The 56,127-nt window shown below is 62.5% G+C and carries 62 protein-coding genes and 4 tRNA genes (1 of these 66 only partly in view); 60 read left to right on the top strand and 6 right to left on the bottom strand.

Annotated features, from left to right (window positions below; genetic code table 11):
• A protein-coding gene (locus tag GFD18_RS02525) for a hypothetical protein (protein WP_163199995.1) crosses the window boundary here: on the bottom strand, positions 1–386 show its 5' portion. It extends 121 nt beyond the left edge of the window; 386 of the gene's 507 nt are visible here — the first part of the coding sequence; its start codon is at positions 384–386; the stop codon falls past the left edge of the window.
• Between the two features lie 310 nt (positions 387–696).
• On the opposite strand from GFD18_RS02525, the gene nrdI reads away from it, so the two are divergent.
• From nrdI to dapC, 12 genes are all read left to right on the top strand, one after another.
• Positions 697–1,242, top strand: coding sequence for a class Ib ribonucleoside-diphosphate reductase assembly flavoprotein NrdI (gene nrdI / locus GFD18_RS02520; protein WP_163199996.1), 546 nt, complete (start codon positions 697–699; stop codon positions 1,240–1,242).
• 3 nt (positions 1,243–1,245) lie between these two features.
• Entirely contained in the window at positions 1,246–3,471 is a 2,226-nt protein-coding gene (nrdE, locus tag GFD18_RS02515) for a class 1b ribonucleoside-diphosphate reductase subunit alpha (RefSeq protein ID WP_163199997.1), read from the top strand.
• Positions 3,472–3,853: 382 nt separating this feature from the next.
• Positions 3,854–4,846 carry a class 1b ribonucleoside-diphosphate reductase subunit beta gene (gene nrdF / locus GFD18_RS02510; protein ID WP_163199998.1) on the top strand — a complete coding sequence of 331 codons (993 nt, stop codon included), beginning with the start codon at positions 3,854–3,856 and terminating at the stop codon, positions 4,844–4,846.
• A 125-nt stretch (positions 4,847–4,971) separates the two neighbouring features.
• Positions 4,972–5,226, top strand: a complete 255-nt coding sequence (locus tag GFD18_RS02505; RefSeq protein ID WP_100510684.1) for a hypothetical protein — start codon at positions 4,972–4,974, stop codon at positions 5,224–5,226.
• A gap of 60 nt (positions 5,227–5,286) precedes the next feature.
• Positions 5,287–5,368: transfer RNA gene (locus GFD18_RS02500), tRNA-Tyr, on the top strand.
• A gap of 1 nt (position 5,369) precedes the next feature.
• Positions 5,370–5,441: transfer RNA gene (locus tag GFD18_RS02495), tRNA-Thr, on the top strand.
• Positions 5,442–5,446: 5 nt separating this feature from the next.
• Positions 5,447–5,520 (top strand) — tRNA-Met (locus tag GFD18_RS02490).
• 43 nt (positions 5,521–5,563) lie between these two features.
• On the top strand, positions 5,564–5,734 hold the full coding sequence (rpmG, locus tag GFD18_RS02485) for a 50S ribosomal protein L33 (protein WP_100510685.1): 171 nt from the start codon (positions 5,564–5,566) through the stop codon (positions 5,732–5,734).
• 227 nt (positions 5,735–5,961) lie between these two features.
• Positions 5,962–7,170 carry an FAD-binding protein gene (locus GFD18_RS02480; protein ID WP_100510686.1) on the top strand — a complete coding sequence of 403 codons (1,209 nt, stop codon included), beginning with the start codon at positions 5,962–5,964 and terminating at the stop codon, positions 7,168–7,170.
• 303 nt (positions 7,171–7,473) lie between these two features.
• Positions 7,474–8,979 carry an amino acid permease gene (locus GFD18_RS02475; RefSeq protein WP_163199999.1) on the top strand — a complete coding sequence of 502 codons (1,506 nt, stop codon included), beginning with the start codon at positions 7,474–7,476 and terminating at the stop codon, positions 8,977–8,979.
• A 200-nt stretch (positions 8,980–9,179) separates the two neighbouring features.
• Complete coding sequence (gene fdxA, locus GFD18_RS02470) at positions 9,180–9,503, top strand: ferredoxin (RefSeq protein ID WP_100510688.1); 324 nt, start codon at positions 9,180–9,182, stop codon at positions 9,501–9,503.
• A gap of 173 nt (positions 9,504–9,676) precedes the next feature.
• Complete coding sequence (gene dapC, locus GFD18_RS02465) at positions 9,677–10,813, top strand: succinyldiaminopimelate transaminase (protein ID WP_163200000.1); 1,137 nt, start codon at positions 9,677–9,679, stop codon at positions 10,811–10,813.
• A gap of 168 nt (positions 10,814–10,981) precedes the next feature.
• Here the strand turns inward: dapC and GFD18_RS02460 are convergent, their stop codons facing one another.
• Positions 10,982–11,404, bottom strand: coding sequence for an HIT family protein (locus tag GFD18_RS02460; RefSeq protein WP_163200001.1), 423 nt, complete (start codon positions 11,402–11,404; stop codon positions 10,982–10,984).
• 291 nt (positions 11,405–11,695) lie between these two features.
• Here GFD18_RS02460 and uxaC point away from each other — a divergent pair, with 291 nt between their 5' ends.
• Together uxaC and GFD18_RS02450 are read left to right on the top strand one after the other, a co-directional pair.
• A complete protein-coding gene (gene uxaC / locus GFD18_RS02455) occupies positions 11,696–13,102 on the top strand; it encodes a glucuronate isomerase (protein WP_163200002.1) in 1,407 nt (468 codons plus the stop codon).
• Positions 13,103–13,255: 153 nt separating this feature from the next.
• A complete protein-coding gene (locus GFD18_RS02450; protein ID WP_163200003.1) occupies positions 13,256–14,683 on the top strand; it encodes a glycoside-pentoside-hexuronide (GPH):cation symporter in 1,428 nt (475 codons plus the stop codon).
• A gap of 233 nt (positions 14,684–14,916) precedes the next feature.
• On the opposite strand, the gene dinB is transcribed toward GFD18_RS02450, so the two are convergent.
• A complete protein-coding gene (gene dinB, locus GFD18_RS02445) occupies positions 14,917–16,188 on the bottom strand; it encodes a DNA polymerase IV (RefSeq protein WP_163200004.1) in 1,272 nt (423 codons plus the stop codon).
• Positions 16,189–16,312: 124 nt separating this feature from the next.
• On the opposite strand from dinB, the gene GFD18_RS02440 reads away from it, so the two are divergent.
• From GFD18_RS02440 to rpsI, 9 genes are all read left to right on the top strand, one after another.
• Positions 16,313–16,402, top strand: a tRNA-Ser gene (locus tag GFD18_RS02440).
• Between the two features lie 349 nt (positions 16,403–16,751).
• The gene (locus GFD18_RS02435; RefSeq protein WP_163200005.1) at positions 16,752–18,119 is read left to right on the top strand and encodes a CapA family protein; all 1,368 of its coding nucleotides are present in this window, start codon (positions 16,752–16,754) and stop codon (positions 18,117–18,119) included.
• 149 nt (positions 18,120–18,268) lie between these two features.
• Positions 18,269–19,258: an NAD(P)-dependent oxidoreductase gene (locus GFD18_RS02430; protein WP_100510695.1), complete on the top strand. Its 990-nt coding sequence runs from the start codon at positions 18,269–18,271 to the stop codon at positions 19,256–19,258.
• Positions 19,259–19,286: 28 nt separating this feature from the next.
• Positions 19,287–19,931 carry an IMPACT family protein gene (locus GFD18_RS02425; RefSeq protein WP_163200006.1) on the top strand — a complete coding sequence of 215 codons (645 nt, stop codon included), beginning with the start codon at positions 19,287–19,289 and terminating at the stop codon, positions 19,929–19,931.
• A gap of 45 nt (positions 19,932–19,976) precedes the next feature.
• Positions 19,977–20,618, top strand: coding sequence for an AbrB family transcriptional regulator (locus tag GFD18_RS02420; protein ID WP_404801599.1), 642 nt, complete (start codon positions 19,977–19,979; stop codon positions 20,616–20,618).
• 98 nt (positions 20,619–20,716) lie between these two features.
• The gene (gene malQ, locus GFD18_RS02415; RefSeq protein ID WP_163200008.1) at positions 20,717–22,885 is read left to right on the top strand and encodes a 4-alpha-glucanotransferase; all 2,169 of its coding nucleotides are present in this window, start codon (positions 20,717–20,719) and stop codon (positions 22,883–22,885) included.
• A 132-nt stretch (positions 22,886–23,017) separates the two neighbouring features.
• Positions 23,018–23,482 (top strand): very short patch repair endonuclease, encoded by a 465-nt coding sequence (locus GFD18_RS02410; protein WP_163200009.1) that lies wholly within the window; start codon positions 23,018–23,020, stop codon positions 23,480–23,482.
• 184 nt (positions 23,483–23,666) lie between these two features.
• Positions 23,667–24,116 carry a 50S ribosomal protein L13 gene (rplM, locus tag GFD18_RS02405; RefSeq protein WP_100510700.1) on the top strand — a complete coding sequence of 150 codons (450 nt, stop codon included), beginning with the start codon at positions 23,667–23,669 and terminating at the stop codon, positions 24,114–24,116.
• 26 nt (positions 24,117–24,142) lie between these two features.
• Entirely contained in the window at positions 24,143–24,631 is a 489-nt protein-coding gene (gene rpsI, locus GFD18_RS02400; protein WP_100510701.1) for a 30S ribosomal protein S9, read from the top strand.
• Positions 24,632–24,805: 174 nt separating this feature from the next.
• Here rpsI and glgX read toward each other — a convergent pair whose 3' ends face one another.
• Entirely contained in the window at positions 24,806–27,547 is a 2,742-nt protein-coding gene (gene glgX, locus GFD18_RS02395) for a glycogen debranching protein GlgX (protein ID WP_163228252.1), read from the bottom strand.
• A 315-nt stretch (positions 27,548–27,862) separates the two neighbouring features.
• Between glgX and adhE the strand changes: the two genes are divergently transcribed.
• Positions 27,863–30,598: a bifunctional acetaldehyde-CoA/alcohol dehydrogenase gene (gene adhE / locus GFD18_RS02390; RefSeq protein WP_163200011.1), complete on the top strand. Its 2,736-nt coding sequence runs from the start codon at positions 27,863–27,865 to the stop codon at positions 30,596–30,598.
• Positions 30,599–30,799: 201 nt separating this feature from the next.
• On the opposite strand, the gene GFD18_RS02385 is transcribed toward adhE, so the two are convergent.
• A complete protein-coding gene (locus GFD18_RS02385) occupies positions 30,800–31,690 on the bottom strand; it encodes a glycyl-radical enzyme activating protein (RefSeq protein ID WP_225432868.1) in 891 nt (296 codons plus the stop codon).
• Between the two features lie 211 nt (positions 31,691–31,901).
• Between GFD18_RS02385 and GFD18_RS02380 the strand changes: the two genes are divergently transcribed.
• From GFD18_RS02380 to GFD18_RS02365, 4 genes are all read left to right on the top strand, one after another.
• Entirely contained in the window at positions 31,902–32,672 is a 771-nt protein-coding gene (locus GFD18_RS02380; RefSeq protein WP_204313993.1) for a DeoR/GlpR family DNA-binding transcription regulator, read from the top strand.
• A gap of 334 nt (positions 32,673–33,006) precedes the next feature.
• A complete protein-coding gene (locus GFD18_RS02375) occupies positions 33,007–35,421 on the top strand; it encodes a glycyl radical protein (RefSeq protein ID WP_163200012.1) in 2,415 nt (804 codons plus the stop codon).
• Between the two features lie 55 nt (positions 35,422–35,476).
• On the top strand, positions 35,477–36,154 hold the full coding sequence (locus GFD18_RS02370; protein WP_163200013.1) for a transaldolase family protein: 678 nt from the start codon (positions 35,477–35,479) through the stop codon (positions 36,152–36,154).
• Between the two features lie 150 nt (positions 36,155–36,304).
• Positions 36,305–37,276, top strand: coding sequence for an ROK family protein (locus tag GFD18_RS02365; protein ID WP_318644308.1), 972 nt, complete (start codon positions 36,305–36,307; stop codon positions 37,274–37,276).
• A gap of 19 nt (positions 37,277–37,295) precedes the next feature.
• On the opposite strand, the gene budA is transcribed toward GFD18_RS02365, so the two are convergent.
• On the bottom strand, positions 37,296–38,045 hold the full coding sequence (gene budA / locus GFD18_RS02360) for an acetolactate decarboxylase (protein ID WP_163200015.1): 750 nt from the start codon (positions 38,043–38,045) through the stop codon (positions 37,296–37,298).
• Between the two features lie 191 nt (positions 38,046–38,236).
• Here budA and GFD18_RS02355 point away from each other — a divergent pair, with 191 nt between their 5' ends.
• From GFD18_RS02355 to GFD18_RS02200, 32 genes are all read left to right on the top strand, one after another.
• Positions 38,237–39,130, top strand: a complete 894-nt coding sequence (locus GFD18_RS02355; RefSeq protein ID WP_163200016.1) for a GRP family sugar transporter — start codon at positions 38,237–38,239, stop codon at positions 39,128–39,130.
• Positions 39,131–39,526: 396 nt separating this feature from the next.
• Positions 39,527–39,835 (top strand): 30S ribosomal protein S10, encoded by a 309-nt coding sequence (rpsJ, locus tag GFD18_RS02350; protein WP_006288664.1) that lies wholly within the window; start codon positions 39,527–39,529, stop codon positions 39,833–39,835.
• Positions 39,836–39,852: 17 nt separating this feature from the next.
• The gene (gene rplC, locus GFD18_RS02345; RefSeq protein WP_100510711.1) at positions 39,853–40,500 is read left to right on the top strand and encodes a 50S ribosomal protein L3; all 648 of its coding nucleotides are present in this window, start codon (positions 39,853–39,855) and stop codon (positions 40,498–40,500) included.
• A gap of 6 nt (positions 40,501–40,506) precedes the next feature.
• Positions 40,507–41,166 (top strand): 50S ribosomal protein L4, encoded by a 660-nt coding sequence (gene rplD / locus GFD18_RS02340; RefSeq protein WP_100510712.1) that lies wholly within the window; start codon positions 40,507–40,509, stop codon positions 41,164–41,166.
• A gap of 2 nt (positions 41,167–41,168) precedes the next feature.
• Entirely contained in the window at positions 41,169–41,465 is a 297-nt protein-coding gene (gene rplW / locus GFD18_RS02335) for a 50S ribosomal protein L23 (protein ID WP_100510713.1), read from the top strand.
• Between the two features lie 30 nt (positions 41,466–41,495).
• On the top strand, positions 41,496–42,326 hold the full coding sequence (rplB, locus tag GFD18_RS02330) for a 50S ribosomal protein L2 (RefSeq protein WP_100510714.1): 831 nt from the start codon (positions 41,496–41,498) through the stop codon (positions 42,324–42,326).
• A 15-nt stretch (positions 42,327–42,341) separates the two neighbouring features.
• Positions 42,342–42,620: a 30S ribosomal protein S19 gene (gene rpsS / locus GFD18_RS02325; RefSeq protein ID WP_033490666.1), complete on the top strand. Its 279-nt coding sequence runs from the start codon at positions 42,342–42,344 to the stop codon at positions 42,618–42,620.
• 21 nt (positions 42,621–42,641) lie between these two features.
• Entirely contained in the window at positions 42,642–43,001 is a 360-nt protein-coding gene (rplV, locus tag GFD18_RS02320; RefSeq protein ID WP_100510715.1) for a 50S ribosomal protein L22, read from the top strand.
• A gap of 1 nt (position 43,002) precedes the next feature.
• Positions 43,003–43,806 (top strand): 30S ribosomal protein S3, encoded by an 804-nt coding sequence (gene rpsC, locus GFD18_RS02315; protein WP_100510716.1) that lies wholly within the window; start codon positions 43,003–43,005, stop codon positions 43,804–43,806.
• A gap of 5 nt (positions 43,807–43,811) precedes the next feature.
• Positions 43,812–44,231 carry a 50S ribosomal protein L16 gene (rplP, locus tag GFD18_RS02310; protein ID WP_100510717.1) on the top strand — a complete coding sequence of 140 codons (420 nt, stop codon included), beginning with the start codon at positions 43,812–43,814 and terminating at the stop codon, positions 44,229–44,231.
• Positions 44,231–44,482, top strand: coding sequence for a 50S ribosomal protein L29 (gene rpmC / locus GFD18_RS02305; protein ID WP_163200017.1), 252 nt, complete (start codon positions 44,231–44,233; stop codon positions 44,480–44,482). Before rplP ends, rpmC begins: the two co-directional genes overlap by 1 nt.
• A gap of 2 nt (positions 44,483–44,484) precedes the next feature.
• Positions 44,485–44,745 carry a 30S ribosomal protein S17 gene (gene rpsQ, locus GFD18_RS02300; RefSeq protein WP_100510719.1) on the top strand — a complete coding sequence of 87 codons (261 nt, stop codon included), beginning with the start codon at positions 44,485–44,487 and terminating at the stop codon, positions 44,743–44,745.
• A 93-nt stretch (positions 44,746–44,838) separates the two neighbouring features.
• Positions 44,839–45,207 (top strand): 50S ribosomal protein L14, encoded by a 369-nt coding sequence (rplN, locus tag GFD18_RS02295; RefSeq protein ID WP_100510720.1) that lies wholly within the window; start codon positions 44,839–44,841, stop codon positions 45,205–45,207.
• Positions 45,208–45,543 (top strand): 50S ribosomal protein L24, encoded by a 336-nt coding sequence (gene rplX, locus GFD18_RS02290; RefSeq protein ID WP_100510721.1) that lies wholly within the window; start codon positions 45,208–45,210, stop codon positions 45,541–45,543. It abuts the gene before it with no gap.
• Positions 45,540–46,112 (top strand): 50S ribosomal protein L5, encoded by a 573-nt coding sequence (gene rplE / locus GFD18_RS02285; protein ID WP_163200018.1) that lies wholly within the window; start codon positions 45,540–45,542, stop codon positions 46,110–46,112. The genes rplX and rplE overlap by 4 nt, the downstream gene beginning before the upstream one ends.
• 1 nt (position 46,113) lies before the next feature.
• Positions 46,114–46,299 (top strand): type Z 30S ribosomal protein S14, encoded by a 186-nt coding sequence (locus tag GFD18_RS02280; protein WP_033493929.1) that lies wholly within the window; start codon positions 46,114–46,116, stop codon positions 46,297–46,299.
• An 82-nt stretch (positions 46,300–46,381) separates the two neighbouring features.
• On the top strand, positions 46,382–46,780 hold the full coding sequence (gene rpsH, locus GFD18_RS02275) for a 30S ribosomal protein S8 (protein ID WP_100510723.1): 399 nt from the start codon (positions 46,382–46,384) through the stop codon (positions 46,778–46,780).
• A 20-nt stretch (positions 46,781–46,800) separates the two neighbouring features.
• Positions 46,801–47,340, top strand: coding sequence for a 50S ribosomal protein L6 (rplF, locus tag GFD18_RS02270; protein ID WP_100510724.1), 540 nt, complete (start codon positions 46,801–46,803; stop codon positions 47,338–47,340).
• Position 47,341: 1 nt separating this feature from the next.
• Positions 47,342–47,713 carry a 50S ribosomal protein L18 gene (rplR, locus tag GFD18_RS02265; protein ID WP_100510725.1) on the top strand — a complete coding sequence of 124 codons (372 nt, stop codon included), beginning with the start codon at positions 47,342–47,344 and terminating at the stop codon, positions 47,711–47,713.
• Entirely contained in the window at positions 47,710–48,441 is a 732-nt protein-coding gene (rpsE, locus tag GFD18_RS02260) for a 30S ribosomal protein S5 (RefSeq protein WP_100510726.1), read from the top strand. Before rplR ends, rpsE begins: the two co-directional genes overlap by 4 nt.
• A gap of 2 nt (positions 48,442–48,443) precedes the next feature.
• The gene (gene rpmD, locus GFD18_RS02255) at positions 48,444–48,626 is read left to right on the top strand and encodes a 50S ribosomal protein L30 (RefSeq protein WP_100510727.1); all 183 of its coding nucleotides are present in this window, start codon (positions 48,444–48,446) and stop codon (positions 48,624–48,626) included.
• A gap of 2 nt (positions 48,627–48,628) precedes the next feature.
• Positions 48,629–49,093 (top strand): 50S ribosomal protein L15, encoded by a 465-nt coding sequence (gene rplO / locus GFD18_RS02250; RefSeq protein WP_100510728.1) that lies wholly within the window; start codon positions 48,629–48,631, stop codon positions 49,091–49,093.
• 132 nt (positions 49,094–49,225) lie between these two features.
• Positions 49,226–50,560, top strand: a complete 1,335-nt coding sequence (gene secY, locus GFD18_RS02245; protein WP_100510729.1) for a preprotein translocase subunit SecY — start codon at positions 49,226–49,228, stop codon at positions 50,558–50,560.
• 1 nt (position 50,561) lies between these two features.
• The gene (locus GFD18_RS02240; protein ID WP_163200019.1) at positions 50,562–51,128 is read left to right on the top strand and encodes an adenylate kinase; all 567 of its coding nucleotides are present in this window, start codon (positions 50,562–50,564) and stop codon (positions 51,126–51,128) included.
• A 142-nt stretch (positions 51,129–51,270) separates the two neighbouring features.
• A complete protein-coding gene (gene infA / locus GFD18_RS02235) occupies positions 51,271–51,489 on the top strand; it encodes a translation initiation factor IF-1 (RefSeq protein ID WP_100510731.1) in 219 nt (72 codons plus the stop codon).
• Between the two features lie 10 nt (positions 51,490–51,499).
• Positions 51,500–51,613, top strand: coding sequence for a 50S ribosomal protein L36 (gene rpmJ / locus GFD18_RS02230; protein ID WP_093959598.1), 114 nt, complete (start codon positions 51,500–51,502; stop codon positions 51,611–51,613).
• Positions 51,614–51,758: 145 nt separating this feature from the next.
• Complete coding sequence (gene rpsM / locus GFD18_RS02225) at positions 51,759–52,130, top strand: 30S ribosomal protein S13 (protein WP_100510732.1); 372 nt, start codon at positions 51,759–51,761, stop codon at positions 52,128–52,130.
• Between the two features lie 89 nt (positions 52,131–52,219).
• Positions 52,220–52,618, top strand: coding sequence for a 30S ribosomal protein S11 (rpsK, locus tag GFD18_RS02220; protein WP_093959596.1), 399 nt, complete (start codon positions 52,220–52,222; stop codon positions 52,616–52,618).
• Between the two features lie 83 nt (positions 52,619–52,701).
• The gene (locus GFD18_RS02215) at positions 52,702–53,697 is read left to right on the top strand and encodes a DNA-directed RNA polymerase subunit alpha (protein WP_100510733.1); all 996 of its coding nucleotides are present in this window, start codon (positions 52,702–52,704) and stop codon (positions 53,695–53,697) included.
• Between the two features lie 105 nt (positions 53,698–53,802).
• On the top strand, positions 53,803–54,306 hold the full coding sequence (rplQ, locus tag GFD18_RS02210) for a 50S ribosomal protein L17 (protein ID WP_163200020.1): 504 nt from the start codon (positions 53,803–53,805) through the stop codon (positions 54,304–54,306).
• Positions 54,307–54,562: 256 nt separating this feature from the next.
• A complete protein-coding gene (gene truA, locus GFD18_RS02205; RefSeq protein ID WP_163200021.1) occupies positions 54,563–55,477 on the top strand; it encodes a tRNA pseudouridine(38-40) synthase TruA in 915 nt (304 codons plus the stop codon).
• A 320-nt stretch (positions 55,478–55,797) separates the two neighbouring features.
• A partial coding sequence (locus GFD18_RS02200; RefSeq protein ID WP_191997283.1) for a circularly permuted type 2 ATP-grasp protein occupies positions 55,798–56,127 on the top strand: 330 nt, incomplete at its 3' end.

Raw genomic sequence — 56,127 nt, 5'->3', positions numbered from 1 at the left:
GCCTGCTGGGCCGCCGCCACATTCTCGGGGTTCACCAGCTGCGCCTCCACGGCCACGGCCACCAGCGTCACGAACCATCCGATGCGGAACGCCCATACCACCGAGGCCGCAGGCACCAGCAGATACAGCAGCACGCCGACCACGGCCGTCAGCACCAGCATGCCGACCAGCGTGACGATGATCACCTTGCCCACGGTCAGACGAATATCCTCATCGGCGCCGATGATGAACAGCATCACCACCACGCCGACCAGCCACGGCAGCACATAGGCATACATCGACACCGCAGGGTCGGCGGAGAACATCGACACCAACCGTCCGGCCACCACGGCGACGGCGAGCATGATGGTCATGACGGTCATGGTCTTCTTGTAGGCAGGGAGCACGGATATCCTCCTCGATATGGTTTGCCGACGACGCGGCTCGACGATAAAGCTATTGAAGATTCTATCCATGGCCCGACGCGGCGGCGCGCGATTCCAGCGTTTGTCCCGTGCCGTCCCCCGTGGGCTCCATGCCCGTCTGGCGGCGTCGGCGTCTTTCCCATGACGATGTGTGACGCAGTTCTCATTGTGATATACCCCACGCGAAACACTACATATAGTGATTGATTGGCGCGTGTGTGCCATATATAGTGATGTCTCGGAAATTTTCGAAAGCCGAGGACAGCGGCGCGAAACATCACGCGAGGGAACCATGACATCACGACACGAAAACGGCGCGCCCAGGGCGGCCGCCGGGGGCGGCCCCGTCGGCGCGCTCGTCTACTTTTCCTCCGTCTCCGAGAACACGGCGCGGTTCGTCGCCGACTGCCGGCTTCCCGAACTCGGCATCAACGTCCATCGGCTGCCGCTGCGGCCGAACGACGAGCCGCTGGCCGTCCGCGAGCCATACGTGCTCATGACGCCCACCTATGGCGGCGGCAGCATCGCCAAGGCCGTGCCCGTGCAGGTCAAGCGATTCCTCAACGACCCGGCCAACCGCGCATACATCCGCGGCGTCATCGCCTCCGGCAACACCAACTTCGGCGAGGCGTACGGCGTGGCCGGCGACGTCATCGCCGCCAAATGCCACGTGCCGTTCCTCTACCGGTTCGAACTCATGGGCACGCCGGAGGACCGCGAGCGCGTGCGCGACGGTCTCGTCTCGTTCTTCCGCCGGCTTGGCGACGCAAGTACGGCCGCCGGAGACGCCGACCGGTCCGAATCCCCGAATCCGACATCCACCAACGAAAGCGAGTGACGCATGGTCGACCTCACCACAACCGCCCTGCAGCTGGACAACACGGCATCATCATTGCTGTCGTATGATCCGGCCCACGACTGGCACGCCCTCAACGCCATGCTCAACCTCCCCGACGCCGAAGGCCGCATCCCGTTCGACAAGGACCGCGACGCCGTGCGCGAATACCTCGAACGGCACGTGAAGCCCAACACCATGGCCTTCGACTCCACCGCCGAACGCCTGCGCTATCTCATCGACCACGAGTACTACAACGGCGACGTCTTCGCGCAGTACACGCCCGAATTCCTCGACCGCATCCACAGGCGCGCCGCGGAATCCGGCTTCGAATTCGCCACCTTCCTCGGCGCGTTCAAATTCACCACCTCATACGCGCTCAAGACCTTCGACGGCAAGCAGTACCTCGAGGACTTCCCGCAGCGCGCCGTCGCCGTCGCCCTCGAACTCGCCGACGGCAGCGAGGAACGCGCCGTCGAATACGCCGACGCAATCATCTCCGGCCGGTTCCAGCCCGCCACACCCACGTTCCTCAACCTCGGCAAGGCGCAGCGCGGCGAAGCCGTCAGCTGCTTCCTGCTGCGCGTCGAAGACAACATGGAATCCATCTCCCGCGCCATCAACGCCGCCCTGCAGCTGTCCAAACGCGGCGGCGGCGTGGCGCTGAACCTCACCAACCTGCGTGAGCTCGGCGCGCCCATCAAGCACATCGAGAACCAGTCCTCCGGCGTCGTGCCCGTCATGAAACTGCTCGAGGACAGCTTCTCCTACGCCAACCAGCTCGGCGCGCGCCAGGGCGCCGGCGCCGTCTACCTCTCCGCCCACCATCCCGACATCATGCGCTTCCTCGATACCAAGCGCGAGAACGCCGACGAGAAAATCCGCATCAAATCGCTCTCCCTGGGCGTCGTCGTGCCCGACGTCACCTTCCGTCTCGCCAAGGCCAGGAAGCCCATGGCCCTGTTCAGCCCCTACGACGTCGAACGCGTCTGCGGCAGGCCCTTCGCCGACATCGCCATCAGCGAGCACTACGACGAGATGGTCGCCGACGAACGCATCCGCAAGACCTACATCGACGCGCGCGAATTCTTCAAGACCATCGCCGAGATCCAATTCGAATCCGGCTACCCCTACCTCATGTTCGAAGACACCGTCAACCGCGCCAACCCCATCGACGGACGCATCGCCATGAGCAACCTGTGCTCCGAAATCCTCCAGGTGCAGGAAGCCAGCGAATACAACGAAGACCTCTCCTACCGCCACATCGGCCGCGACGTCTCCTGCAACCTCGGATCCCTCAACATCGCCAAGGCCATGGACGGGGGCAGCGGCGACGGCGACGTGCGCATCGGCCTCGGCGACACCGTCGAAACCGCAATCCGCGCGCTCACCGCCGTCTCCGACCACACCGTCATCAACTCCGTGCCCTCCATCCGCCGCGCCAACGACGAAGGCCACGCCATCGGCCTCGGCCAGATGAACCTCCACGGCTTCCTCGCCCGCGAACACATCCAGTACGGATCCGACGAGGCGCTCGACTTCACCGACATCTACTTCATGACCGTCGCCTACCACGCCTACCGCGCATCCCACGCGCTCGCCGTGGAACACGGCCGCGCCTTCACCGGCTTCGAACGCTCCGCCTACGCCAGGCCCCTCGGCGAAGGCAACTACTTCGACAAATACACCGACGGCGGCCGGACGCTCGAACCCCGAACGGAGCGCGTGCGCGAACTCTTCGCCTCCCGCGGCATCGCCATCCCCACTAGGGACGACTGGGCCGCGCTCGCCGAAGCCATCCGACGAGACGGCATCTACAACCAGAACCTCCAGGCCGTGCCTCCCACCGGCTCCATCTCCTACATCAACAACTCCACCTCATCCATCCACCCCATCGCCTCGCGCATCGAGATCCGCAAGGAAGGCAAGACCGGCCGCGTCTACTACCCGGCCGCCTACATGACCAACGAGAACCGCGAATACTACCGCGACGCCTATGAGATCGGCTGGAAGGCCATCGTCGACACCTACGCCGCCGCCACCCCGCACATCGACCAGGGCCTCTCGCTCACGCTGTTCTTCCCCGACACCGCCACCACCCGCGACATCAACAAGGCGCAGATCTACGCATGGAGCAAGGGCATCAAGACCCTCTACTACATCCGCATCCGACAGCAGGCGCTCGAAGGGACGGAGGTCAATGGCGCCTGCACCTACGCCTGCGTGGTGTGAAAGTCGAATGATGGAGCGTCATGCGCACGGCCGAGGATTCGACGTACTGTTGTACGCCTTCATCCTCTGCCGCACACATGCCGCACGCATCATTCGACTTTCACCTCAGGGCTCTGGCTCCCCTTGAAGATCAGGGGGAGCTGGCCGCCGGAGGCGGACTGAGGGGGTTTGACCCCGGACTTACCCGCACAATTTAGGTTATGAACGTCAAAAAACGCTGATTCCGAGAACGAAGCCCGCAAGTCGCGTGGTTTCGTTCCCGGATCGACCGCAAAAAAGGAGCACACAATGTCCCGATTCGTCTACCGCATGATCCTGCGGCTCACCGCGCCCGAGGAATTCGCCGTGGCTGCCGCCCCGGCAACGGAAGAGGAGGCCTGACATGGCGCCGATCTCCATCCCCCGCAAGCCGCTCAAGCTCATCGACCGCGTCAGCGCCATCAACTGGAACCGTCTCGAGGACGAGAAGGACCTCGAGGTGTGGAACCGTCTGACTGGCAACTTCTGGCTGCCGGAAAAGGTCCCCGTCTCCAACGACATCCCCGTGTGGCGGTCCATGAGCGATGAGGAGCACACGCTCACCATGCGCGTGTTCACCGGACTCACGCTGCTCGACACCATCCAGGGCACCGTCGGCGCCGTATCCCTCATCCCCGACTCGCTCACCCCGCACGAGGAGGCCGTGTACACCAACATCGCGTTCATGGAGTCCGTGCACGCCAAGAGCTACTCGAGCATCTTCTCCACGCTGTGCTCCACCAAGGAGATCGACGCCGCGTTCGCATGGAGCGAGGAGAACGAGTTCCTGCAGAAGAAGGCCGAGATCGTGCTCGACTACTACGAGGGCGACAACCCGCTCAAGCGCAAGGTGGCCTCCACGCTGCTCGAATCGTTCCTGTTCTACTCGGGCTTCTACCTGCCCATGTACTTCTCGGCCCACGCCAAGCTCACCAACACCGCCGACGTCATCCGCCTCATCATCCGCGACGAGGCCGTGCACGGCTACTACATCGGCTACAAGTACCAGAAGGGCCTCGCCATGGTCTCGGACGAGGAGCGCGAGCACATGCACCACTACACGCACACCCTGCTCGAGGAGCTGTACGAGAACGAGGCCGCCTACACCGACAGCCTCTACGCCGGCGTCGGGCTCGCCGACGACGTGCGCCGGTTCCTGCGGTACAACGCCAACAAGGCGCTGATGAATCTCGGCTACCCGGCCATGTTCCCCGCCGACGAGGTGAACGTGAACCCGGCCATCCTCGCCGCGCTTTCGCCGAACGCCGACGAGAACCACGACTTCTTCTCCGGCTCCGGCTCGTCGTACGTGATGGGCAAGGCCGAGGAGACCGATGACGACGACTGGGATTTCTAAGGCCCTGACAGCTGGCGCCGGAGCCGTTGGGCATGCCGGGGAAACCGGCCGGACGCCATCCGTCGCCGTAACGGCGAATGGGCTACCGTTGGGATGGACGTAATCGTCCGGGAAGGGGAACGATCATGGCAGCATTCGATCCGTCGACCAAGCGCGTGCTCGAGGCGCTGGACGCCGTGGACTACGTGGACGGGCATGGGCGCATCCACTATTCGCCGATGTTCATCAATCACGCCATCGAGGAGTATTACCGCGGCAAGGGGCCCAAGCGCATCTTCGTCGAAGCCGGCTTTCCCGTGGAAACCATAGGATACAAGCGGGTCGAGCGGGCCCTGCAGCGCTGGCGGCAGCTTCGCGACACGCCGAGTTGCGCGGTCTGAAATTCTGTGGTTATATAAGCGAGTTGCCGATTTCGGAGGAACTCCTCCGGGGTAAGCAATGGCGGATTTCCCAAGCGGTCAAAGGGAGCTGACTGTAAATCAGCCGCTTCGTGCTTCAGTGGTTCGAATCCACTATCCGCCACGCCTCGATAGCTCAGTGGTAGAGCACTTCCTTGGTAAGGAAGAGGTCGCGAGTCCGATTCTCGCTCGAGGCTCTCATGGCGGGGTAGCTCAGCTGGTTAGAGCGTACGACTCATAATCGTAAGGTCAAGAGTTCGAGTCTCTTCCTCGCTACAAAGCGTCGGAAAAACCGGCGATGACACTATTACAGAGGTGAATGATGGCAAAAAGCGCCGATATCCGTCCAGGCATCACGCTGGCCTGCACCGAGTGCAAGGAGCGTAACTACATCACGACGAAGAACCGTCGTAACACTCCTGACCGTCTTGAGCTGAAGAAGTTCTGCCCGCGCTGCGGCAAGCAGACCGTCCACCGCGAGACCCGCTGAGACGCTGTAAAGACTTTCAACCCGACCGAATTTCGGTCGGGTTTTTTTTGTTTCTCGTCCGTCCGTGTGCGGGCCGGCCCATTCTACGATATCCGGGTTCGTGGGTCGCGGCTTCGGACGTAGGTCCATAATCTGGATTTGTGGGTCTAATCGTTCCCGGAATCCGAATGCGGGTCTATGCCTCGTCGACGAACGGATGGACCGAGCATGCAGTATGGTTGGGCACTATGAGTGCAACTCCGAGTTTTGCCGACCTGACCACGATTGGCGTCGGCGGTCCCATCGCCCGTTTCTTCGAACCCGACTCCCGCGTGGGGGTCATCGAGGCCGTGGAGGAGGCCGACGAACGCGGCCTGCCGCTGTGCGTGATCGGCGGAGGCTCCAACATGCTGGTCTCCGACGAGCCGTTCATGGGATACGTGGTGCGTGACGCCCGCCGTGCGATCAGCGTTCCCGACGAAGTGGCGCCGGTCGAGGGCGGCAGCCGTGCCGTGCACATCCACGCCGAGGCCGGCACGAACTGGGATGATCTGGTCGAATACTGCGTGCGCATGGGACTCGAGGGCATCGAGGGCCTTTCCGGCATCCCCGGCACCGTCGGCGCCTCCGTGGTGCAGAACATCGGTGCATACGGTCAGGAGGTCGGCACGGTCGTCGAATCCGTGGAGGTCTGGGATCGCAAGACCAAGAAGACACTCGATCTTGCTCCCGAGGACCTGCGTTTCGGCTACCGCACCTCGGCGCTGAAGACCAGCATGTACCAGGCGCCGGCCACACCCGCCGACGAGTTCTTCCCGACGCCGCGCTACGTGGTGCTGTCGGTCACCTTCGTGCTCAGGCACAGCGCCACCGGCGTGGTCGGCTTCGGCCAGCTCGCCAAGGCGCTCGGCGTGGAGGTGGGGGAGCGCATGTCGACCGCGGCCATCCGCGACGCCGTGCTCGCCGTGCGCGCCGGCAAGGGCATGCTCGAGGACCCGAACCGCTACTACACCGAGTGGATGAAGGGCACGAAGCGCGAGGAGAACGTCGAGGCCGCCATGAAGGGCCTGTGGGATGCGCAAGGGTCTCTTGACGAGGACTACAACCGTCACAGCTGCGGCAGCTTCTTCATGAACCCCGTGCTCACGCACGAGGCTGCGGAACGCCTTCCCGAGGATGCACCGCGCTTCGATGCCGAGCTGCCCGACGGAACGCCGGGCGTGAAGACCTCGGCCGCATGGCTCATCGACCATGCCGGATTCCACAAGGGATTCGCCGTGGCCGACGGCGCAGCCGCATCGCTGTCGACATTGCACACGCTGGCGCTGACCAACCGCGGCGAGGCGAATTCCGCCGACGTGGTCCGTCTGGCGAAGACGGTGCAGGACGGCGTCGAGGCCGCATACGGCATCCGCCTCGTCCCCGAACCCGTCGCCATCGGCATCGACCTGCGATAGTCCTTCGGCCGGCACCGGTCCTGACGGGGCCCGTGCCGGCCGTTGTCGATTAGGTGTGGCCCGGCGTGTTTCGGCGCGGGTCTGCCGCACCTGCTGCGGCCGTCGTCGGCCCGACCCGCAGGCAAGAACCCGTTCACCATCCGTTTTTCGGCCGTTCATGTCCATTATTCGGGCATTATTGTTCGGATGTGTGGAAAACCCTGCATGTTTCTTGGTGAATTCATAATTCCCGCCTAATCTCTTCAGGGTACATTTTCAGGGGTTCCTCGGAACCTGTGCCTCAACCGACACCGGGAGAAGGACATGAATCTTTTACGAACCAAGACGGTCGAGCAGACCATCGCCGAAACCGACGAGGCCGACCGTAAACTCAAGCGCAACCTCAAGTGGTGGGATCTTGCCATCATGGGCGTCGCCGTCGCCGTCGGCGCGGGCATCTTCTCCGTGGGCGCGCAGGCCGCGGCCTACCACGCCGGCCCCGCCGTGATCATCAGCTTCATCATCGCCGGCATCGTCTGCGGCGCCGCCGTGATGTGCTATGCCGAATTCGCCTCGATGATTCCGGTCGCCGGCTCCGCCTACACGTTCACCTACACCACCGTCGGCGAGATCGTGGCGTGGATCATCGGCTGGGATCTCATCCTCGAGATGCTCATGGCGGGCTCCGTCATCTCCAAATACTGGGGCGTGTATCTCAACGACTTCTTCCGGCTGATGGGCTGGAACCTCAACACGAACATCCAGATCGGCTCGTTCGCGCTTGACGTGGCGCCGATCATCATCGTGGCGTTCTTCACCACGCTGCTTGTCTTCGGCACCAGGCTCGGCGCCCGAGTCGACGGCGCGATGACCGTGCTGAAGATCGGCATCGTGTTCTTCGTCGTCATCGTCGGCTTCTTCTACGTCAAGGCCTCCAACTTCACGCCGTTCATCCCGCCGAGCCAGCCGGCCGACACCATCCAGACGGCCTCCTCCGAGGTCACCGGCATCTGGGCGCAGCCGCTGTGGCAGTGGGCCACCGGCATGGTCCCGTCCATCTACGGCATCCCCGGCATCCTCTCCGGCGCCGCACTCGTGTTCTTCGCGTTCATCGGCTTCGACGTGGTGGCCACCGCCGCCGAGGAGACCGACAACCCGAAGAAGTCCGTGCCGCTGGGCATCGGCACCGGCATGCTGCTCATCATCATCATGTACGTGGCCGTCGCCGTCGTCACCACCGGCATGGTCTCCTACAAGGACCTCGCCAAGGCCGACAGTCCGTCGCTCGCCACCGCGTTCGAGCTCGTCGGCGCGAACTGGGCCGCGAAGATCATCAGCTTCGGCATCGTGCTGGGCCTGGCCACCGTGGTCATGGTGCTGCTGCTCGGCCTCACCCGCATCGTGTTCGCCATGAGCCGCGACGGCCTGCTGCCGCGAGGCCTCTCCAAGACCGGCGTGCACGGCACCCCGGCCGTCCTGCAGATCGTCTGCGGCGTGATCGTGGCCCTCGTCGCCGCCCTCTTCGACATCGGCGTGCTGAGCGACATGGTGAACATCGGCACCCTGTCCGCGTTCACGCTGGTCGCCATCTCCATCCCGATCATGCGCAAGAAGCGCCCCGATCTCAAGCGCTCCTTCACCATGCCCGGCAACCCGTGGATTCCGGTCCTCATCGGTCTGGCGAACCTGTGGCTCATGCTCAACCTCACCGTGCTCACCTGGGTGCGTTTCCTCGTATGGCTGGTCGTCGGCTTCATCATCTACCTCTCCTACGGCTACCATCACTCCCGTCTGGGGCTGAACCAGCTCAAGGGAGACATCGAAGAGTAGACACAATAGGCATCGTAGGCATCGAGGAACAGTCGAATGGCCTCCCGGCAGGGCCTCCCGTCGTCAGTGACGTGGAGGCCCCGCTGTTGTGGGGGCGGCGTAGACTTGATGCACAGTGCGCGTAACGCCGCGGGGATATGCGGCGGGCCGGCGGCCGGACCGGCCGGACCGGTCGAACCGAACGAATCAGGAGGACGGCTATGCCATATGTTGTTGCCCAGCCTTGCGTGGACGTGAAGGACAAGGCCTGCGTGGACGAGTGCCCGGTGGATTGCATCTACGAAGGCCCCCGTACGCTGTACATCAATCCGAACGAGTGCGTCGACTGCGGCGCATGCGAACCCGTGTGCCCCACCGAGGCCATCTTCTACGAGGACGACCTGCCGGACGAGTGGGCCTGGTACAAGGACGCGGCCGTCCGCTTCTTCGCCGAGGTCGGCGATCAGGGCGGAGCCTCGGGCTTCGGCGCGATCGACCATGACGAGGCCGAAGTGGCGGCCCTGCCCCCGCAGAACCAGGACTGACGGGATCGGGGAACGGTCCCGTACCGTCGTAGGACAATCGTCAGAGGCGTTCATCGCCAGACACCGCAGACTCCCCATATACCTGCCGTATATCGGGGGGCTTTTTCTTCCCGAACCTCTCTTCCCGAATCATCCCGTTGTTCGGATCACCCCCGATCGGAAAGGCTTATATCGTGGGATTCTCACCATTCAGCACGCCATATGACTGGTCGCGTCTCGCCGCCGCGAAGAAGACCGCCGCGGCCCATCCCGACGGGATGATCGACCTGTCCATCGGCTCGCCGGTCGACGCCGTGCCCGCAAGCGTCCGCAAGGCGCTCGCCGACGCCGCGAACGCGTCGAACGCCTACGGATATCCGGTCACCCGCGGCACTGCGGCGCTGCGCGAGTCCATCGCGCGATGGTTCCGCGACCTGCGTGGCGTCGACCTGGAGCGCATCGGCGCCGGCATCTGCCCGACGGTCGGCTCCAAGGAGGGCGTCTCGCTCATGGCCTCGCTGCTCGGTCTCGGCGCCGGCGACGTGGTCGTCCAGCCGCGCATCTCCTATCCGACGTATGAGATCGGCACGCAGCTCGCCGGTGCGACGACGCTGAAGACCGACGTCGCCGACGTGGAATCGTGGGCGAACGTCAAGGGCGTGAAGATGGTATGGGTGAACTCGCCGTCGAACCCCAGCGGCGAGGTGCTGTCCGCGGCGCAATTGCACGACATCGTCGTCGCCGCCCGTCGCATCGGCGCGGTCGTTGTGTCCGACGAATGCTATGCGCTGATGGATTGGGGCTCGTCGCCCGCCGAACTGTCGGCGACGAGCTGCATCCTGAACGACGACGTGTGCGACGGCGGCGCCGAAGGCCTGCTGTGCCTGTATTCGCTGAGCAAGCAGTCGAACATGGCCGGCTATCGCACGGCATTGATCGTCGGCGACGACGCCATCGTCGCGCCGATGCTGGAGACGCGCAAGCAGATCGGCCAGATCATCCCCGGACCGAGCCAGGCCGCCATGGCCGCCGGCCTCGACGACGTCGCATCCGTCATCGAACAGCGCGAACGCTACCGCAACCGTCTTGAAAAGCTGGTGCGTGGCCTGAACGCCGCCGGATACGACGCCGCCATGCCGCAGGGCGCGCTGTACGTGTGGGTGAAGGCCATCAGCGGCGACTGCTGGAAGGACATCGACGACCTCGCCGGGATCGGCATCATCGTCAGCCCCGGCGAATTCTATGGCGACGCGTCATATCTGCGCGTCTCGTCGACGGCGACCGATGCGGCCGTCGATGCGGCCGTCGAACGCCTGACGAACCGTCGATAGACGATAAACCGACGATAGGACGGCAAAAAAATACGGACGCACATGAGGAAGGGCCAGCATGTGCGTCCGCAAGCATCGTTGACGTAAGGCAAAGACGTAAACGATCGTTGGCCGCCGAAGACGGCCGACGGATGATATTTGATTATTGGTTATCCAATCGTTCGCCGATTACAGGTTGGCGACGATGGCCTTGGCCATCTCGTCGTATTCGGCGTCGGTCAGGTGCACGCGATCGGGGTTCATGGCGAAGGTGCCGCCCCATTCGAACTCGTCGTCCTTGTACTTCGGCACGAGATGGAAGTGCAGGTGATGGCCGGTGTCGCCGTAGGCGCCGTAGTTCACCTTGTCGGGGTGGAATGTGGCGTGCACGGCCTTGGCCACGCGGTCCACGTCGTCGAAGAACGCGTCGCGGTCCTCCTTGCTCAGCTCCACGATCTCGGAGACGTGGTGCTTCGAGGCCACGATCACGCGGCCCTTGTGGCTCTGTTCCTTGAACAGGACGACCTTGCTGGCCGGAAGTTCGTAGATCTTGATGCCGAACGCGTCGAGCGCGGCGCCTTCGTCGCAGTATGCACAAGCTTCGTTGCTCATCAGAAATTCCTTTCGATAGATGCACTTCCACGATAGAAAACGATGCCGTCGCATGGGCAAATGTTGCCAGCGGTTGCCATTTTCCGGCGATCCCTCGCGTGTCTGTGCAAATCTTGGCAACAAAAAAACGTGATTCAGCTCACGCTTCTTACAGTCAAGGTAACGCCGGGTTGCATGGACGCAATCCGACAAGGCAATAACGGCTACGAAATCGAGAACACACGCATCTGGGCCCTGCGACAGCCATCCCATCGTGTGTCACGACAACGGAGTTCGAGGAAGGAAACGACCATGGCATTCATGGATGATGACTACCTGCTGACGACGGATCTGGCGAAGGACCTGTTCCACAACTACGCGGAAAGCATGCCGATCGTCGATTACCACTGCCATCTGCACCCCGAGGAGATCTACAAGGATCCGAACTTCAAGGACATCGTCGAGGCCTGGCTCACCGACGGCAACAACTACGGCGACCACTACAAGTGGCGTTTGGAGCGCGCCAACGGCGTCCCGGAGGAGCTCATCACCGGCAACGGCGATCCGTGGGACAAGTTCTATGCCTACGCGCAGACCATGGAGAAGGCCATCGGCTCCCCGGTCTACATGTGGACGCACCAGGAGCTGCGCCGCTACTTCGGCATCACCGACGAGCTGAACTCCAAGACCGCCAAGGCCATCTACGAGAAGACCAACGAGATGCTGGCCACCCCGGAGTTCTCCCGCCGCTCGCTGCTGCGCCGCATGAACCTCGACACCATCTGCACCACCGACGACCCGGTCGACTCCCTCGAGTACCACATCGCCTTCGAGAAGGAAGGCGGCGACACCTTCAAGATGATTCCGGCCATGCGCCCGGACAAGGCCCTCAACCCCGACAAGGCCGGCTTCTCCGAGTGGGTCGACCAGCTCGAGCAGGTCACCGGCGACAAGGTCAACTCCTTCGACGACATGATGGCCGCCATCAACAAGCGCGTCGACTTCTTCCACGAGCACGGCTCCCGCCTGTCCGACCACGCCGCCGACCTCATGGTGTACGCGACGTCCACCGCCGCCGAGCGCGACGCGATCCTCGCCAAGGCCCGTGCCGGCGAGCCGCTGACCTTCGAGGAGGTCACCAAGTACCGCACCCAGCTGTTCCTCGACCTCATGAAGATCTACAAGGCCCACGGCTGGACCATGCAGCTGCACATCCACGCGATGCGCAACATCAACGAGCGCGAGTTCGCCATCCACGGCCCCGACACCGGCTACGACTCGATCAACGACCGTTCCATCGCCGAGCCGCTGGCCGCCCTGCTCAACGAGGCCGCCAAGACCGACTCCATCCCGAAGATGATCATCTACTCGCTCAACCCGAACGACTACCTGGCCATCACCACCATCATGGGATGCTTCCAGGGCGGCATGAAGCAGCACATGGCCCTCGGCAACGCCTGGTGGTTCAACGACACCCGCGAGGGCATCCGCAAGCAGATCCAGACCATGGCCGAAGGCTCCCTGCTGGGCAACTTCGTGGGCATGACCACCGACTCCCGTTCGTTCCTGAGCTTCCCGCGCCACGAGTTCTTCCGCCGCATCCTGTGCGAGCAGCTGGGCGAGTGGGCATCCCGCGGCGAGATCCCGTCGGATCTCGACACCCTGGCCCCGCTGGTGCAGGACGTCTCCTACAACAACGCCAAGGAGCTGTTCGCGTAACTGCCGGTACGCGACCGCCGGCCGGGGGAGGCAGCTCCCGGCCGGCGGCATTCATAACCGAATACGCATAACTGAAAATCGAAAAGGAAGGGTCGCGTGGCGTCGACGCAGCAGCCGACGCCACGCGTAACACACTGAAAAGGTAGTAATATCATGACAACTTCAGTAGAAGAGAAAGCGGCTGCAGTCAACGGCCAGGTGAAGCTGAGCTGGCGAGAGAAGATCGGCTACGGCTTCGGCGATCTCGGCAACGGCTTCATGTTCGATCTGGGCCAGGCCTACCTGACCAAGTTCTACACCGATGTGGCGCTCATCAACCCGGGCATGGTGGCCACGATCATGGCCGTCACCAAGATCTACGACGCCTTCATGGACCCGATCGCCGGCGCCTTCGTCGACAGCCGCAGGGTCGGCAAGCACGGCAAGTTCCGTCCGGTCATGATGGTCGGCGCCATCGTGCTGTCCATCCTGACGGTCATCACGTTCACCATGCCGGACTTCCCGATGTGGGGCCGCATCGTCTACGCGTTCGTCACCTACATGGCATGGGGCACCTGCTACTCCTTCACCAACCTGCCGTACGTGGGCCTCGCCAACGTCATGACCCGAGACGTCGATGAGCGTGCCCAGCTGGCCACCACCCGTCAGGCCGGCTCCCTCGGCGCCCAGTGGATCACCGGCGTGGCCTTCATCCCGATCATCCTGCTGTTCTCCGACTCCAACGGCAAGGTCACCACGTTCCACGGCTACGCCGTCGCCTCCGCCATCATGGCCATCATCGGCGTGTGCTGCTTCGCCGTCACGTTCTTCAACTGCAAGGAACACATCAAGATCAACCGTGAGAAGACCGGCGACAAGGCCAAGGAAGGCGTCGGCGCCTACATCAAGGTGGTCTTCACCAACAAGCCGCTGCTCGCCATCATTCTCATGACCCTGTTCACCATCTCCGCCATGAACACCAACAACGCCATGATGCTGTACTTCGCCGAGTACAACCTGGGCAACATGGGTCTGCAGCCGGTGATCAACGCCATCCAGATGGGCTGCTCCATCGTGGCCATCCTCTCCATCCCGTTCCTGGTGAAGAAGTTCGGCAAGAAGCAGGTCGCCGTGTTCTGCTTCATCGTCGGTGCGGTCGCCAACCTCATCAACTTCTTCCTGCCGACCAACCTCACCACGTTCATCATCTTCGTGACCCTCGGCTACATCTGCCTCGCCATCCCGAACGGCATCACCTGGGCCTTCGTCAACGACGTCATCGACTACGGCGAGTGGCACACCGGCATCCGCAAGGAAGGCATCACCGTGGCCGCGTTCAACTTCTCCCGTAAGCTCGCGCAGTCCCTGGCCGCCATCATCTCCGCCGGCATCCTGGGCCTGACCGGCTACGTCGCCAATCAGGCGCAGTCCCAGGCCACCCTGAACGGCATCAAGGGCGCCATGACCCTGTACCCGGCCGTGGCCCTGTTCGCCGCCATGCTGATTATCTTCTTCCTCTACGGTCTGACGGACGACAAGTACCGCAAGATCGCCGATGATCTGAACAACGGCAAGTGGGAGAAGGGCGAGCTCACCCACTGATTCGGTGAACGCCGGTCGGTGAATCCCGCTCGATAAATGAATATCGATAGGTAAATGATGTGTCGGCCGGTTCGCCGGCCGACATCACGCGTCCTCCTTTGGGCGTGTCGTCTTCCAGAAATCCCCGGTCGTGGAAGCGGCCGGGGATTTTTATATCGAAGTTCTTCCGTCATCGGTGCACGAATCGTGCGATACCGGCCGGAAACCGGCGTGTCGGCCGTGTATCGAACGATTCATGTACGCAATCCCAGCCTTACGGCGTCGGCGCCGAACCGCTCGCGGATGGAATCCAACGCCCGCTCGGCCCGGTCCATGTGCTGCGGCGCGCTGCCGCCGCCGTCCTCGGCCAGCAGGTCGTCGAAGCTCGCCTGCACGGGCGTCGTGGCGGCGTCGCCCAGACCGGAGGCGCTGACCCCGGCGAGTCGGATGGGACGCGGCAGCACGGCCCCGTGGGCCGCCGAGCCTTCGGGCATGCCGAGCATGCGTTCCAATATGCGCACGCTGTGCGGGTACATCACGCCGGCGGTGCTGGTCGGCCGCTCAAGCGTCATCGTCTTCGTGGCGTATGCGAGGTCGGTGAACCGCAGCTTCACGGTGATGGTGCGCGCCGTCAGCCCGCGTCTGCGCAGGGTCGAGGCCACCGTGTCGCAGCAGTGGAGCAGCAGGCCCGTCACCTTGTCGGCGTCGGCGGTGTCGGCGTCGAACGTATGCTCCGAACCGATGGACTTCTCCGGCGTATACGGCACCACCTTGCGTTCGTCGACGCCGCGCGCGGCGAGATACAGCCGCCGGGCCTGCGCGGTCGAGCCGGTCGCCTCGGCGATGTCGTGCTCCGCGAGCTCCGCCAGCTGCCGCACATCGGTCACGCCCCACTGTTCGAGTCGTCCTGCCGATGCCGGGCCGATGCCGGGGATCGAACGCACCGGCAGCAGCTGCACGAACTCGGCCTGACGGGCCCTCGGCACGAGCAGCATGCCGTTCGGCTTGGCGTTCGTGGAGGCGAGCTTGGCGATGAGCTTGTTCGACGCCACGCCCACCGAGCAGGTCAGGCCGAAACGGCGCTCCACCTCGGCTCGTATCCATGCGCCGATGGCGGTGGGGGAGTCCCACCGTCGCAGCGCCGCCGAAACATCCATGTACCCTTCATCGACGGAAACGCGTTCGATGCGGTCGGTCACCTGCCCGAACACCTCGAACACCTGACGCGAGACCCCGCGATAGTAGGCCATGTCGACGGGCAGGAACACGCCGTCGGGGCACAGCCTTCTCGCCGTGGCCACCGGCATCGCCGAATTCACGCCGAACGGACGGGCCTCGTAACTCGCCGCCGACACCACCGACCTCGTGCCCGTGCCGATGATGACCGGCCGTCCCCGGAGTTCGGGATGCCGCGCGATCTCGCATGAGGCGAAGAACGCGTCCATGTCGATATGCAGTATCGTGCAGCCGGTCTCGTCATGTCCCCAGTCGCGTCTGACGGCTGCAAGACGTGGCGAAGTACTCATGCTCCCATGGTACGCATGCCGGCATCGCAACATCGCAACATGCCGGCGCTCGCTTTAATCCGCATATGGTGGTACAGTATTTCTCTGTTGCGCGCATTGTGCATCTGACATATGCGTTCAACACGGAGTGATGCCTGAGTGGCCGAAAGGGGCACCCTGCTAAGGTGTTAACTGCGCAAGCGGTTCGGGGGTTCGAATCCCCCTCACTCCGCCATCGAATCCCGAACAATCGTTCGGGATTTTTTTGTTTTTCACACTCATGCGTCGGCGGCGCCGGCGAAGAGGCCGCGCCGCGTGGAGGTCGTGTGGGGTCCGTTATGAAGCGGGGACGGAGGTACGCCGTTGTCCGCCCGTCTCCATTGTTTAGCGTAGCGTATTCGTTTTCGCGACACGGCCATGACCATGCCGGATATCGGCGAATTTATCCGCCGTCGGCATGCCTTCATACGACTGCCCCGACTTATCGGACGTTCCGATGCCCGTCATGTCCGCCGTACGCCCCCGCAGGTGGCTACACTATGCCTAGAGAGGCTCCGACGACGGAGCGGAGAGCGAGGAAACGAATGAGAATCGGCAATCCCCGGCATGCCGCCGATACCCCGCATGACGGTCATGGCGCCGCCGGTGCACGGTCCGTCGGCCTGCCTGTGGCCGTCATCCTGTGCGTGCTGCTTATCGTCGGCGCGGCCGCCGGCGCACTGTATCTGCGCGGGGCCTCGCAGCAGGGTACGTCCACGCAGACATCGCAATCGCAGTCGGTCGTCGACGCCGATCTCGACCGTCCCAGCGCCGTCCCCACCGTGGCCGAACACCACGGCAATTCCCCCGACTGCCCGGACCGCGACTGCATCGCATTGATGGTCAACGGCGACCTGCTGTTCCATCCGCATCTATGGGAGCATTTCCAGGGCGCGGACCCCGCCGCCACCGATGGCTCTGCCTTCGATTTCGTGCCGCTGCTCCAGCCGATGCAGCGCTATATGAAGGCGTCCGACATCTCGGTATGCGAGTTCGAAACCCCGATCGCCCAACGCGGCGGCCCCTACACCGGATACCCCGTGTTCGCCATTCCCCCCGAAGTGGCGGACGCGGCCGCCAAGGTCGGTTTCCAGGCCTGCACCCATGCCACCAACCATTCGTGGGATCAGGGTGCCGAAGGCGTCAACCGTCTATGGGACACACTCGCCGGACTCGGCATCCAGCAGACCGGCTCCTACAAGACCGAGGCGGATTCCATGAAGCCGCTCGTCATCGACTCGCCCACCGGCGGCGGCAAGCTCGGTCTGGTCACCGGCACCGTGTCGCTCAACGGCTTCGAGGCCGACGCCGACTGGCGCGTCGACAGGCTTCGCGAGGCCAGCGACCCGCATCACCAGTCCGACATCGACCGTGCGGTCGCCAAGGCGAAGGCCGCCCGCCAGCAGGGCGCCGACGTCGTGGCCATGGCCATGCACTCCGTGCAGGAATACATCGACGACGCCGACGACTGGCAGGTGAGCGAAGCCCACGAACTCGCCGACACCGGCGCGTTCGACGTGATCTACGGTGCCGGATGCCATTGCGTGCAGCCCATCGAGAAATACAAGAACACGTGGATCATCTACGGCACCGGCAACGCCGTCACCACCGACGCGCCGGCCTCGCGCATCGTGAACAACCAGGGCATGACCGCGCGCATCCAGTTCGCCGGCAAGAAGGGCGAGGACGGTTCGTGGCGCGTCAGCCGCATCGACTGGCTGCCCACCGCGAACCGCCGCGGCGCCGACTACCGATGGTGCCCGATATCGGACGACCATCCCGACGGCACATGCTGGTCCACCGAGCAGGACGCCCAGGTGCGCCAGCGCATCCACGACGTCATCTACAAGCGTGGCGCCGACCCGAACGTCGTGCGCGAATGGCTCGTCACCAAGGAGGGATCCGGCAAATAGACGAAATGGACGAAGGGTCGCCGGATGGCCGGTCCATGCCGGGAGCGCGGAAGACGGCCGGCGGCGGGCCGGCAGTAAACTGGCGGGGTAATCCATGGGCCGGATATGCCGGACAGGCAAGACCGGCCCGCTGAGCTAAGGAGCACGTGATGGTCGTCGAACTCAATACGGAACGTACCGATCTGCCGCTGGTGGCGATCCCCAGTTGCTTCCCCTCTATGGTCGACCTGTTCCGCAGCCAGCTGCCGCGATTCGCCGACATCGCGCGGGTCCGTCTTCATACCGACATGATCTCCGACGCCGACGAGATCATGCGCCGGCTCGACGGCGCCGAAATCGCCATGACCACCGGCGTGCACTTCACCGACGACATGCTCGCCCGCCTTGCACCCACCGTACGATGCATGACGTTCGGCGGCACCGGCGTCGCCAACTTCGTCAACCTCGCCGAGGCGCAGCGGCTGGGCATCCGCATCTGCAACGCCGTGCACTACGGCGACAACGCCGTCGCCGAACACGCCATCGCCCTGCTGTTCGAAATCACCCACCGGGCCGGCGCCTTCAACGCCCGCATGCGCGACGAGGCATGGCCGGGCGCCGACATCACCGAAATCGGGGGACTGACCATGGGACTCGTCGGCTTCGGCGGCATCGGCCGCCGGGTCGCCGAACTCGCCCACGGCCTCGGCATGAACCTGCTGATCTGGGCCCGTCATCCGGACGAACGCGCCTACGCCAGGCTCGGCGCAAAGGCCGCCGCCAGCATCGACGACGTCTTCGCGAACGCCGACGTCGTCAGCCTCCATCTCGCATTGAACGACGCGACGCAGGGCGTCATCGGCGACGACCAGCTCGACCTGCTGCGCCCCGGCGCGGCGTTCATCAACACCGCCCGCGCCGAACTCGTGCGCCCCGGCGCCCTAGAGCGGCGTCTCGGCCGCGGCGACATCACCGCCGGACTCGACGTGTTCGCCCCCGAGCCGCTGCCCGCCGACGACCCGCTGCGCGGACTCGACAACGTCGTGCTCACCCCGCACGTGGCGTGGCGCTCCGACCGGGCGCTCGCCGGCATCGTGGACCAGAACGTCACCGCCGCCGTATCATATCTCGAAGGCGAATCCTACAACGTGGTCGTCTGACACCGACCGATGAAAGCGAACCGACAGCATGCGTACCATTCTCAACACGTTGGATGATCCGGCGCACGACGCGCTGACGGAGAAGAAATCCGAATTCATCGGCGACGCCTGCCACATCGACTCCCAGGACGACGCGCTCGCCTTCGTGGAAATCATCCGCGAACAGCATCCCAAGGCCCGGCATGTGGCATACGCCGCCGTATGGGGAGGCTCCGACGGCCAGCTCGGCGAACGCATGAGCGACGACGGCGAACCCTCCGGCACGGCCGGCAAGCCCATTCTCGACGTCCTGCGCCAATCCGGACTCACCGACTGCGTGGTATGCGTCACCCGATACTTCGGCGGCATACTCCTCGGCTCCGGCGGCCTGATCCGCGCGTACTCGTCGGCCGCCTCGCTGGCCGTCAAGGCCGCCAAGGGCGCCGACATCGTCGCATGCCGCCGATACGGCGTCGTCATCGACTACCCGCAGCTGACCATGATGCGGCAGCTCGTCACGCTTGCCGGCGGCGTGGTGGAACATGAGGAGTTCACCGACCGCGTGGCCATGACGCTCACCGTGCCCGAAACCGAGGCGGCAGGATTCGAAAACCGCGTTCGTGAGACCTTCAACGCCGCCGTCGAACCGGAGTTCCAGGGAACCCTGAACAGTCCCGTACCCGACGCCGACTAGGCATCGGCTCCTGGCCGTCGACGCCGCACCGCGAACAATCCGACCATCCACCCGCCAACACGATTCAGTAAGCTGGAACCCATGACCGAAGAGCACGAACCGCTGACCGCCACCTACGAACGCCTGCGCCACTCCGAGGACCCGCAGGAGCTCGGCGAATTCGCCCGCCGGCCGCTGCCCGACCGCAGCGACGCCGCCGCGTTCTCCCGAGCCACGGCATTGCTGGAGGCCGTGGCCGGCAACCACCACACGGCGGTGGAGGACCGTCTCTACCTCGCGCAGACCATGCCGTTCCCGAACATCCTCGTCAAGCTCAGCGAGGACCCCGAGCCTTCGGTGCGCAAGGCCGTCGCCGAGAACACCAACGACAAGAACTGGCTGGTCGGCCGGCTCACCAAGGACGACGTGGACGAGGTGCGCGCCGCCGCGCTCGCCAATCCGATGACCTCGTGGAAGATGCGCATGGAAGGCGCCGAGGACGAACGCAACGACGCCCATGTGCTCGACCTGCTCTCGCGCTTCGGCGTGGACGAGGGCAAGGACGGGCCGGCCGTGCTGACCGCGATGATTCGAAGGGCGGTGGCGCTCAATCCCAACACCGGCGAGGAGACGCTGGAACGGCTGGCCGACGACCCCGACATCCAGGTGCGCCACGCCGTGGAGCGTCGTCGCTCCGGCCGGGGCTGAAACGGATGCCCCCGCGGATATGCGAAAAAGTGTATACGGCAGGTTAACAGGGGCATGTCAAACGTTGCAACGGCGGGTTTCGGCGTTAAGCTGGGACTATGGAACAGCGAGAAGAATCCAATGAACGCCTGGCCCGCCCGCTGATTCAGCTGGCAAAGGCCAAGGGTGTGGCCACGTTCTACGTGGGCCAGCAGGGCGAATATGTTGAGATAGACGATGATGTCTTGGTGAACGTCCTGGCCAGTCTGGGAGTCGACGCGTCGGATGACGATGCCATCGCCGCTGCATTGACGCAGGCGAACGAAAGCATCTACAGCCGCCTTGTCGCACCGACGCTGCTGCACATCGCCGGACACGAAAGCCGTATCAAGGTGAACCACGGCGTCACCGACGTGCCGTCGGCGACGCTGACGCTGGAGGACGGCACCGAATACGGGCCGTTGGAGGGCGACGCCGGCGATGGAGCCATGGCGAAGGCGCTTTCCGACCGGTTCGTGGTGAACTCGGTCATCATCATCCCCGCCGACGTGCCGCTCGGCTATCACACGCTTCAGGTGAAGGTGGGGAATCGTGTCGAGACCGCCACGCTGATCTGCGCGCCGGAGAAGATCGAACTGCTCGACCCCATGAAGCACGGGCACCTGTGGGGCTGGATGGCACAGTTCTATTCAACGCGCTCCTCGCAGTCGTGGGGCGTCGGCGACTTCGGCGACCTGAAGACCATGCTGCGCGAATCCAAGGAGAAGACGGGCTCCGACTTCGTGCTCATCAACCCCGTGCACGCCGGAGAGCCGTGCACCCCGCTCACTCCGTCCCCCTATCTGCCGATCTCCCGCCGCTTCGTCAACTTCACGTACATCCATCCGGAAAGCATCCCCGAGTTCTCCGAGCTTCCCGACGAGACCAAGGCGCAGGTCTCCCGTCTGCACGATTCGGTGAAGCTGCTCAACACCGACGCCGACAAGATCGACCGCGACGAGATGTGGAGCGCGAAGATGCCGGCCCTGTGGTCCATCTTCAAGGCGTCTCGCACCGAGGAGCGCCAGCGCGCCTTCGACGAGTACAAGAAGAAGGCCGGCGAGGATCTGGAGGGCTACGCCACATGGTGCCTGGCCTACGACAAGTGGGGGGCGCCGACCGACGAGGCCGGATCGTGGGTCAAGGCATACGGCCGCAAGTCCCCCGAGATCGAGCAGCTGCGCAAGCAGTACCCCGATACCCTCGAGTTCTACCGCTGGCTCGAGTGGATCGCCGAGGAGCAGCTCGCCGACGCCCAGCAGACGGCGCATGACGCCGGCATGCGCATCGGCATCATGGCCGACATGGCCGTGGGCGTGCATCCCTACGGTTCGGACGTGTGGTGGAACCCGGAACGCTTCGCCTACGGCGCCACCGTCGGCGCCCCGCCGGACTTCTACAACCAGCAGGGACAGAACTGGAGCCAGCCGCCGCTGAACCCGGAATACCTCGCCAACACCGGATACAAGGCGTACCGCGACATCGTCGCCGGCATGTTCGCCCACGCCGGCGCCGTGCGCATCGACCATGCCATCGGCCTGTTCCGCCTGTGGTGGATTCCCGAAGGCCGCAGCGCCAAGGAAGGCGCCTACGTGTACTACGACTCCGACGTGATGCTGGGCATCCTGGCCCTCGAGGCGGAGCGCGCCCACGGTGTGGTGGTCGGCGAGGACCTCGGCGTGGTCCCGGACTACATGGCCAAGGAGCTTGCCGCCCACGGCCTGCTGGGCTGCGCCATCGAATGGTTCGAACAGCGCGACGGCAAGTTCCGCAAGCCGCAGGACTGGCGTCCGCTCACCCTGGCCTCGGTCACCACGCACGACATCCCGCCGACGGCCGGCTACCTCAGGTACGTGCATGTGAAGCTGCGCAGCCAGCTGCATCTGCTCACCGGCAGCGAGGAGGAGTTCATGGCCGACGCCAAGCGCGAGCATGACGCCCTGCTCTCCATGCTGGCCGACGGAGGCTGGATCCAGCGCGAATGGCTTGATGACGAGGACGCCCACGAGCAGGACCTCATCGAAGGCATGCACCGTGCGCTGTGCGCGTCGCCGTCGAAGCTGCTGTGCGCCACCATCACCGACGCCGTGGGGGAACGCCGCACGCAGAACCAGCCGGGCACGAACAACGAGTATCCGAACTGGCGCATTCCGCTCGCCGACGGCGAAGGCGCCCCAGTGCTGCTCGACGACCTGTTCGACAGGCCGCGAGTCCAGTCCCTCGCCGCCGTGATGCGCGGCGAGAAGTAGCCTCCGGCCCCTTTTCGGTGTATCGATACGGCTCCCCTGCGAAGCAGGAGGAGCCGTTCATCGTATGGAGGATCGAAAAATCTCGGAACCCGCATCCGCCAAGATCTCCTCGCCGGGATACCATCGATGGCGATGGCAGCCAGAAAACCAAGGAAATCCGGGAAAAGCGCGAAGCCGGAGAAATACGAGCGCGGCACGCGCAGCTACACCATGTCGCACATCCGCGGCAAGGACACCTCCATCGAGACGCTCACCCGAAGCTACCTGTTCCGTCGCGGACTGCGGTTCCGCAAGAACGACAGGCGCTATCCAGGCCATCCCGACATCGTGCTGCCGAAATGGCATGTCATCGTATTCGTCAACGGATGTTTCTGGCATATGCACGAAGGCTGTTCGAAGCACTCGATGCCGAAGTCGAACGTCGAGTTCTGGAAGGCCAAGCTCACCCGCAATCGCGACCGCGACCGACGGCAGCGCGCCGAACTCGAGGAGATGGGATGGCACGTCATCACCGTCTGGGAATGCGAGCTCGACAGGAAGCATCGCGATGAGCGTCTGTCGCGGCTTTACGACGAAATCATCGGCGTGTCGCATTGACCCCGGTGTTTTGACGAACGCGTAAAAAGCGGTACACTAGTGGATTGTTGTGTTTCCCAGGGGTCCTTCAAAGCGCTGTCCCACTCGCCAATAGGACTTTCAGGGAGCCCACGGATAATGAGGCAAAAGGGGACCTAACCAATCCGCAATTGCCCGGAACACAATAGTAAAGAAAAGGTATATCGTGAAAACTTTCACTCCGAAGCCTAACGATCTGACCCACGAGTGGTACGTCATCGACGCCACCGACGTGGTTCTCGGCCGTCTCGCAACCACTGCCGCCAACCTGCTGCGCGGCAAGAACAAGCCGACGTTCGCTCCTCACGCCGACGGTGGCAACCATGTCATCATCATCAACGCTGAGAAGATCGCCCTGTCCGGCAACAAGCTCGGCAAGAACCTGTACATGCACTCCGGCTTCCCGGGTGGCCTGCGCGCCGACAGCTACGGCGAGCTGCTCGAGAAGAACCCCGAGCGCATGATCAAGGCCGCCGTCAAGGGCATGCTGCCGAAGAACCGTCTGGCCAAGGTTCAGCTGAGCCGCCTGCGCATCTTCAAGGGTGCCGAGCACCCGCACACCCCTCAGAAGCCCGTTGAGTACGAGATCAAGCAGATCTCCCAGCAGGCTAAGTGATTCAGGACCGAAAGGAGACACCGATTATGGCTGAAAACATCAACTCCGCGGTCCAGGAGACCGAAGAGGAGCTCACCCAGTACACTTCCGAGACCAATGCTGGCGCTGGCACCGGCACCTCCACGATCGCTCCGGGCTACGGCACCGGCCGTCGTAAGGAAGCCGTCGCCCGCGTTCGTCTGATTCCGGGCACCGGCAAGTGGACGATCAACGGTCGCACCCTGGAGGAGTTCTTCCCGGGCAAGATCCAGCAGCGTGAGGTCAACTCCCCGATCGTTCTGCTGAAGCTCGAAGGCAAGTTCGACGTCGTCGTGCTCGTCGACGGCGGTGGCACCACCGGCCAGGCCGGCGCCATCCGTCTCGGCGTCGCCCGCGCCCTGAACGCCATCGACCGTGACGCCAACCGCGCCGCCCTGAAGAAGGCCGGATTCCTGACCCGTGACGCCCGTGCGGTGGAACGTAAGAAGGCCGGTCTGCACAAGGCTCGTCGCGCCCCGCAGTACTCGAAGCGTTAAGTTTCGCCTACTGCATGCATGGCGGCGAATCGCCGCCTGCACGGCATCGAAAAAGCCCTTCGTCCGATTGGACGAGGGGCTTTTTCGTATATCATCGGCCGTTCTCATCGCCGGCCGCCGGCCGGCCGTTGCATCGGCGGCCTTGCGAAGGCGCCGACGCGACATGGCCGACGCTCAGCGTATCTGTCGGAACAGGCTGATGGACAGCCCGTCGATACGCCACGGATCGTTCGCCGCGCCGTCGGACGATGCGTTCATCGTCGGTGCCTGACGATGACGTGCGTCATCGGTCCCGGTGACGGAACCGGTCGCCGGCGTGGACTTCACGCCGGTCGTGCGGGACTTCGCGGCCGGGGGGGCGGCCGCCGTCCCGTTCCTCATGCCGTTGACCGGTCCGTGCGCCATATCGGAGGCGGGCGGCGGCGTGGCGGCGACGTCCGAGCCGGCGTCGTTGGTGCGGATGTCGTCGATATGCACGCCGTTGGCGTCGCCGTCGCCGGCATGGTCGCCCTGCGCGCGGAGGACCTCGGCGAGACGATGATGGCGCGCGGCCTTCAGCGCCTGGTGGATGGGGGTGTCCCCGTCGGGGATGGTGAGCGTCCAGACCGAATCGTTGGGCTTGTCGGGGTAGAGCACGGAACCGGCCGTTTCGTCGGTGCCGTCGTCGGCATCCTCCTTCGGCAGTTCGGAGACGTGACGCGGCTGCCGGCCGTTGGTCTCCGCCGAACTCCACAGCATGCGCCATTCGCAGTCGTCCGGCAGCATGAAATCGACGTGCCGGTCAAGGCCGTTGATGACGATGACGACGTCGTATTCGTCGTTCGCCAGCAGACGCATGGCGAAGCAGCGCACGCTCGTGTCGAACCAGTCGCGTTCCATGGGCGTCGTGCCGTTGGGCAGCAGCCATTGCACGCGGCTCGACGGCTTGAGCAGGCCAAGCATCGACAGCACGGTGAAGAACTCCTCGTGATGGTAGAGGTCGAGGGACTTGCGCAGCGCGATGAGCTTCGTCGTGTGCTCGAGCCGCCGCATCTCGGGCGTCTTCTCGGGGGAGAACAGCCATTCCCAATGCAGCCAGTTGATGTCGTTGTCCTGGCAGTAGGCGTTGTTGTTGCCGTCCTGCGTGTTGCGGAACTCGTCGCCGGCCAGCAGCATCGGCGTGCCCAGGCTCATGAGCAGCGTGCCGATCATGTTCATGGCCGCCCTTTCGCGCCGGGCCTCGACGGCCGGGTCGTCGCTGGGGCCCTCCTCGCCGAAATTGAACGAGTGGTTGGTGTTGTTGCCGTCCTGGTTGTTCTCGCCGTTGGCCTCGTTGTGCTTGCGGTCGTAGCGGGTCAGGTCGGTGAGCGTGAATCCGTCGTGGCAGGAGACGAAGTTGATGGACGCCACGGCGCCGCGTCCGGGATCGGTGGCGAACAGGTCGGCCGAACCGCACAGCCTGGTGGCCATCTCCTGCATGCCGATCTCGTTGTTGAACCCGCGGTGCTGGCTGTCGACGTCGGTGAGCCAGAACCGGCGTGTGGAATCGCGGAAGTGGTCGTTCCATTCGGCGAACGGCACACCGAACTGGCCGGTGCGCCAGCCGCCCTCGCCAAGGTCCCACGGCTCCATGATCATCTTGAGATTGCCGAGCATGAGGTCGGAGCGCAGGGCGTAGAGGAACGGATGATGCTTGCTGAACGTGCCCTCGAGACGGGCCAGCGTGGGCGCGAGGTCGAATCGGAAGCCGTCCACGCCGATGCGCTTCGACCAGTATCGCAGGGAGTCCACCGCGTAGTTGATGACGCGGGTGTTGGTGAAGTCGAAGGTGTTGCCGCAGCCGGTGGTGTCGATGAGCATGCCGGGGTTGTCGGTGCGGCGACGGTAGTAGCTCACGGCGTCGAGCCCGCGCCAGCAGACGGTGGGGCCGTCGATGCCGCCCTCGCACGTGTGGTTGAACACCACGTCCAGCAGCACCTCGATGCCGCCGGCGTGCAGAGCCCGCACCATGTCGATGACCTCCTTGCGCACGGCCGCGGGGCCCTTGCGCCGGGCCTCCTCCGTGGCGTAGTCGGGGTCGGGGGCGAAGTAGCCGAGCGTGGAGTACCCCCAGTAGTTGGTCAGTCCGCGCTCCGCTATGCCGATCTCGGTCTGCTTGGCGAATATGGGCAGCAGCTCCACCGATGTGATGCCGAGGTTCTGCAGGTAGGCGATGGTTGTGGGATGGGCCAGTCCGGCATAGGTGCCGCGCAGCTCAGGCTCCATCCACGGCGCGTTCTTCGTGAAGCCCTTCACATGGAGCTCGTAGATGACGGTCTTGCTCCACGGGATGTGCGGATGCTGGGGGTCGCCCTCGTGCTTGTGCACGTCGCGGTCGTCGATGACCACGGAAAGCGGGGTGTGGCCCAGGTTGTCGAGCATGCTCATCGAGCCGTAGGCCGAGCCGTGCACGCGTCCGTTCTGCACGGTGCACTGGTAGGAGAACGCCTCGGGGGCGATGTCCATTTTCCCGTCGATGCCCTTGGCATAGGGGTCGAGCAGTATCTTGTATGGATTGAACTGCACGCCGCGTCGCGGGTCCCAGGTGCCGGAGGCGCGGTAGCCGTAGCGCATGCCGTCCCATGCGCGCGGGATATGCACGTACCACATGCCGTAGTTGGGCCCCTCCATCTTGAACAGGGTCTCGCGGCAGTAGCGTCCTTCGACGATGCGCGAGCACACCGGGAACATGGCGATCTGCTCGTGGAAGGGGATGACCGAATCGTTGGGAAGCTGGGTGGCGGTGTTGTAGAAGGCGCTGGGGCTGTCGAGCGGTTCGATGACGCTCAGCCAGAGCTGGTCGGCGGTCTCGGACCATACGACGGCATCGGCGCCGCCGTCCTCGGTGAGAAACAGGCCCGGGCGGGTGGCATAGCGGTGTAATGACGTTCTCTCCATACGTCCACAGTACCCCGATGTCTTACAAAACAAAGAATTCCAAGGGTTTTGCCCACTTTTAGAAAATACTTTTATAAAAGCTTGGACGATGTTTTGGCGCTTCCCGATGTTTGGTGTTATTGTGAGTTGCATCACAACGGGCACGCTGTGATGCAACCCCTGGCCGCAGCCAGCGGCAGGGGCGGAGGAGAACCCACAGACGTTCGCGACTCGGCATTCCAATCAACAACGACTGGACATGGCGAAGAACGCCTGCATGCATACAAACCACATCAAACCAAACCAAATACTTGGCTAACCGATCAAGGAGGACACGTGGTCGCAGCTAAGAAGAAGGCCGAAGCAGCCGCAGCAGAACCGCAGGTCAATGAAGTCCCGTCCGCTGAGCAGGAAGTCGACGCCCTGGTCAAGAAGGCGCAGGTCGCCCTCAGGAAGTTCGAGGAGCTCAACCAGGAGCAGGTCGACCACATCGTCGCCAAGGCTTCCGTCGCCGCGCTGAACAAGCACCTCGTGCTCGCCAAGCTCGCCGTCGAGGAGACCAAGCGTGGTCTGGTGGAGGACAAGGCCACCAAGAACATCTTCGCGTGTGAGCACATCACCAACTACCTGGCAGGTCAGAAGACCGTCGGCATCATCCGCGAGGATGACGTCGAAGGCATCACCGAGATCGCCGAGCCCGTCGGCGTGGTCGCCGGCGTCACCCCGGTCACCAACCCGACCTCCACCGCCATCTTCAAGTCCCTCATCGCCCTGAAGACCCGCTGCCCGATCGTCTTCGGCTTCCACCCCGGCGCCCAGAAGTGCTCCGTCGAGGCCGCCCGCATCGTGCGTGACGCCGCCATCAAGGCCGGCGCCCCCGAGGACTGCATCCAGTGGATCGAGCACCCGTCCATCGAGGCCACCGGCGCCCTGATGAAGCACCCCGGCGTCGCCACCATCCTCGCCACCGGCGGTCCCGGCATGGTCAAGGCCGCGTACACCTCCGGCAAGCCCGCCCTCGGCGTGGGCGCCGGCAACGCCCCGGCCTACATCGCCCCGGACGCCGACATCGTGCGCACCGCCAACGACCTCATCCTCTCCAAGCACTTCGACTACGGCATGATCTGCGCCACCGAGCAGGCCGTCATCGCCGACAAGTCCGTGTACGAGCCGCTGCTGGCCGAACTCAAGAAGCGCAAGGCCTACTTCGTCAACAAGGAGGAGAAGGCCAAGCTCGAGAAGTTCGTGTTCGGCGTCACCGCCTACGAGAGCCCGGACCAGAAGACCAAGCTCAACGCCTGGGTCCCCGGCAAGTCCCCGCAGGCCATCGCCCACGCCGCCGGCTTCGAGATTCCGTCCGACGCCACCATCCTCGCCGCCGAGTGCAAGGAGGTCGGCGAGATGGAGCCGCTCACCATGGAGAAGCTCTCCCCGATCCAGGCCTTCCTGAAGTCCGACAACAAGGAGCAGGCCTTCGAGATGTGCGAGCAGATGCTCGTGCACGGCGCCGGCCACACCGCCGCCATCCACACGAACGACCAGGCCCTGGTCGATGAGTACGGCAACCGCATGCACGCCTGCCGCATCATCTGGAACCAGCCCTCCTCCCTCGGCGGCATCGGCGACATCTACAACGCCATCGCCCCGTCGCTGACCCTCGGCTGCGGCTCCTACGGCGGCAACTCGGTCTCCGGCAACGTCCAGGCCGTCAACCTCATCAACATCAAGCGCGTCGCTCGGAGGAACAACAACATGCAGTGGTTCAAGATCCCGGCCAAGACTTACTTCGAGCCGAACGCCATCAAGTACCTGCGCGACATGGCTGACGTCAACCGCGTCGTCATCGTCTGCGACAAGGTCATGCTCGACCTGGGCGTCGTGGAGAAGGCCATCCAGCAGCTGCGCCTGCGTCCGAACAACGTGCAGTACCGCATCATCGACTACGTCGAGCCCGAGCCCTCGGTCGAGACCGTCGAGCGCGGCGCCGCCATGATGCGTGACGAGTTCCAGCCCGACACCATCATCGCCATCGGCGGCGGCTCCCCGATGGACGCCTCCAAGATCATGTGGCTGCTCTACGAGCACCCGGAAATCGAGTTCGCCGACATCCGCGAGAAGTTCTTCGATATCCGCAAGCGCGCGTTCAAGCTGCCCGCCCTCGGCAAGAAGGCCCGCCTGGTCTGCATCCCGACCTCGTCCGGCACCGGCTCCGAAGTCACGCCGTTCGCCGTGATCACCGATCACAAGACCGGCTACAAGTACCCGGTCACCGACTACGCGCTGACCCCGTCCGTGGCCATCGTCGACCCGGTGCTCGCCCGCACCCAGCCGCGCAAGCTGGCCTCCGACTCCGGCTTCGACGCGCTGACCCACTCCTTCGAGGCCTTCGTCTCGGTGTACGCCAACGACTTCACCGACGGCATGGCGCTGCACGCCGCCAAGCTGATCTGGGAGAACCTCGAGACCTCCGTGAAGGAAGGCGCGGCCAACCCGATGGCCCAGGAGAAGATGCACAACGCCGCCACCATGGCCGGCATGGCATTCGGCTCCGCGTTCCTCGGCATGTGCCACGGCATGGCCCACACCATCGGCGCCCTGTGCCACATCGCCCACGGCCGCACCAACTCCATCCTGCTGCCGTACGTCATCCGCTACAACGGCCAGCTCCCCGACGAGCCGACCAGCTGGCCGAAGTACAACAAGTACGTGGCCCCGCAGCGCTACCAGGAGATCGCCAAGAACCTCGGCATCGACCCAGGCAAGACCGTCGAGGAAGGCGTCGAGAACTTGGCCCGCGCCGTCGAGGACTACCGCGACAACAAGCTGGGCATGGACCGTTCCTTCCAGGCCGCCGGCGTTGACGAGGACTACTTCTGGAGCGTGCTCGAGCAGATCGGCATGCGCGCCTACGAGGACCAGTGCACCCCGGCCAACCCGCGCATCCCGATGATCGAGGACATGAAGGACATCGCCATCGCCGCCTACTACGGCGTGCCGCAGGCCGAAGGCCACCGTCTGCGCATCGAGCGCGAAGGCGCCGCCGCGGTCGAGGAAGCCTCCCAGCGCGACTGACGTCCTCCTGAATCCATGATCGGCGGCCGTTGGTTTGTCGACCGCCGATCATGACCCCTTCGGCTCCTCGGAGCCGGCATCAACTCCCGCTGCGTTTCCCCTGCAGCGGGGGTTTCTTCGTATTTGAGCGGCCGTATGCGGATTTTTTTGAGATGCCGCATATTCAATTGATTGCGGTTCGCTTGCTGGTTCCGCCGGTTGTCAGAAATAGGCGTGGATGCCGTTGTCCAGGAATATCTGGCGATAATCGGCCAGGTCCTCCTCATGCAATGCCGGCACTCCGGCCATGGCATAGCTGCGTCCGAGCATCTCATACTTGCGCTCGCCGAATTGATGGAACGGCAGCAGCTGGACGGCGCCGATCTGCATCGAGCGAAGCAGGATCGAGAAGGCGCGGGCGTCCTCCAGGGTGTTGTTCACTCCGGGGATCACGGGGATGCGCACGCATATTTCCATACCGCGTTCGACGGCGCTGGCGAGGTTTTTCAATGGCAGGTCATTGTATCCTCCCACCCAGCGCTTATGGGCCTCCCTGTCGTGATGCTTGACGTCGATGAGCAGGTAGTCGAGTTCCTCCAATGCCTTATTGAAAATAGGAGGTGCCACATGGCCGGTCGTTTCCATGGCCGTTGCTATGCCGCGCCGCTTCAGCTCTCGCAGCAGGGGGATGGAGAACCGGTGCTGCATGAGCGCTTCGCCACCGGACAATGTCACTCCGCCGCCTGATTCCTCGTAGAAATCCCTGTCCTGCTCGCAGATGTCCGCGACCTCGTCGATGGTGTAGTGCCTCCCCTCGGTGGTGGTTTTGCCGGTACTTGGGTCGGTCAGTGTCTCGATGCGGGGGTTGATGGATTCCGGGTTGGCGCACCATGGGCAATGCAGCGGGCATCCTTTGAAGAATACGGTGGTACGTATGCCCGGACCGTCGTTGGTCGAGAATTTTTGGATGTTGAAAATCAGCCCGGTGGCGGGTTTCTCATCCGTGGACGGGCGGAAGGCCCTAGGGGAGGGGGATGCCGCCGGTGTGCGGCGGGCTGTCGGGACAATGGGTCTTGTGAAAGTCGTCTGCGGAGCAGTCATTGTGGTAGTCATCGTTGAAACCTTTCTTTATATTGATAATAACTAATGAACGAAAGTAAATCAACTTACGAATGAAAATATAGTTGATGTATGAGCAATCGAAGGGTGGATGGTGGATAAACCGTCTGGCGCAGTTGAGGGGATGGGATGTATGGGCGTTTGCGTTCGTAGATTGTTTGGGTTTCGTATATCGCACTTATGTTAGGGTTGCGAAAGATGGTTCATGACGCTGGGAGATGATATGGCGACGATGAAGCGGGAGAATCGTATTCTCGAACTGCTGACCGAGCATAAGCGCGTCGAGGTTACGCGTCTTGCCGAGGAGCTGGGGGTGTCGCAGGTCACCGTTCGCAAGGATCTCAACGATCTGGAGCGGCGTGGCATCATCAGCCGCGAGCATGGGTATGCGATGCTGAGAAGCGCCGATGATGTGGAGGGGCGTCTTGCCTACCACTATGAGGAAAAGCGCAAGATCGCCAAGCGTGCTGCGGAATGCGTGTCCGATGGCGATGTGGTGATGGTTGAAAGCGGCAGCTGCTGCGCATTGCTGGCCGCCGAGCTTGCGGAGACGAAGAAGGACCTCACCGTCATCACCAACAGTGCGTTCATTGCGGGGTACATCCGTGGCAAATCGAATGTGCAGATCATCCTTCTGGGTGGCCTGTACCAGCAGGACTCACAGGTGATGGTAGGGCCGATGCTGGAGCAGTGCATGAACGGGCTGTATGTGGATGTGCTGTTTGTCGGCGCGGATGGATACAGCCCTCAGGCCGGATTCTCCAGCCGAGATCATATGCGAGCGCAGGCCGTTCATGATATGGCTGCTCATGCCGGCAGGGTCGCTGTGCTGACGGAAAGCGAGAAATTTTCCAAGCGTTCCACGGTTCCCTTGGATTTCAATGGTCTTGACTGCATGGTTGTCACCGACGCAAGCGTCGGGGTGGAGATTGCCGGCTCGCTTGCCGATGCCGGGATTGCGTTGATCACCGTCTAACGGGGCTGCTGTCCTTGGGAATCCAGGGCTGATGGGCCGGGCGTATATGCCCGGCCTTTTTTATGCCGGGCGACTGCGACACGCCGACCGGTTGGTTGGGTGTTCTGCCGAGCGGTCGGGCGAAGCATTGTCTTTATTGACTTCTGGCATATTTGAATTAGTTTTTACTTTCGAATGAAAGTAAAAACTATTACGAAAATTGACATATAAAATTTGTTTCGATATATTGGGAACCGTCAAGCCGCATGGCACAGACGATAGGAAGTAATTGCAGACGTCGCCATTTGCATCCCGATGCAGTGAAGCAAACGGCAATCAGAAAGGATGGAGAGTCATGAACGAAGAACATTTCGGCAGGCTCACCCCGCGAATGAACTCGCTGCGCGACCAGCTCCTCGACGCCGAGCCCCAGGTCGACGTTGAGCGCGCGATGATCACCACCGAGGTCTATCGTGACAACGCCGACCAACCGCTCGCGCTGAAGCGTGCGATCATGCTCAAGCGCGTGCTCGAGGAGATGACCATCTTCATCGAGCCGGAGACTCTGATCGCCGGCAACCAGGCATCCACCAACCGAGGGGCCCCGATCTTCCCCGAATACGCCATGAGCTGGGTGATCGACGAACTCGACAAGTTCGACAAGCGTGACGGTGACCGGTTCACCATCACCGAGGAGAACAAGGAGAAGCTGCGTTCCATTGCGCCGTTCTGGGAGCACAACACGCTACTCGATCGTGGTCTTGCGGCGTTCCCTCCGCATTCCAAGCTGTTCTATGACCTCGGCATCATCAAGTCCGAAGGCAACATCACCTCGGGGGACGCCCATTGCGCAGTGAACTACGCCGGCGTATTGTCGCAAGGACTCAAAGGCTATGCGATGCGAGCGCAGCGCAAACTCGACGAGCTTGATCTCACCGACTATCGCAACATCCACAAGAGCTACTTCTACCGTGCGATTCTCATGGTGGTGAACGCCATGCGCGATTTCGCGGGACGCTATGCGACGCTTGCGCGTCAGCAGGCGAAGACGGCCTCGCCGGACCGCGCCCGCGAACTCGAACAGATGGCCGCGGCGCTCGACCGCGTGCCCTACGAGCCTGCACGCACCCTGCGCGAGGCGGTGCAATCCGTATGGCTGGTGCATCTTGTGCTGCAGATCGAGTCCAATGGTCACAGTCTGTCGTATGGTCGCATGGACCAGTACCTCGATCCGTTCTACGAGACCGACCTCAAGGCCGGTCGCATCACTGAGGACGAGGCCGCCGAGCTCATGAGCAACCTGTGGCTCAAGACCTACACCATCAACAAGATTCGTTCCTGGAGCCACACGCAGTTCTCCGCAGGTTCGCCGCTGTACCAGAACGTCACCGTCGGCGGTCAAAAGCTTGTTGACGGCAGTCCCGTGGACGCCACGAACCCCATGAGCTGGCTCATACTCAAGACCGTGGCGCAATGCCACCTGACCCAGCCGAACCTCACCGTTCGCTACCATGCGAATCTGCCCGACGACTTCATGAACGAATGCATCGAGGTCGTGCGTTGCGGATTCGGCATGCCGGCGTTCAACGACGACGAGGTCATCATTCCCAGCTTCATCAACAAGGGCGTGAAGCGCGAGGACGCCTACAACTACAGCGCCATCGGATGTGTAGAGACCGCGGTCCCCGGCAAGTGGGGATACCGCTGCACCGGCATGAGCTTCCTGAACTTCCCGAAGGCCCTGCTCATCGCCATGAACGACGGCGTTGACCCGGCAAGCGGCACCAAGCTGGTGGAGGGTATCGGCCACTTTCGTGACTTCACCAGCTTCGAACAGGTGATGGCATGCTGGGACAAGGTCGTTCGCGAGATGGCACGGCAATGCGTGATCATCGACGCCACCTGCGACATGGTGCTCGAACAGGACACCGCCGACATCCTGTGCTCCGCGTTGACCGACGACTGTATTGAGCGCGGCCTCAATATGAAGGAGGGCGGGGCCGTCTATGATTTCATTTCCGACCTGCAGGTGGGCATTGCGAATCTCGCCGACAGCCTCGCCGCCATGAAGAAAGTGGTGTTCGAAGACAAGGCCGTAACCCCGGCCGAACTCTGGGATGCCCTCGAGGCGAACTTCGAAGGCGCCACGAATGAACGGATTCGTCAACTGCTGCAGCAGGCGCCGAAATACGGCAATGACAACGACTACGTCGACTCGCTGATTCGCCAGGCGTACGACATCTACATCGACGAGATGAAGAAGTACCACAACACCCGATACGGCCGAGGCCCCATCGGCGGCGTCTACTATGCAGGAACCAGCTCCATCTCCGCCAATGTGCCGCAGGGCGCAGGCACCCTCGCCACCCCGGATGGACGCAAGGCCGGAGAGGCTTTGGCCGAGGGATGCAGCCCCTCGCATGGAGCCGACCTCTACGGTCCCACCGCAGTGTTCAAGAGCGTTTCCAAACTGCCGACGGAGGACATCACCGGCGGAGTGCTGCTCAACCAGAAGATGACGCCGCAGGTGTTGGCCAAGCCGGAGAACAGGAAGAAGCTCGCCTTCGCCACCCGCACGTTCTTCGATCGCCTTCATGGCTATCACGTGCAGTACAACGTGGTTTCACGCGAAACGCTCATCGATGCGCAAAAGCACCCCGAACGTCATCGCGACCTCATCGTTCGCGTCGCCGGATACAGCGCGTTCTTCACCGTGCTCTCCCGCGCCACACAGAACGACATTATCGAACGCACCGAGCAGACACTCTGATTATCAATATGACAATCCCTGACCCATCAAAACATCTGTAGTGAAAGGAAATACCATGAAACTACTCATCGACGACGCCGATGTCGACGCCATCACCCGTCTGATCGACTACTATCCCATCGACGGTGTGACTACCAATCCCTCCATTCTGGCGAAGTCGGGCCGTCAGCCATTCGACGTGCTCAAGGAAATCCGATCCATCATCGGTCCCGATGCCGAGCTCCATGCCCAGGTCGTCGCCCGCGACGCCGCCGGCATGATCGAGGATGCCAAACGCATCGTCGGCGAGCTCGGTCCGAACACCTTCGCCAAGGTCCCCAGCGTTCCCGAAGGCTTCAAGGCCATGAAGACGCTGTCCGCCGCCGGCGTGCCCATCACCGCCACGGCAATCTATACACCATTGCAGGCGTTCATCGCCGCCAAGTCAGGAGCCTCGTATGCTGCCCCCTACATCAATCGCATCGACAACATGGGATATGACGGCGTGGCCGTCGTCTGTGCCATTCACGACATCTTCCGGGCCAATGATCTCGACTGCAACGTGCTTGCGGCCAGCTTCAAGAACTCGCAGCAGGTGCTTGAACTCGCCAAACATGGCGTAGGCGCCTCCACTGTGGCCTCCTCGGTGATTGACGGACTGGTGAAGAACGCCGCCATCGATGCGGCGGTCGACGCCTTCACCGCCGATTTCGAAGGTCTTGCCGGTGCGGGCAGGACCATGGCCACCTGCTGACGGCATTCGAATCGCGAATGCCGTGAATGATTCACCCGGCCGCAATGTGGCGGCCGGACACGCCATCGATGCCGCGGCCAAGATGTCACGACTTCCTTTCTTCCATCGTGACGATTGGCCGACATCGATGGTTTCCCTATATGAGCCATAATGCAAAGGAGCATTATCATGAACGTACTCACCATCGACATCGGCGGCACCTTTATCAAATACGCCGTCATGAGCGATGACGGCATCATTCTTTCCCGTGGAAAAATCGAGACACCGCAAAACGGCCGGAATGAACTTGTCGAAACACTTGCGGGCCTCTATCGTCAGGAGGGAGAGAAATTCAACATCGACGGCATGGCCATTTCCCTGCCCGGCATCGTCGATTCCAAGAACGGATACGTCGTTATGGGCGGAGCGTTGCGATACAACGACGACTTCTACCTGCGCCATGCGCTGTACCAGCATTGTCCGGTGCATATAGTGCTGGAGAATGATGCCAAATGCGCGGTCATGGCCGAAGCGACCGTTGGCAGCCTCAAGGACGTTCGCAATGGATTCGCGTTGATTTTCGGCACCATGGTCGGAGGCGGGTTCGTCAAGGACCGTGAACTCTACCGTGGCAAGCACTTCTCCGCCGGCGAGGTGAGTTACATTATCACGTCGCGGAGCGTCGACCCCAGCATCGAAGGCGTATGGGGCAACCAGTGCAGCACGCTCAGCCTGTGCAATCGCTACGCGAGAATCAAAGGACGACCGGTCGAGGAGGTCGACGGCATCCGATTCTTCCAGGCGGTGGAGGACGGCGACCCCGATGCGCGTTCGTGCCTCGACAAATTCGCCCATGAAGTGGCCATCCAGATCTTCAACATCCAAAATGTGCTTGACCCCGATCGATTCGCCATAGGAGGCGGAATCTCCGCGCAACCGACGTTGATCGATGCCATCCGCACCAATCTCAACCGGCTGTACGCATACTGTCCTTACCATGTTGCGCAGGCCGAGGTCGTCACCTGCAAATTCCAGAACGACGCCAACCTCGTCGGCGCGCTGCAATGCTATCTTGCCGACGTGAAGGATGGCGAGGGCGCGGAGAGTTTCGACACCGTACGCGAAGCGGCGCTACCGGCATAGATTATCGGCGTTGCCGGCTTCACTCCGCCTTGGCGATGGCCTCGGCGATCGGGTCGTTCGAGAAATCGTGGCTGCGGTATTCGGGGTTGTCGACCGGCAGATGCTGCACCAGCGTGTCGAACACCTGGCTCAGTATGTCGCCGCGCTCCAGCACCGCGTCGAGCACATGGCCGCCGATCGAACGGTCGTCGGCGAGGAAGTGCTCGTGGAACCCGGCCACCGCGGCGCCGTTGAACATGAGCGGGGAGAAGTAGCCGAGCATCGTGCCCTTCACATCATGGCCGAGGAACATGGCCTGCTGGTCGGCCACCTCCTCCAACGTGGGGTACGGCGCCTGCTGCTTGATGACGGCGCGCGTCTTGATGAAGCTGAACGTGCCGTGCACGATGACCGCGAAGAACGTGTTCGCGCGGCCGTTGGCCTCCACGATCTTCCTGTTGAGGTCCTCGAGACCGATGTCGGCGCGTTCGCACTGGTATTGGAACGCCGCGTGATGCACGCTGGCGAACGGCACGGTGAAATCGTCGGGCAGGACCTCCGCCAGGCCGGACTGGCCGATCTTGTAGGCCACGCCGTCGAGGATGATGAGCTCGCCATCGAGCCCCTCGCCGGTGCCGATACCCGTGTCGCCGTGTTCGAGCAGCTCGCCGATGGTGGTGGTGCCTTCGAGCAGTCCCGGCACGAGCTGGGCGAGCGTGCCATGCTGATAGAGCACGTTGGCGCCATGCTCATGAATCGGTCTGATGTTCGCGGCAGCGGATTTCGTCATAACCTCACGATAATTCGCGACCGCATTCATTTTCAACCAATCGTGCAAAGTCCGACAACGGTGGCCGACGTTTGTTCCTTCGGATGGCCGTCGTCTCCGATGTCGAACATGTCGAAGGAATTTTCATGAGTTTGGATACACTGTCGGATGGCAATTTATCTAGAACGTTCAAAACAGGGGAGAAACCGATAATGGATTTGATTCTGGCCGCCACGCCTTCGCTGCTGTGGGGCATATACGCCCTGATTTTGCCGGTGATCGGCGGCTCGTCGCGTCGTCAGATACTCGGCGTCACCACGGGATGCCTGTTGTTCGCGCTGGCTGCCTTCCCGTTCGTGCCGCACTCCTATACATGGCTTACGGTGCTTGTCAGCTTCGTGTCCGGAGTTTTGTGGACCATCGGATGCTACGGGCAGATCTGCGGATTCAAGGAGATCGGAGTCTCCAGCACCATGCCCATCTCCACCGGCGAGCAGTTGGTCGGCACCAGTCTGGTCGGCGTGCTCTTCCTCGGCGACTGGGCGTCCACCCAGGCGAAGACCGTGGGATTCGCCGCCATCGCCCTGTTCGTCGTCGGCGTGGCGTTCACGTCGTATGTCGAACGTCGCGGCGACGAGCATGCGGTCCAGGATGAGACGGGGGAGTCCATCACACCGATGGACAACATGATCACCGGTCTGACCGTCATCACCATCTCCTCGATCGGATACGTCGGCTATGTCGCGATCATCCAGATATTCTCCATCAATTCGTTCGATGCGATGCTGCCTCAGGCGGTCGGCATGTTCGTCGGCGGTCTGGTGCTGGGAGGCCGGGAGCCGGGCAAATTCAGCCGGCAGACCGCGCTGTTGCTGATTCCCGGCGTGCTGTGGGCCATCGGCAACCTCATCCTCATGATCTCCAACAGCCGTCTCGGCGTGGCCATCGCCTTCCCGATGTCGCAGATGGGACTCATCATCTCCACCATCGGCGGCATGGTGTTCCTGCATGAAAGCAAGACGCGCAAGGAGAGGATCTCCATATCGGTCGGCCTGACGCTGGTCGTCGTCGACATCATGCTGATAGCCCTGACCAAGACCCTGTAGTCAATATAAGAATCGGTAACCTGGTTGGACCGTTCATAAGGACCGAGAAATTGGTCCTTCGTGATTGGACTGACCAGGTTCGGTGTTTTCGTGACCGGATTGACTATATTATCGTTGTGATTACGGCGATTCGACGCCGATCGCGAAGCGCGACACGCCCGAATTCTGCTAGGGGCACCCCTTGTGCTTTAATAATCAAGTTGCCTGTTTTGGGCTCGCAAAATTGTCTATTCAAAAGCGAGCATGGCACAAGGATTTTCCACGTCCTTGCATGGCCATGCACTGATACGGTTCGGCCGCCACGGGGAGGGATCCCGAAGTCGGCCACGCCTTGACGTGCCCTAGAGAAACAGGCTGGATAAACAGTAATTAATTCGCAAGAAAGGGCGGACGGCAATGGCGGGACAGAAAATCCGCATCAGGCTTAAGTCCTATGACCACGAGGTCATCGACCAGTCGGCGAAGAAAATCGTCGAGACGGTCACGAACGCGGGCGCAACCGTAGTTGGCCCGGTTCCTCTGCCGACCGAGAAGAACGTGTTTGTTGTTATCCGTTCTCCTCACAAGTACAAGGATTCCCGCGAGCATTTCGAGATGCGCACTCACAAGCGCCTCATTGACATCGTTGACCCGACGCCTAAGGCTGTCGATTCTCTGATGCGTCTCGACCTGCCGGCGGACGTGAACATCGAGATCAAGCTGTAAGGGAGGGGGGAACCGTTATGAGCAACAACATCAAGAGTGCACTGCTGGGCAAGAAGCTCGGCATGTCCCAGGTGTGGGACGAGAACGGCTTCTTCGTTCCCGTCACGCTGGTGGACGTCTCCACCAACGTGGTTACCGCTGTCAAGACCGAAGAGACCGACGGCTACAAGGCCGTCCAGATCGGCTACGGCCAGATCGACCCGACCAAGGTGACCAAGCCGCTCGCCGGCCACTTCGCCAAGGCCGGTGTCACTCCGCGCCGTCACCTCGTCGAGTTCCGTACCGAAGAAGCCGAGAGCTTCGAGCCGGGCCAGGAACTGACCGCCGAGCTCTTCGCCGAAGGCTCCAAGGTCGACGTCACCGGCACCACCAAGGGTAAGGGCTTCGCCGGTACCATCAAGCGCTGGGGCTTCAAGTCCTACCGCCGTACTCACGGCTCTCACAAGAACGAGCGTCGTCCCGGTTCCGTGGGCGCATGCGCCACTCCGAGCCGCATCCTCAAGGGCAAGCGCATGGCCGGCCGCATGGGCCATGTCACCAACACCACGCTGAACCTGACGGTCGTCTCCTCCGATGTGGAGAACGGCGTCATCGCCATCAAGGGTGCCATCCCCGGCCCCAAGGGCGCCATCGTCGTGGTTCGTTCCGCAGTGAAGGGAGCCTGATAACTCATGGCTATTTCTCTGAACATCACTAGCGCTGAAGGCCAGAACGGCACCGTCGAGGCTCCGGAGGAACTGTTCGGCATCTCCGCCGAGGAAGTGCAGAACCACGTTCCGCTGGTGCACCAGGTCGTTATCGCCCAGCTGGCTGCCGCTCGTCGTGGCACCCACGCTGTGAAGAACCGCGCCCGCATCTCCGGCGGCGGCAAGAAGCCGTGGAAGCAGAAGGGCACCGGTCGTGCCCGTCAGGGCTCCATCCGCGCCCCGCAGTGGGCCGGCGGCGCCGTGGTCCACGGTCCGGTTCCGCGCGATTACTCGCAGCGCACCCCCAAGAAGATGAAGGCCGCAGCTCTGCGCTACATGCTTTCCGATCGCGCCAACGCCGGTCGCGTGCACGTGGTTGATTTCGGCATCGCCGAGACCCCGTCCACCAAGACCGCCAAGGCCGTTCTCGAAGCCGTGGCCGCGAACCGCTTCGCCACCGTCGTGTTCTCCCGCGAGAACATCAACGAGTGGCTGTCGGTGCGCAACCTGCCGACCGTGCACCCCATCTTCGCCGATCAGCTCAACACCTACGATGTGGTGACCGCCGAGGACATCGTCTTCACCAAGGAAGGCTTCGAAGCCTTCGTCGCGGCGAAGACCGCCACGGCCGCTAAGGAGGACTAATCATGGTCGCAATCCACAAGCCCGCACACGACATCATCATCAAGCCTGTCGTCTCCGAGAAGAGCTACGCCAACTCCGACATGGGCCAGTACACCTTCGTGGTGAACCCCAAGGCGAACAAGGTGCAGATCAAGCAGGCAATCGAGCAGATCTTCAATGTCAAGGTGACGAACGTCAACACCCTCAACCGCGCTGGCAAGCGCACCCGCACCCGCACCGGCTTCGGCCAGCGCGTGAGCGAGAAGCGCGCCATCGTTACCGTCGCCGAGGGCCAGACCATCGACATCTTCGGTAACTGAAGGCTAGCCGAGAAAGTTAGGGACTAAATTATGGCTATCCGTACATACAAGCCGACGACTGCCGGTCGTCGCAACGCTTCGGTTTCGGATTTCTCCGAGCTCACGCGTTCGACGCCTGAGAAGTCGCTGGTTCGCAAGCTCAGCAAGACTGGCGGCCGTAACTCCTACGGTCGTATGACCAGCCGTCACCGCGGCGGCGGCCACAAGCGCCAGTACCGTCTCATCGACTTCAAGCGTTGGGACAAGGACGGCGTGCCCGCCAAGGTCGCTCACATCGAGTACGACCCGAACCGTTCCGCCCGCATCGCCCTCCTGCACTACGCGGATGGCGAGAAGCGCTACATCATCGCCCCCGAGGGCGTGAAGCAGGGCGACGTCATCGAGACCGGCGCCCAGGCCGATATCAAGCCGGGCAACAACCTGCCTCTTCGCAACATCCCGACCGGTACGGTGGTTCACGCCATCGAGCTGCGTCCGCTGGGTGGCGCCAAGATCGCTCGTTCCGCCGGTGCCGCTGTTCAGCTCGTCGCCAAGGATGGCGCCTACGCCCAGCTGCGTATGCCGTCCGGCGAAATCCGCAACGTGGATGCCCGCTGCCGCGCCACCGTTGGTGAGGTCGGCAACTCCGAGCACGCCAACATCCAGCTCGGCAAGGCCGGTCGCGCCCGTTGGATCGGCAAGCGTCCGTGGACCCGTGGTGAGTCCATGAACCCGGTGGACCACCCGCACGGTGGTCGTACCCGCGGTGGTAAGCCGCCGGTGTCGCCGTGGGGCAAGGGCGAAGTTCGTACTCGTCGTCCGAAGAAGGCTTCGAACAAGATGATCGTTCGTCGTCGTCCGGCCGGCAAGAACCGCAAGTAAGGAAGTGTCTGACAGATGACTCGTAGCATCAAGAAGGGCCCATTCGTCGACGCCCACTTGCAGAAGAAGGTCGACGAGCAGAACGAGAAGGGCACGAAGAACGTCATCAAGACGTGGTCGCGCCGTTCGATGATCACCCCTGATTTCATCGGACACACGTTCGCAGTTCACGATGGCCGCAAGCATGTCCCGGTGTTCGTCACCGAGGCCATGGTTGGCCACAAGCTCGGTGAGTTCGCCCCGACGCGCACCTTCAAGGGTCACGTCAAGGACGACAAGAAGGCACGCCGCTAAAGGCGAGGAGAGTAAAGACACATGGAAGCTAAAGCAATCGCTCGTCACGTCCGCGTGACGCCGCGCAAGGCTCGCCGCGTCGTCGACCTCATCCGAGGCAAGCAGGCGACCGAAGCGGTGACCATCCTCAAGTTCGCTCCGCAGGAAGCGGCCGTTCCGGTCCGCAAGGTCCTCGAGAGCGCCATCGCCAACGCTCGTGTTAAGGCCGACAAGGCCAACGAGCCGTTCCGCGAGAACGAGCTGGTAGTCAAGGAGACGTACGTCGACGAAGGCGTTACGTTGAAGCGTTTCCGTGCACGCGCCCAGGGCCGTGCCGCTCGCATCAACAAGCGCACCAGCCACATCACGGTTATCGTCGCCGACAAGGAAGGAGCCCGATAAAATGGGTCAGAAGATCAACCCGTTTGGCTACCGTCTTGGCGTAACCGAAACCCACCGCAGCCGCTGGTTCTCCGACTCCAACAAGCCGGGCGAGCGTTACAGCGACTTCGTTCTCGAAGACGACAAGATCCGCAAGGCCATGAACGCCGACCTCGAGCGTGCGGGCGTTTCCCGCATCGTCATCGAGCGTACCCGCGACCGCGTGCGTGTGGACATCCACACCGCTCGTCCGGGCATCGTCATCGGCCGTCGTGGTGCTGAGGCCGACCGCGTTCGCGCCAAGCTCGAGAAGCTGACTGGCAAGCAGGTCCAGCTCAACATCTTCGAGGTCAAGAACGCCGCGATCGACGCCCAGCTCGTTGCCCAGGGCATCGCCGAGCAGCTCACCAACCGCGTCACCTTCCGTCGCGCCATGCGCAAGGCCCAGCAGGATGCCATGCGCGCCGGCGCCAAGGGTATCCGTATCAAGCTCTCCGGCCGCCTCGGTGGCGCCGAAATGAGCCGTTCGGAGTTCTACCGCGAAGGCCGCGTGCCGCTGCAGACGCTGCGCGCCCTCATCGATTACGGCTTCTTCGAAGCCCGTACCACCTACGGCCGCATCGGCGTGAAGGTGTGGATCTACAAGGGCGACATGACCGAGCGTGAGTTCGAGGAGCAGCAGGCCCAGCAGAACAACGGCCGTGGCCGTCGTGGCGATCGCCGCCCGCGCCGTGGTGCCCGTCGTGACGCTCAGAAGGCCGCTCCGGCTCAGGCTGAGGCCAAGCAGGAAGCAGCTGCTCCTGCCGCCACGGAAGCAAAGGAGTAAACCAGATGCTTATTCCGAAGAGGACTAAATATCGCAAGCAGCATCGTCCTGTCCGTAAGGGCATGTCCAAGGGCGGCAACGAAATCGCCTTCGGTGATTTCGGTATCCAGGCACTGGCTCCGGCTTACGTGACCAACCGCCAGATCGAGGCAGCTCGTATCGCCATGACCCGCTACATCAAGCGTGGCGGCCGTGTGTGGATCACGATTTTCCCGGATCGCCCGCTCACCAAGCACCCCCTCGGCGCCCGAATGGGTTCCGGTAAGGGCACCCCGGAGTTCTGGATCGCCAACGTGCGTCCCGGCCGCGTGATGTTCGAGATCGGTGGCGTCTCCGAGGAAGTCGGTCGCGAGGCTCTGCGCCGTGCAATCGACAAGCTCCCCATGAAGTGCAGGATCATTGCTCGTGAAGGCGGTGACAACTGATGTCAGTCGGTACAGCTGATTACACCATCAAGAACCTCAACGAAAAGACCAACGCCGAGATCGAGACCGCGCTCAAGCAGTCGAAGGAAGAGCTGTTCAACCTCCGCTTCCAGGCTGCCACCGGTCAGCTCGAAAACACTTCTCGCCTCAAGGCCGTGAAGCGCGACATCGCTCGCATGTACACGGTTCTGCGCGAACGTGAGCTTGGCATCAGCGAGGCTCCGGCAGAAGAAAAGACTGAGGAGAAGTAAGCATGGCTGAAGAGCGTAACTCCCGCAAGGTTCGCCGTGGCTACGTCGTGTCCGACAAGATGGACAAGACGATCACGGTCGAGATTGAGCAGCGTTCGACTCACCCGCTTTACGGCAAGGTCGTTCGCACCACCAGCAAGGTCAAGGCCCATGATGAACACAACGAGGCCCACGTTGGCGACCTCGTGAGTATTATGGAGACTCGACCCCTAAGCAAGACGAAGCGCTGGCGTCTGACCGCCATCGTGGAGCGCGCTAAGTAATACAAGTTCGGCAAGGCTCGCCATTCACCCGACGGCCGGGGCAACTCGGCCGCCGGGTGAATGGGGAGGACCAGCTCGGCTTAAGGAGAATCAATGATTCAGCAGGAATCGCGACTTCGTGTCGCCGACAACACGGGTGCCAAGGAACTCTTGACCATCCGCGTGCTCGGTGGTTCGAAGCGCCGTTATGCAGGCATTGGCGATGTCATCGTCGCCACTGTCAAGGACGCCATTCCCGGCGGATCGGTGAAGAAGAGCGACGTGGTCAAGGCCGTCGTCGTCCGCACCGTGAAGGAAACCCGTCGTGCCGATGGCTCCTACATCAAGTTCGATGAGAACGCCGCCGTCATTCTCGGCTCCGGCCGTGAACCCAAGGGCACCCGTATTTTCGGACCGGTCGCTCGTGAGCTGCGCGACAAGCGCTTCATGAAGATCGTGTCCCTCGCACCGGAGGTGATCTGAGTGGTAGCAAAGATCAAGACCGGCGATGAGGTCAAGGTCATCCGCGGTCGCGACCGCGGCAAGGAAGGCAAGGTCGTCAAGATCCTGCCGAACGATCGCCTGATCGTCGAAGGTGTGCAGATCGTCAAGAAGCACGTCCGCGCCACCCAGCAGGGCCAGCAGGCCGGCATCGTGTCCGTCGAGGCTCCGATCCATCGCTCCAACGTGATGGTCATCGACCCCGAGACGAAGCAGCCCACCCGCGTTGGCGTCGTCGTCAAGGAAGAAGCCCGTGACGGCAAGGTCAAGAAGGTGCGCGTGCGCGTCGCCAAGAAGTCCGGAAAGGAGCTGGCATGACCGATACCACTATCGAAGCGCCGGCAACCCCGCGCCTGAAGCAGCAGTACCACGACGTCATCGTCCCCGAGCTCGAGAAGGAGTTCAAGTACTCCAACCCGATGCAGGTGGCTCGCGTCGAGAAGGTCGTCGTCTCCATGGGCGTCGGCGCTGCGGCTCGTGACTCCAAGCTCATCGAAGGTGCCGTCTCCGACCTGACCAAGATCACCGGTCAGAAGCCGAAGATCACCAAGGCCAAGAAGTCCGTCGCCCAGTTCCACCTGCGCGAAGGCCAGGCCATCGGTGCCTACGTCACCCTCCGCGGCGACCGCATGTGGGAGTTCCTGGACCGTCTGCTCACCCTGGCCCTGCCGCGAATCCGCGATTTCCGCGGCATCAACGGCAACCAGTTCGACGGCAACGGCAACTACAACTTTGGTCTGACGGAACAGACGATGTTCATCGAGATCGATCCGGATGCGGTCGACCACCAGCGTGGTATGGACATCACCGTTGTGACTTCAACCAAGGACGACAAGGAAGCTCAGGTCCTCCTGAAGCACCTTGGCTTCCCGTTCAAGGAGAACTGATATGGCAAAAACCGCTCTGAAGAACAAGGCGGCCGGCAAGCCGAAGTTCAAGGTGCGCGCCTACACGCGCTGCCAGGTCTGCGGTCGTCCCCATTCCGTGTACCGCAAGTTCGGCCTGTGCCGCGTCTGCCTTCGTGAGAAGGCCCACCGCGGTGAGCTGCCCGGCGTTACGAAGTCCAGTTGGTAAATATCGACGCTGAAGGTCCGCTGCTTGCATGAGTCCTCATGACAAGCGGCGGAAACCACGGCGAGGAAGGGCATAAGCCCACATGACAATGACAGATCCCATCGCAGACATGCTTACGCGTCTGCGTAACGCGAGCACGGCGAAGCACGAGACCGTCGACATGCCGTACTCCAAGTTCAAGGCGGCCATCGCCGCCATCCTGAAGCGTGAAGGCTACATCAAGGACTTCACCGCCAAGGAAGCCAAGGTCGGCCAGACCCTTGAGGTCACCCTCAAGTACGGCCCGAACGGCGAGCGTTCCATCGAAGGCATCAAGCGCGTTTCCAAGCCGGGCCTTCGTCGTTACGCCAAGTCCGACTCCCTGCCCATGCCGCTGGGTGGCCTTGGTATCGCTATCATCTCGACTAGCTCGGGACTGATGACCCAGAAGGAATGCCTCAAGGAAGGCATTGGCGGCGAGATCGTCGCCTACGTGTGGTGAGAAAGGAGAGCTGATTACTTATGGCATCGCATATCGGTAAGCTCCCCGTCGCCATTCCGGCTGGGGTCGAGGTCAAGCTCGATGGTCAGGCGTTCACCGCCAAGGGACCGAAGGGCTCTGACTCCTACACTATCCCCGAAGGCATCACCGCCGTCGTCGAGAACAACGAGATTGTTCTCACCCCGGCCGATGATCTTCGTCCTACCCGCGCCAAGCATGGCCTGAGCCGCTCCATCATCGCCTCGATGGTCAAGGGCGTGCACGAAGGCTACGCCAAGCGCCTGCTCATCGTCGGTACCGGTTACCGCGTGGTCGCCAAGGGCAAGGGCCTGGAGTTCTTCCTGGGCTACTCCCACACGATCACCGTCAACCCGCCGGAAGGCATCGAGTTCGAGGTCGTCAACGCCAACGAGCTCGTCGTCAAGGGCATCGACAAGCAGGTCGTCGGCCAGGTTGCAGCTAACATTCGCAAGCTGCGCGCTCCGGAACCCTACAAGGGCAAGGGCGTGAAGTACGCGGATGAGCACATTCTGCGCAAGGCTGGAAAGGCTGGTAAGTGATATGACCGTTAAGATTTTCGGTAAGGGCAAGAAGGTTGCCCGCCTGCGCCGTCACGCACGTCTTCGCAAGAAGATCATCGGCACCGCCGAGCGTCCGCGCCTGGTCGTTACCCGTACCAACCGCAACATGATCGCTCAGGTCGTGGATGACACCAAGGGCATCACCCTGGTGAGCGCCTCCACGCTGAACGACGACTTCACCGGTTTCGAAGGCACCAAGACCGATGCCGCCAAGAAGGTCGGCGAGCTCATCGCCGAGAAGGCCAAGGCCGCCGGCATCTCCGCCGTCGTCTTCGACCGCGGTGGCAACAAGTACCATGGTCGCGTCGCAGCCGTTGCTGAAGGCGCCCGCGAGGGAGGTCTGGCACTGTGAGCGACAACGAAGTGAAGGAAACCCAAGTGGCTGAAGATTCGCAGAAGACCGAAGCCGAAGCCGTTGCCAAGAACGAGGATCGCAAGGGCCGCCGCGGCGGTCGTGGCGAGGGTCGTCGTGGCGAGCGTCGCAACCGCCGTGAGGAGAACCGCGGCGACGAGCTGCTCGATCGCGTCGTCACCATCAACCGTGTGGCCAAGACCCACAAGGGCGGCCGTACGTTCAGCTTCGCCGCTCTCGTGGTCGTAGGTGATGGCAAGGGCACCGTCGGCGTCGGCTACGGCAAGTCCCGTGAGGTCCCGGCGGCTATCGCCAAGGGCCAGCTCGACGCCAAGAAGCACATGTTCACCGTTCCGCGCGTCCGTGGCACCATCACCCACCCGGTGCTTGGCCACGACTCCGCCGGCACCGTGCTGCTTCGCCCGGCCGCCCCGGGTACCGGTGTTATCGCCGGTGGCGCCGTCCGCGCCGTGCTCGAGTGCGCCGGCATCACCGACATCCTGTCCAAGTCCATGGGTTCGTCGAACGCGATCAACACCGTGAACGCCACCGTGGACGCCCTCAAGCAGCTTGAGGAGCCCGAAGAGGTCGCCGCCCGTCGTGGCCTGAGCCTCGAAGAGGTCGCTCCCGAGGCCCTCCTCCGTGAGCGCGCCGCCGGCATCGCCGAGGCCCGCAAGGCTCGCGAGGAAGCCGCTGCCAAGGCAGCCGAAGAGAAGGACGGTGAGTGAGAATGGCAAATCTCAAGATCACTCTGATCCGTGGTTTCGCCGGTAAGACCGCCGTGCAGAAGGCCAACGCCCAGTCGCTCGGCCTGCGCAAGATCGGTCAGACCGTCATCCGCGAGGACACCCCTGTCTACCGTGGCATGATCGACAAGATCCGCCACATGGTCACCGTAGAGGAGGCAGACTGATTATGGCCGAAAACAACGAGGAAGCCACAATCCTGCGCATGCACGATCTGCGTCCGGCCCCCGGTGCCAACAAGGCCAAGACCCGCGTCGGTCGTGGTGAAGGCTCCAAGGGTAAGACCTCCGGTCGTGGCACCAAGGGCACGAAGGCACGCTACCAGGTGCGTCCTGGCTTCGAAGGTGGACAGCTGCCGCTGTACATGCGCCTGCCGAAGCTGCGTGGCTTCAAGAGCCCGTTCAAGAAGCAGTACCAGGTCGTCAACGTCTCCGCTCTCGCCGAGCTGTTCCCGCAGGGTGGCGAAGTGACCGTTGAGCAGCTGGTCGCCAAGGGAGCCGTCCGTGGCGGCTTCCCGGTCAAGGTTCTCGGCGATGGCGAGATCTCCGTGGCCCTCACCCTCAAGGGTGTCAAGGCTTCGGCTTCCGCCAAGACCAAGATCGAGGCCGCCGGAGGCTCCATCTCCGAAGAGTAATCTTCTGAGGGAAACGCTTCCGTAAAAAGATGCATGACCCTCCCCGTAACAGGGGAGGGTCATTGCGTATGTGTACACTGTTTGCCTGTATGTGTATGCCCAGAGACGCCGGCATACCAAGGGAGGAAACACGTGAGAACGCTCATTCAAGCTCTCCGTACCAAGGAGCTGAGGAACAAGATCCTCTTCGTCTTCGGTATCATCATCGTCTACCGCATCGGTTCGTTCATCCCGGTGCCCGGCGTGGACTACAAAACGGTGCAGGACTGCATCGCCGGATCCAGCAACGAGGACTTCATCGGTCTGGTCAACCTCTTCTCCGGCGGCGCCCTGCTGCAGCTGTCGATCTTCGCGTTGGGCATCATGCCGTACATCACGGCGTCCATCGTCGTGCAGCTGCTTCGCGTGGTGATTCCCCGCTTCGAGGCGTTGCACAAGGAAGGCCAGTCGGGCGAGGCCAAGCTGACGCAGTACACGCGTTACATGACCATCGGCCTGGCCGTGCTGCAGTCGACCACCATCCTGGTGACCGCCCGTACCGGCGCCCTGTTCAACTACGCCTGCTCCGGCCAGGTCATCCCGGACGGCAGCCCGTGGAACCTCATCGTCATGATTCTCATCATGACCGGCGGCACCGGCCTGATCATGTGGATGGCCGAGCTCATCACCGACAAGGCCATCGGCAACGGCATGAGCGTGCTGATCTTCATGTCCATCTGCTCGGGCTTCCTGCCCAAGCTGTGGGACATCGGCTGGGGCTCCAACGGCTCGAACGGCGACTGGACCAAGTTCGGCATCGTCGTGGGCGTGCTCGTGGTCATCCTCGTGTTCGTCGTGTTCGTCGAGCTCGCGCAGCGCCGCATACCGGTGCAGTACACCCGCCGCATGATCGGCCGCAAGATGTACGGCGGCACCAGCACATACCTGCCGCTGAAGATCAACATGTCCGGCGTGATCCCGCCGATCTTCGCCTCGTCCATCCTCGCCGTGCCGACCCTGATCGCGCAGTTCGGCAAGTCGGACCAGTCGTGGGTCAAGTGGATCAACACGAACCTCGCCGACACGACCACCGTGTGGTACATCGGCCTGTACGCCGTCATGATCGTGTTCTTCTGCTTCTTCTACACGTCGATCACGTTCAACACGGACGAGACCGCCGACAACATGAAGCAGTACGGCGGCTTCATCCCCGGCATCCGCGCCGGCCGCGCCACCAGCCAGTACCTCACGTACGTGATGAACCGCCTCAACACCGTGGGCGCGGTCTACCTGCTGTTCGTGGCCCTCATCCCGACCGTGCTGATCATGGCTCTGAGTCTCAGCCAGCAGCTGCCGTTCGGCGGCACCACCATCCTGATCATCGCGGGCGTCGGCCTCGACACCCTTCGCCAGGCCAAGGCCCGCACCGAGCAGTTCCAGTACGAAGGCTTCCTGCTCGAAGACGAAACCAACACAGAAAGTAAGTGATATGCGACTGCTAATCATGGGCCCCCAGGGCGTCGGCAAGGGCACTCAGGCCGCCAAGCTCGCCGAGCACTACGGCATCCCCACCATCTCCACCGGTGACATCTTCCGCTTCAACATCAAGAACAAGACCGAGCTCGGTCTCGAAGCGCTGAAGTTCATCGACAAGGGTGAGCTCGTCCCCGACGAACTGACCAACCGCATCGTCGAGGACCGTCTCGGCCAGGACGACGCCAAGAACGGCTGGATCCTCGACGGCTACCCGCGCAACGCCTCCCAGGTGGAGGCCCTCGATGGCATCCTCGCCAAGCTGGGCACCCCGCTCTCCGCCGTCGTCGCCCTCGACGCCGACCACGACGTGCTCATGGAGCGCATGAAGAAGCGCGCCGAGATCGAAGGCCGTTCCGACGATACGCCGGAGGCCATCGCCAAGCGCCTCGACGTGTACGCCAAGGAGACCGCTCCGCTGCTCGACACCTACGAGGAACGCGGCCTGTTGGTCAAGATCGACGGCGTCGGCGACATCGACGCCATCCAGGCCAACATCGTCAGCGCGCTCGACGCCCGCTGATCCGGCCCGTCGATTACGACACGCCAATAGCACACCGTATTCCCACGACTTGCGGGAATACGGTGTTTCTGTTATTCTGTATTTTTGGTGTGTCTTCGGGCATATCTTTCAGTAATTGACGCCAAGGAACGGATAGGGACTCATGGCAAAAGACGGTGTGATTGAGGTAGAAGGTCAGGTTATCGAAGCATTGCCGAACGCGATGTTCCGTGTCGAACTCGAAAACAAGCACATCGTTCTGGCGACGATCTCCGGCAAGATGAGGAAGAACTACATCCGCATCCTTCCGCAGGATCGCGTCGTGCTCGAAATGAGCCCGTACGATCTGAACCGTGGTCGAATTACGTACCGTTACAAGTAAAAGGAAAACCATGAAGGTCAGCCCCAGTGTGAAGAAGATCTGCGACAAGTGCCGCGTGATCCGTCGTCACGGCCGCGTCATGGTGATCTGCGAGAACCCGCGCCATAAGCAGCGTCAGGGCTGAAAGCAGACCCCAGCGGCAAAGTAAACCAGACGCTGAATCACAGTGTTCGTATCACCACGTACGGCATTGAACCCCAGGTGCGGAGGCCTGGGCCGTGAACTCGGACGATTTGGCGTAAGACCTCCGATGAACAGAAGGAATCGCAATGGCACGTCTTGCCGGAGTCGACATCCCCAATGAGAAGCGCATCGAGATCGCCCTCACCTACATCTTTGGTGTGGGTCGCACTCGTGCCAAGGAAACGCTCGCAGCGACCGGTATCAACCCGGACACCCGCGTTAAGGATCTCTCCGATGAGCAGCTGATTACGCTGCGTGATTACCTTGAGGGTAACTACAAGATCGAGGGTGATCTCCGCCGTGAGGTGGATGCGGATATTCGCCGTAAGATCCAGATTAACTGCTACCAGGGCATGCGTCACCGTAGGCACCTGCCCGTGCGTGGCCAGCGCACCAAGACCAACGCCCGTACCCGCAAGGGCCCGAAGCGCACGGTCGCCGGTAAGAAGAAGGCCTGATTTTCATCAGACCTCAGTTCAGGCCACGAGTGGTTGACGCTCATCGCCTGAAATTCGATAATTATTCGTAAACAAGGAAACGAGGATCCATGGCAGCTGCGAAGCAGGCCACGCGCAAGCCCCGTCGTAGGGACCGTAAGTCGGTTCCCGTCGGACAGGCGCACATCAAGTCCACATTCAACAACACGATCATCTCGATCACCGATCCGTCCGGTGCCGTTGTCTCCTGGGCGTCCGGTGGCGATGTCGGCTTCAAGGGCTCCCGTAAGTCCACGCCGTACGCCGCTGGCATGGCTGCCGAAGCCGCCGCCCGCAAGGCCATGGAACACGGCGTCAAGAAGGTCGACGTGTTCGTGAAGGGCCCGGGTTCCGGTCGCGAAACCGCCATCCGCTCCCTGCAGTCCGCAGGCCTTGAGGTCGGTTCCATCTCCGACGTCACCCCGCAGGCTCACAACGGCGTTCGTCCTCCGAAGCGTCGCCGCGTCTGAAGCACTGACCTACAGAATCTATAATCCAACCCGCGAGAACCGGCGAGTGCACGGCCGGTTTGAGCTGAAAGGATAAGTGTAAAGTGCTTATTGCACAGCGTCCGACCCTGACTGAGGAAGTCCTCAATCCCCAGCGTTCCCGCTTCACCATCGAGCCGCTTGAGCCTGGTTTTGGCTACACCCTCGGTAACTCGCTGCGCCGTACGCTGCTCAGCTCCATCCCCGGAGCTGCTGTTACGTCGGTGCGCATCTCCGGCGCGCTGCATGAGTTCACCACTCTGCCCGGCGTGAAGGAAGACGTTACCGAGATTCTTCTGAACATCAAGGGAATCGTTCTTACCAGCGAATACGACGAGCCCGTCGTCATGTACCTGCGCAAGAACGGTGAAGGCGAGGCCACCGCCGGAGACATCACTCCGCCGGCCGGCGTCGTCATCTCCAATCCCGATCTTCACATCGCCACTCTCGCCGAGGACGGCGAGCTGGAGATCGAGTTCACTGTCGAGCGTGGCCGCGGTTACGTTCCTGCTCAGATGAACAAGCAGGATACGGGCGAGATCGGTCGCATTCCGGTGGATTCCATCTACTCTCCAGTGCTGAAGGTGAGCTACAAGGTCGAGGCTACTCGTGTCGAGCAGCGTACCGACTTTGATAAGCTCATCCTTGATGTGGAGACCAAGCCGGCCATTTCCCCGCGTGATGCCGTGGCATCCGCAGGCTCCACCCTTGTCGAGCTGTTCGGCCTGTGCCGTGAGCTCAACAACCAGGCGGAGGGTATCGAGGTCGGTCCGGTTCCGGTCGTGGAAGAAACCAACCCCGAGATGGCGGTTCCGATCGAGGAGCTCAACTTGACGCAGCGTTCCTACAACTGCCTCAAGCGCGAGGGCATCCACACGGTCGGCGAGCTGGTCTCCCATACGGAGCAGGACCTGCTCGACATCCGCAATTTCGGTATGAAGTCCATCGACGAAGTCAAGGAGAAGCTGCAGTCCCTCGGTCTGTCGCTCAAGGCCTCGCCGCTTGGTCTCGATACCATCAATCTCGAAGGAGGCACGTTCTTCTCTCCGGAAGACGAGTGATCGTCTCCGGGAGACGAACGTCTCCCTTGAATAAACGCAGCCTCGTGCCGAGCAGACGTTTGGGCCTCTGCCCTCCTGCCGGCACGGGACATAAGGAGTAATACAATGCCTACACCCAAGAAGGGCCCGCGTCTGGCTTCCAGCCCCGCGCATGAGCGCCTGATGCTCGCCAACATGGCTACGAGCCTGTTCCAGAACGGCCGCATCACCACCACGCTGCCGAAGGCCAAGCGCCTCCGTCCGCTGGCCGAGCGTCTGATCACGTTCGCCAAGCGTGGCGACCTGCACTCCCGCCGTCGCGTGATGCGCGTCATCCGCAACAAGAGCGTCGTGCACGTGCTGTTCACCCAGATCGCCGAAATGATGGAGCAGCGTGAAGGTGGCTACACCCGCATCGTCAAGATCGCTCCGCGCCGCGGCGACAACGCCCCGATGGCCGTCATCGAGCTCGTCACCGAGCCGCTGAGCGCCAAGAAGGCCACCGTTGCCGAGGCCGAGGCCGCCACCAAGGCCGCCGCCGAAGAGGCTCCGGCCGCCGAGGCCGAGGCTCAGGCCGCTGAGGCCACCGAGGCTCCGGCTCAGGAAGCCGCCGAGGAGAAGGCCGAGTGAATCTGATTCACATCAGGTGAACTGGTTTCAAACCGCTGAAGAGGTCCGAGAACCGAAAGGTTCCGGACCTCTTTTTGCAAATTTGTGGGCCTATTCAATCGGTAAAAACGTAAAGTGGATCTAATCGATTACGGGGAAGGACTTTTTGGCGTCTTCATATATGCCCTAGGCCCACAAATCTCTTTATGAACGATTTGGCCCACGGTTATCGCATGTCCTGGGCCCACAAAGCGGGACATATGGCAAAGTAGTACGTATGCGTTTGAGGATTGATCTGGGATATGACGGCGGAGCCTTCTACGGATGGGCCCGCCAGCCGAAGCTGCGCACCGTGCAAGGGGAGATAGAGGCGGCGATTCGCAAGGTGCTGCGCGTACGGGCCGACGATTCCGACGCCCCAGAAATCAGACTTGTGGTGGCCGGACGCACCGACACCGGCGTACACGCCCTGCATCAGGTCTGCCACATCGACATTCCCGAAGACATACTTGCGCGGGCCGTGGGGCACATGGACGTGACCCCGGAGACCGCGTTGGAACGACGGTTGCAGCGTGTATTGCCCGACGACATCGCCATTCATCATGTGCGGCGGGCCCCCGAAGGGTTCGACGCACGATTCTCCGCTCTCGAACGCACCTACGTCTATCGGGTGAACGATAACGGCCGATTCGTGGACCCCCGAACCCGGGGATTCGTCGTCGCCATTGACGAAACGCTCGACATGGACGCCATGAACCAGGCGGCGGCGCTCACCATCGGCCTGCACGATTTCGGATCGTTCGCCACGCCCAATCCGGGAGGCACCACCATCCGCGAGGTCAAGTACGCGAGGTGGCGTCGGTCCGACCCCGGCGCGATGCTGCATGGGGGAGCTGCCGACGGCGGCTACGGCGAGCCGGTGCCGTATGCGGAATCGGGACTGCTGTGCTTCACCATCGTCGCCGACGCGTTCGCGAGGAACATGGTCCGCTCACTGGTCAACGGCTGTCTGCAGGTCGGACGCGGTCGAAAAGACGTGGAATGGTTCGCCCGGAAAATGGCCGTTCCCAAGCGCGAAGGCTCCACCGGCCCGGCCGCGGCCAAAGGGCTCACGCTCGAATACGTGGCCTATCCTCCCGACGATATGCTTGCCGAACGTGCGCAGGCCATTCGTGCCGTGCGCACGCTGTAGCCATATATATATACATGTCGTGATTGCGGCGGCCGCGGTGGTCGCGACGCGCGAGGCCCGCCTCGGCGCGTCTTCATCATGGCCGCCCCACGCGTATGACATGCGATAAATCATGAATCATATTGGAAACATTCCTCGGTATTTGCGTTAACGGCACGTGATTAATCTGATGTCCAGATTGCCGGCCGGCCATCGCACCGATCGGTCGCAGGCGAAACATACGCCGGCGACCGTGCGCGGGACGTGCCGGCCGCAGGTGCTTCGGCACATGGGAAACGCGGGAAAAGGAGTGGGCAGTGATTCAATCGCGGGCACAGAAAATGGCAACGGAACTCGTCGACCGCAGGGCGGCGATCAACCGCGAACTGAGCCGTAACGGCGTACGATTCGGCATCTACAAGAACGGGCAGTACCACGACCAGCTGTTTCCCTACGATCCGGTGCCGCGCATCATCGAATCCAAGGAGTTCGACGAGCTCGAACTCGGCCTGGCGCAGCGTGTGAAGGCACTGAACGCCTACCTGCGCGACATCTACTCCGACAAGCGCATCATCCACGACGGCATCATTCCCGAGGAATACGTGTACACGTCGGCCGGCTACTATCCACAGGTCAACGGCGTGACCCCTCCCGGCGGCGTATTCGCGCAC

The sequence above is a fragment of the Bifidobacterium saimiriisciurei genome, from assembly GCF_010667655.1.
GTDB lineage: Bacteria > Actinomycetota > Actinomycetes > Actinomycetales > Bifidobacteriaceae > Galliscardovia > Galliscardovia saimiriisciurei.
The sequence above is the reverse complement of the archived record's forward strand: the minus strand, read 5'-3'. Positions and strand labels throughout refer to the sequence as shown.

What these genes read in the sequence shown, in the direction of transcription:
- rplN (WP_100510720.1), top strand. Translation starts at nt 44,839, where the DNA reads ATGATTCAGCAGGAATCGCGACTTCGTGTCGCCGACAACACGGGTGCC.
- rplE (WP_163200018.1), top strand. Translation starts at nt 45,540, where the DNA reads ATGACCGATACCACTATCGAAGCGCCGGCAACCCCGCGCCTGAAGCAG.
- rpsC (WP_100510716.1), top strand. Translation starts at nt 43,003, where the DNA reads ATGGGTCAGAAGATCAACCCGTTTGGCTACCGTCTTGGCGTAACCGAA.
- fdxA (WP_100510688.1), top strand. Translation starts at nt 9,180, where the DNA reads ATGCCATATGTTGTTGCCCAGCCTTGCGTGGACGTGAAGGACAAGGCC.
- GFD18_RS02365 (WP_318644308.1), top strand. Translation starts at nt 36,305, where the DNA reads ATGCAAAGGAGCATTATCATGAACGTACTCACCATCGACATCGGCGGC.
- nrdE (WP_163199997.1), top strand. Translation starts at nt 1,246, where the DNA reads ATGGTCGACCTCACCACAACCGCCCTGCAGCTGGACAACACGGCATCA.
- nrdF (WP_163199998.1), top strand. Translation starts at nt 3,854, where the DNA reads ATGGCGCCGATCTCCATCCCCCGCAAGCCGCTCAAGCTCATCGACCGC.
- GFD18_RS02460 (WP_163200001.1), bottom strand. Translation starts at nt 11,404, where the DNA reads ATGAGCAACGAAGCTTGTGCATACTGCGACGAAGGCGCCGCGCTCGAC.
- rpsK (WP_093959596.1), top strand. Translation starts at nt 52,220, where the DNA reads ATGGCAGCTGCGAAGCAGGCCACGCGCAAGCCCCGTCGTAGGGACCGT.
- uxaC (WP_163200002.1), top strand. Translation starts at nt 11,696, where the DNA reads ATGGCATTCATGGATGATGACTACCTGCTGACGACGGATCTGGCGAAG.
- malQ (WP_163200008.1), top strand. Translation starts at nt 20,717, where the DNA reads ATGGAACAGCGAGAAGAATCCAATGAACGCCTGGCCCGCCCGCTGATT.
- GFD18_RS02480 (WP_100510686.1), top strand. Translation starts at nt 5,962, where the DNA reads ATGAGTGCAACTCCGAGTTTTGCCGACCTGACCACGATTGGCGTCGGC.
- rpsH (WP_100510723.1), top strand. Translation starts at nt 46,382, where the DNA reads ATGACAATGACAGATCCCATCGCAGACATGCTTACGCGTCTGCGTAAC.
- rplO (WP_100510728.1), top strand. Translation starts at nt 48,629, where the DNA reads ATGGCCGAAAACAACGAGGAAGCCACAATCCTGCGCATGCACGATCTG.
- dinB (WP_163200004.1), bottom strand. Translation starts at nt 16,188, where the DNA reads ATGAGTACTTCGCCACGTCTTGCAGCCGTCAGACGCGACTGGGGACAT.
- rpmJ (WP_093959598.1), top strand. Translation starts at nt 51,500, where the DNA reads ATGAAGGTCAGCCCCAGTGTGAAGAAGATCTGCGACAAGTGCCGCGTG.
- rplC (WP_100510711.1), top strand. Translation starts at nt 39,853, where the DNA reads ATGAGCAACAACATCAAGAGTGCACTGCTGGGCAAGAAGCTCGGCATG.
- rpmC (WP_163200017.1), top strand. Translation starts at nt 44,231, where the DNA reads ATGTCAGTCGGTACAGCTGATTACACCATCAAGAACCTCAACGAAAAG.
- GFD18_RS02385 (WP_225432868.1), bottom strand. Translation starts at nt 31,690, where the DNA reads ATGACTACCACAATGACTGCTCCGCAGACGACTTTCACAAGACCCATT.
- GFD18_RS02380 (WP_204313993.1), top strand. Translation starts at nt 31,902, where the DNA reads ATGACGCTGGGAGATGATATGGCGACGATGAAGCGGGAGAATCGTATT.
- rpsS (WP_033490666.1), top strand. Translation starts at nt 42,342, where the DNA reads ATGACTCGTAGCATCAAGAAGGGCCCATTCGTCGACGCCCACTTGCAG.
- GFD18_RS02450 (WP_163200003.1), top strand. Translation starts at nt 13,256, where the DNA reads ATGACAACTTCAGTAGAAGAGAAAGCGGCTGCAGTCAACGGCCAGGTG.
- rpmG (WP_100510685.1), top strand. Translation starts at nt 5,564, where the DNA reads ATGATGGCAAAAAGCGCCGATATCCGTCCAGGCATCACGCTGGCCTGC.
- rpsQ (WP_100510719.1), top strand. Translation starts at nt 44,485, where the DNA reads ATGGCTGAAGAGCGTAACTCCCGCAAGGTTCGCCGTGGCTACGTCGTG.
- budA (WP_163200015.1), bottom strand. Translation starts at nt 38,045, where the DNA reads ATGACGAAATCCGCTGCCGCGAACATCAGACCGATTCATGAGCATGGC.
- rplB (WP_100510714.1), top strand. Translation starts at nt 41,496, where the DNA reads ATGGCTATCCGTACATACAAGCCGACGACTGCCGGTCGTCGCAACGCT.
- nrdI (WP_163199996.1), top strand. Translation starts at nt 697, where the DNA reads ATGACATCACGACACGAAAACGGCGCGCCCAGGGCGGCCGCCGGGGGC.
- rpsI (WP_100510701.1), top strand. Translation starts at nt 24,143, where the DNA reads ATGGCTGAAAACATCAACTCCGCGGTCCAGGAGACCGAAGAGGAGCTC.
- rplP (WP_100510717.1), top strand. Translation starts at nt 43,812, where the DNA reads ATGCTTATTCCGAAGAGGACTAAATATCGCAAGCAGCATCGTCCTGTC.
- truA (WP_163200021.1), top strand. Translation starts at nt 54,563, where the DNA reads ATGCGTTTGAGGATTGATCTGGGATATGACGGCGGAGCCTTCTACGGA.
- GFD18_RS02425 (WP_163200006.1), top strand. Translation starts at nt 19,287, where the DNA reads ATGCGTACCATTCTCAACACGTTGGATGATCCGGCGCACGACGCGCTG.
- GFD18_RS02410 (WP_163200009.1), top strand. Translation starts at nt 23,018, where the DNA reads ATGGCAGCCAGAAAACCAAGGAAATCCGGGAAAAGCGCGAAGCCGGAG.
- GFD18_RS02475 (WP_163199999.1), top strand. Translation starts at nt 7,474, where the DNA reads ATGAATCTTTTACGAACCAAGACGGTCGAGCAGACCATCGCCGAAACC.
- rpmD (WP_100510727.1), top strand. Translation starts at nt 48,444, where the DNA reads ATGGCAAATCTCAAGATCACTCTGATCCGTGGTTTCGCCGGTAAGACC.
- GFD18_RS02435 (WP_163200005.1), top strand. Translation starts at nt 16,752, where the DNA reads ATGAGAATCGGCAATCCCCGGCATGCCGCCGATACCCCGCATGACGGT.
- rplQ (WP_163200020.1), top strand. Translation starts at nt 53,803, where the DNA reads ATGCCTACACCCAAGAAGGGCCCGCGTCTGGCTTCCAGCCCCGCGCAT.
- GFD18_RS02355 (WP_163200016.1), top strand. Translation starts at nt 38,237, where the DNA reads ATGGATTTGATTCTGGCCGCCACGCCTTCGCTGCTGTGGGGCATATAC.
- rplR (WP_100510725.1), top strand. Translation starts at nt 47,342, where the DNA reads ATGACCGTTAAGATTTTCGGTAAGGGCAAGAAGGTTGCCCGCCTGCGC.
- GFD18_RS02375 (WP_163200012.1), top strand. Translation starts at nt 33,007, where the DNA reads ATGAACGAAGAACATTTCGGCAGGCTCACCCCGCGAATGAACTCGCTG.
- GFD18_RS02430 (WP_100510695.1), top strand. Translation starts at nt 18,269, where the DNA reads ATGGTCGTCGAACTCAATACGGAACGTACCGATCTGCCGCTGGTGGCG.
- rplF (WP_100510724.1), top strand. Translation starts at nt 46,801, where the DNA reads ATGGCATCGCATATCGGTAAGCTCCCCGTCGCCATTCCGGCTGGGGTC.
- GFD18_RS02280 (WP_033493929.1), top strand. Translation starts at nt 46,114, where the DNA reads ATGGCAAAAACCGCTCTGAAGAACAAGGCGGCCGGCAAGCCGAAGTTC.
- rpsM (WP_100510732.1), top strand. Translation starts at nt 51,759, where the DNA reads ATGGCACGTCTTGCCGGAGTCGACATCCCCAATGAGAAGCGCATCGAG.
- rpsJ (WP_006288664.1), top strand. Translation starts at nt 39,527, where the DNA reads ATGGCGGGACAGAAAATCCGCATCAGGCTTAAGTCCTATGACCACGAG.
- GFD18_RS02505 (WP_100510684.1), top strand. Translation starts at nt 4,972, where the DNA reads ATGGCAGCATTCGATCCGTCGACCAAGCGCGTGCTCGAGGCGCTGGAC.
- rplV (WP_100510715.1), top strand. Translation starts at nt 42,642, where the DNA reads ATGGAAGCTAAAGCAATCGCTCGTCACGTCCGCGTGACGCCGCGCAAG.
- rplW (WP_100510713.1), top strand. Translation starts at nt 41,169, where the DNA reads ATGGTCGCAATCCACAAGCCCGCACACGACATCATCATCAAGCCTGTC.
- rplD (WP_100510712.1), top strand. Translation starts at nt 40,507, where the DNA reads ATGGCTATTTCTCTGAACATCACTAGCGCTGAAGGCCAGAACGGCACC.
- GFD18_RS02370 (WP_163200013.1), top strand. Translation starts at nt 35,477, where the DNA reads ATGAAACTACTCATCGACGACGCCGATGTCGACGCCATCACCCGTCTG.
- glgX (WP_163228252.1), bottom strand. Translation starts at nt 27,547, where the DNA reads ATGGAGAGAACGTCATTACACCGCTATGCCACCCGCCCGGGCCTGTTT.
- GFD18_RS02240 (WP_163200019.1), top strand. Translation starts at nt 50,562, where the DNA reads ATGCGACTGCTAATCATGGGCCCCCAGGGCGTCGGCAAGGGCACTCAG.
- infA (WP_100510731.1), top strand. Translation starts at nt 51,271, where the DNA reads ATGGCAAAAGACGGTGTGATTGAGGTAGAAGGTCAGGTTATCGAAGCA.